Consider the following 56,597-nt stretch of genomic DNA (forward strand, 5'->3'; position numbering starts at 1 on the left):
GCGGCATCGCCTTTCCGGGGACGGGCAAGCCGGACTATACCGACTTCTGCTATTTCGCCTTCACGCTGGGCATGACTTTCCAGACATCCGACGTGGAGATCGAAGCGCGGCCTGTGCGCAAGGCGGTGACGGTCCATTGCCTCGCCGCCTTCGTCTTCAACCTCGGCATCATCGCTTTCACCATCAATGTGCTGGGCGCGGGATAGCGGTGGCGCTCCCGGCATGACGGGACTTTAACCATTGCGCGCTAGGACGGCGACATGGTGGACTCTCCTACATCCCGTCCCGCCTCCGCCGTCAGCACGGGGGTCGGCCTTGCCGGTCTCGCCGGGCTGGCCGCCTGGGTTCTCGTCGCGCGCCATTATGGCATGGACGGACCGAGCGCGGGCATCTGCGCCGTCATCGCCTGCGGCGTGCCGATGGTGCTATGGTCGCTGCTGGTCGACAAGGTGCACCGGCGACCCAGCACCGGCATCGACTGGTCCAATGCCCGGCCATGGCGCGAGACGATCGAGACGAGCGCGGTCAAGCTGCTGGGCCTGTGGGCGACATGGGGTCTCATCGCCTTCGCCTATATGGCGCTGAACTGGTATTGGCAGGGTCCGTACCCCTATGTGATGAACCTGCTCGGCACGCTCGCGCCCTGGCTGGTCGCCCTGTCCATCCCCTATGTGCTGTGGCTCGACCGCTATCTGGTGCAGCCGCGCGACGGCGCCCATGCGGCGGGGCTGTGGATATTGAACGGGGCGGACAGGCCCGCCCCCGGAGCCGTCGCCGCCCATGCCCGCGCCTGGGGCGTGAAGGCCTTCTTCCTCGCCTTCATGCTGGCCGTGGTGCCGGGCAATTTCGCGGAGATGATCCACTGGCGTGACGCCGACATCATCGGCCACCCGGTCAATTTCGCCTCCTTCCTAATCGCGCTGCTCTTCACCATCGACGTGGCCTTTGCGACGGTCGGCTATGTTCTGACCTTCCGCCCGCTCGACGCGCATATCCGCTCCGCGACGCCCCATCTGGAGGGATGGGTGGCGGCGCTGATCTGCTACCCGCCCTTCGCCATGATGGGCACGGGCGGGCCGCTCAACTATCAGGACGGCACGCGCGACTGGGCCTATTGGCTGGCGGGGCATGACGGGCTGCTGTGGGCGTGGGGCGGATTGCTGGCGCTGCTGACCGGCGTCTATGCCTGGGCGACGGTGGCGTTCGGCCTGCGCTTTTCCAACCTGACCCATCGCGGCATATTGACCCATGGTCCCTATCGGCTGACGCGCCACCCGGCTTATTTGTCCAAGAACCTGTTCTGGTGGCTGTCGATCATGCCCTTCCTCGTCACGACGGACAGCCCGGCGACAGCGGTGCGCAACACGCTGCTGATGGGCGTGGTCAGCGCCATCTATTACTGGCGCGCCCGGACGGAGGAAAAGCATCTGTCCGACGACCCGGACTATCGCGCCTATTCGGACTGGGCGGTACGGCACGCGCCGATCACCCGCCTACTGACCGGGCTGGCGGGGAGCCGCCCCCGGATGCACGCGCAGGTCGTCCCGTCCGAATGAGCTGAAGCGCCCTCCCGACCGGCCCTCCACAGCCCGGCCCTCGACAGCGATGCCGCGCCACGGCTAGAGCGTTTGCGAAGCGGATGGACTCATCCGCTGGCCCGGAAACGCAATACATCAACAGGTGGGGGATAGGGCGCATGACCGATCATGACATGGCCGTGGCGCGCGATCAGATCCGCCACCTCATCGCCTGCTACAATAATATGGCGGACCGGGGGCGCATCGTGGAGTTCACGGGGCTGTTCGCGGAGGATGGCGTGCTCCAGATCACGCATCAGGCGCTGGAGGGTCGCGCCGCGATCCTGCGCGAACTGACCAGCATCGCGTCCGGCACCCGGCCCGACGTCAACCTGCACGGGTCGCGCCACCAGATCACCACCTGCCGCATCGAGATGACGGGCGCGGACAGTGCGGAGGGGTGGACCTATTTCTTCGTCAGCCGCCGCGGCACGATCATCGAGGAAGGCACCTATATCGACCGTTTCGTACGGACGTCCGATGGCTGGCGCTTTGCCCACCGCCGGGTGAAGATGCTCTACACCATCCACAATCCGGACATGTAGGCTTGGCCCCTTTCCGCCATCCCGACAGGATCAGGATGGCGGAGGAGACATTTCGTCAGTCAGGCAGGATTACCCGCCCGCCCGCTCACGTGCACTTGATGAATTTGCCCTTGGCGTCCTTGCACGGCGCCTTCTTGACGACCGGCTTGGGCTTTTCGGGGCATTTGGTGAACTTGCCCTTCGCATCCTTGCACGGCGGCGCGGCGAGCGCGGGGGCCGCGCCGACGGTCATCAGGGCGAGGGCGGCAAAGGCAGTCGCGATCCGGCTCATCTCTTCTCTCCTGCTTCCAGCCGCACCGGGGCAGCGCGCCCGGTGAAAACGGCTGCGTCACAATGACAAAGCCCTGATCCTCTTTCCAGCCTGAATAGGGGCTGAAATGAGGATCAGGGCTTCATTCTCTAACGCCGGCCACATGGCCGCATCATGACTGGCGGATTACATATGCCGCCGTATCGGAGGTCAGGCCAGCGCGGCCTTCAGGTCGTCCGCCAGGTCGGTCTTCTCCCAGGGGAAGAAGTCGCCCTCCGCCTTGCGACCGAAATGACCATAGGCGGCGGTGCGCGCATAGATGGGCTTGTTGAGGCCCAGATGCGTGCGGATACCGCGCGGGGTCAGGCCGCCCAGCTTGGCGATGGACTGGATCGCTGTCTCGATCCGGTCGTCGCCGACCGTGCCGGTGCCATGCGTGTCGACATAGAGCGACAGCGGCGCGGAGACGCCGATGGCATAGGCGATCTGGATGGTGCAGCGCGTGGCGAGGCCCGCCGCGACGACATTCTTGGCAAGGTAGCGGGTGATGTAGGCCGCCGAACGATCGACCTTCGTCGGATCCTTGCCGCTGAACGCGCCGCCGCCATGCGGCGATGCGCCGCCATAGGTGTCCACGATGATCTTGCGGCCGGTCAGGCCGGCGTCGCCATCCGGGCCGCCGATCTCGAAGCTGCCGGTCGGGTTGATGTGATAGACGGTCTCGTCGGAGAGCAGGCCCGCGGGCAACGTCTCGCCGATGATCTTCTTCACATAGCTCTTCAGCTCGGCTTCCTTCTCCCCCTCGTCATAGCCCTTGGCATGTTGGGTGGAGACGACGATGGCGGTCGCGGCGACCGGCTTGCCATGTTCAAAGCGCAGCGTGACCTGGCTCTTGGCGTCCGGCTCCAGGAAGGGCGCGGCGCCGCTGTGGCGGTCGGCGGCCATACGCTCCAGTATCTTGTGGCTGTAATCCAGCGTCGCTGGCATCAGGTCGGGCGTCTCGTCGCAGGCATAGCCGAACATGATGCCCTGATCGCCGGCGCCCTCGTCCTTGTTGCCGGACGCATCGACGCCCTGCGCGATATGCGCGGACTGGCCGTGCAGGTTGTTCTCGAACCGCAGCGTCTCCCAGTGGAAGCCCTCCTGCTCATAGCCGATCTTCTTGACGACGCCGCGCACCGTCTTCTCAATCTCTTCCAGCGCGCCCGGCGCCCATTCGCCATTCTCATACACGCCCTTGCAACGGATCTCGCCCGCCAGAACGACCAGCTGAGTCGTGGTCAGCGTCTCGCAGGCGATGCGCGCTTCGGGATCCTTGGACAGGAACAGGTCGACGATGGCATCGGAAATCTGGTCCGAAACCTTGTCGGGGTGCCCTTCGGACACGGACTCGGACGTGAAGAGATAGCTGCTACGCATGGGGTATTTAACGCCTTTCCTTCAGGGATACGGCAAGGGGAACCGCATCCATATAAAGAATTCCTTATGTGCGCCTTAACGCCTGACCCGCGCCAAGGCAACGCCGCTGACGATGAGAGCCAAAGCCAAAATCATGGGAAGCATATTGCCGAAACGGGCAAAGAGCGTGGCCGGGGCGGCGGGCGGCAGGACGGTTTGCAGCGCGGACGCCTGATGCGGTCCCATGGCCGCCGTCACCCGGCCCGATGCGTCGATGATCGCGGAAATGCCGGTGGGGGTGGAGCGGATGACCGGCATCGCCTCCTCCACCGCGCGCAGCCGCGCCTGCGCCAGATGCTGCGGCGGTCCCCAACGGCCGAACCAGGCGTCGTTGGACGGGTTGAACAGGAAGTCGGGCCTGTTAGCCCGCTCCACCACTTGGCCGGAGAAGATGATCTCATAGCAGATCTGCACGCCCATCTTGAGCGGGAGGCGCGTCCGCCCGCCCGATGCCCCGGCGGGCAGCGCCAGCGTGCGCGGACCGGGACCGGGCCAGAAATCCACATCACCCGGCACCAGCCGCGACAGGCCGATGGCGGACAGCAACGGCCGCATCGGCAGATATTCGCCATAGGGCACCAGATGCGCCTTGTCGTACCGGCCCGCGATGCGTCCTTCCGGCGTCAGCACCCACAGGCTGTTGTTCGCGCCCATCAGGTCGCCCTGCGCGTAGAAGGCGGAGGTCGTCTTGCGGAAATAAAATTTGTCGCCGCCGGTCATCAGCACGTCGCCCGGTCCCAGCAGCGCGGCAAGGCGTGCGCGCCAGTCCGGCTCCATGTCCAGCAGCGCGGAAATCGCCGCCTCCGGCCAGAACAGCAGGCGCGGCGTGGGCGACGGCGCGCCGCTGAGCTTCGCCAGCTTCAGGAAATTGCGGCTCTCCGCCAGCGGATCATATTTCTCGTCCTGCGGGATGTTGGGCTGGACGACCTGGACCATGACGGGCTGCGCTGCCGGGCCGGGCCGCGTCCAGTGGCTGTGCAGCCAGCCCAGCGCCACCACGGCCAGCAGCTTCAGCGCGAACAGCAGCGCCAGCTTGCGCTGCCCGCGCAGGAACATCCACAGCGCGCCGCCCGCCATGATCGCGACGGTCGCCAGCCCATAGGTGCCGATCAGCCGCGCCATATGGTCGACGCCCGTGCCCAGCCAAATCACGCCCAGCGGATTCCACGCAAAACCGGTGAACAGGGTCGCACGCAAATATTCGGTCAGCGCCCATCCGCCCGCCAGCACCAGCGTCAGCGCCATCGCACCCCCGCCGCGCGGCCCCGCACCCCGTGCACAGCGCCACGCCAGCAGCGTCGCCGCCGCCGGATAGACGGCAAGATAGACGCTGAGCAGGACGACGCCCAGATAGCCGAACCAGTGCGGCATCGCGTCCTGAAAGGTGAAGCTGTAGGCGATCCAGTTGAGGCCGACGACGAACTGCCCCAGCCCATAGGCATAGCCGAGCGCGAACGCCTTCCGCCCCGTCCGCGCCCGGTCCAGCAGAGCGAGCAGCAGCGCCAGCGACAGCAAAGTGACCGGCCATAGCCCCAGCGGCGCGAAACCCGTGGCGGACAGCGCACCCGCGACCAGCATGATCGGGAAGGGCCGTCCCTCGACCCATGCGGGCAGACGTGCGCTCGTCATGCCCGTCCCTCCCCTATCGCGCGGGCGCGGTGGCGGCAGATGGGGCGGCGGCGGCAGGAGCGGCGGCGCTGCACGCATCGCTCGGCTTCTGCCCGCCGGTCAGCAGGCCCGCGGCGATGAAGCCGCCGACGACCAGCACCAGAAAGGCGCCGCTGACCCACACCAGATATTTCTCCAGAAACGCCTTGATCGGCGCGCCGAATTTCCAGAACAGCACACCCACCAGCATGAACTGGAAACCGCGCGACAGGATGCTGGCCCACAGGAAGGTGAAGAGCGGCAGGCCGATGAAGCCCGCCGTGATGGTGATGAGCTTGAACGGGATGGGCGTCGCGCCTTTGATGAGGATGATCTCCGCCCCGAATTCGCGCAGGTAGCAGGCGGCGACCGGGAAGCTCTTGGCCAGTCCCAGCGCGTCGAGCAGCGACTGCCCCACCGTCGCGAACAGGAAATGGCCGATGGCATAGCCCAGCAGGCCGCCCAGCACCGACGCCGCCGTGCAGATGAAGCCATAGCGCAGCGCCTGCTTTGGCCGCGCCAGGCACATCAGCCCCAGCAGCGGATGCGGCGGGATGGGGAAAAAGCTCGATTCCATGAAGGATATGACGAACAGCCATACCTCTGCATGGCGATGGGCGGCCTTGGCCAGCGTCCATTGATAGAGGCGGTTCAGCATGTCGCGGCGGGCTTTAGCGGGTTTGGGATCGTGTCGCCAGCGGATTGATAGGATGGATGAATTGTGGGAGTTCCCAGCCAGTTCGCCCTGAGCCTGTCGACCCGAAGGGCGGACGAAGCCCAACGGCCATATTTTCTCCCAACGTCGCGCCCCCCTTAGAAAAACAGCCCTTCGACATTCAAGCGAGTCACGCGCCCAGCCTGAACAGCGCGACCGGATGCCTTCTCCCCGTCCATGTCGGCAGCGGGCCGCTGCACACCGTCAGTGTCCGAGCAGCCTCAGACCCCGCCCACCGCCACGCAGGCCGCGAACATCAGCAGTCCGGCGAACCGGTTGGAGCGGAACTTGACGAGCGGGTCCGCCCCATCCTCCCGCAACGTCGCCACCTGCCACAGCAGATGCGTCGCCATCGGTACGAGCGCCAGCAGCGCCAGCCCATGCGGCACCACGGCCCAGAAAGCCGCCGTCCACAGCAGGATCGCGCCGGCATAGAATCCCGTCACCCCGGCGCGGACATGCCCGCCCAGCGTCAGCGCGCTCGACCCGATGCCGACCAGCGCGTCATCCTCCCGGTCCTGCAACGCATAGATGGTGTCATAGCCGACGACCCACAGGATCGCCCCGGCATAGAGCAGCGCGCCCGCCAGCGTCATGCTGCCGCCCGCCATCTCCACCCACGCCACCGGCGCGGCCCAGGAGAAGACGAGGCCGAGCCATGCCTGCGGAAATCCGGTGATTCGCTTCATGAAGGGATAGGCCGCGACCAGCGCCAGACTGCCCAGCGCCACCAGTTGCGCCTGCCAGCGCAACTGGAGCAGCACGATCAGGCCGATCAGACACAGCGACACCAGCCACACCCACGCCGTCCGCACGCTGACCGCGCCGCTGGCCAGTGGACGGCTGGCGGTGCGGGCGACCTGCCGGTCGATGTCGCGGTCCACGATGTCGTTGAACACACACCCCGCGCCCCGCATCGCAATGCTGCCGGCCAGGAACCACAGCAGCATGTCCCAGCGGACCCACGCCTTGCCCGACAGCGCAATCGCCCAAGCCCCCGGCCAGAACAGCAGCCACCAGCCGATCGGCCGGTCGAACCGGGCCAGCAGGGCAAGATTGCGCGGCAACGCCGGCAAGCGGGCGACAAGGCCGCGGGCCTCGCTGTCGGGGACAATGTCATGGGAGGATGGGCCATGGGGAAATGGGTCATGAGAGGATGGAGGGGTGGGCGTCATCCGCCCTTCTTTAAAGCGGTGGCGGGATGAGTCTAGGATAGGTGGACAGAGAGGGGTTCCGGCATCACCCCGCATCAGGTCGAGGATAGCCCGCCCCTAACCGCTCCCTCACCACCCCCGTCATCACTCCACCCCACGCCACCCTTGCGGCCCTCCCCCACCCTGCGCTAGTCGGCGGGGATGCCCGCCACTCCCGCCTGGCCCCCGCGCAGTGCGCCGCGCCTCCATGTTCCCGGCCCGCTGGCCGAGGGCGTCGCCGTGCCCGTGGACGGCAATGCCGCCCATTACCTCCTGTCCGTCATGCGGATGGCGGATGGCGACGCGGTGCTGCTGTTCGACGGGCAGTCGGGCGAATGGGCCGCGCGCGCAGGGTCGATCCGCAAGCGCGACCTGATCCTGACCTGCGAGGTACAAACAAAGCCGCTGGAGCATGTCCCCGATTTCCGCCTGTGCGTCGCACCGATCAAGAAGGGGCGCATCGACCTTGTCGTCGAAAAGGCCTGCGAATTGGGCGTCGCGGAAATCCAGCCCGTGCTGACCCGCCGCGCCGTGGTGGACAAGCTGAACGCCGACCGCCTTCGCGCGCAGATGGTGGAGGCGGCGGAGCAATGCGGCCGCACCGGACTGCCCACCCTGTCGGACATGGTGCCGCTGCCCAAATTGCTGTCGGGATGGACGCCCGGCCGCCACCTCTTTTTTGCCGACGAACAGGGCGGCACGCCCATGGCGGACGCCTTTGCCGCGCATCGCGGCCCGGCGGCTCTGCTGGTCGGCCCGGAAGGCGGCTTCACCGACGAGGAACGGGCCGCCATCCGGGCGTGCGACGGCGCGGTGCCGATCAGCCTCGGCCCGCGTATCCTGCGCGCCGAAACGGCGGCGATCGCGGCCACCGCCTGCTGGATGGCCGCCAATGGCGACTGGCAATAATCCGTTGCGTAATGAAATCAATTTGCTCGATGGGCGCACCCGGATTATGGCGTGCCGCTTCACCGGTATGACGAACAGGGATCGCGCATGAGTACGAGGAAAGAATCGGGCAGCGACGACCCGATCATCGAGCGCCGCGACCAGCTGATCTCCGTCTTCGAAAACGGGGAAAAGCCCGCCGACCGCTGGAAGATCGGCACGGAGCATGAGAAGTTCGTCTATGCCAAGGGCGATCGTCGCGCGCCCCCCTATGAAGAGAAGAGCGGCATCCACACGCTGCTGATCGGCATGACCCGCTATGGCTGGGAACCGGTGTATGAGGGCGAGAATATCATCGCCCTGTCCGGCAGCGATGGCACGATCAGCCTGGAGCCTGCGGGTCAGCTCGAACTGTCGGGCGCGCCGCTCGACAATCTGCACCAGACCTGCGCGGAAACGGCACGGCACCTGGAACAGGTGAAATATGTCGGCGACCATCTCGGCCTCGGCTTCCTGGGCCTGGGCATGTGGCCGGACAAGACCCGCGAAGAACTGCCGATCATGCCCAAGGGCCGGTACGACATCATGCTGCGCCACATGCCGCGCGTCGGCACCATGGGCCTCGACATGATGCTGCGCACCTGCACCATCCAGGTCAACCTCGACTATTCGTCGGAGGCGCGGATGGCCAAGATGTTCCGCACCTCGCTGGCCCTGCAACCGCTGGCGACCGCGCTGTTCGCCAACTCGCCCTTTACGGAAGGCAAGCCTAACGGATTCCTCTCCTATCGCAGCCATATCTGGTCGGACACCGACCCCGCGCGCACGGGCATGCTGCCCTTCGTGTTCGAGGATGGCTTCGGCTATGAACGCTACGCCGACTATGCGCTGGACGTGCCGATGTATTTCGTCTTCCGCGACGGCAAATATATCGACGCGGCGGGCCACAGCTTCCGCGATTTCCTCGACGGCAAGCTGTCGGTGCTGCCGGGCGAGAAACCGCGCCTGAGCGACTGGGAGGATCATCTCTCCACCGCCTTCCCGGAAGTGCGGATGAAGAGCTTCCTCGAAATGCGCGGCGCGGACGGCGGACGCCATGGCCAGATTTGCGCGCTGCCCGCGCTGTGGGTCGGCCTGCTCTATGACGATGCGGCGCTGGATGCGGCGTGGGACGTGGTGAAGGGCTGGTCGATGGAGGAACGGCAGGTGCTGCGCGATTCCGTGCCCAGGCTGGGCCTCGACGCCCCCATCGGCGGCGGGCGGCAATTGCGCGCCATCGCGGGCGAGGTGCTGGACATCGCGCGCATGGGCCTGACCAACCGTGCGCGGCTGGACGGGGCGGGCAACAGCGAGGCGGGCTATCTCGCCCCGCTGGACGATGTGGTGGCGAAGGGCAAGACCCATGCCGAGCAGATGCTCGACCGCTATCATGGCGAATGGAGCGGCGACGTCAGCCGTGTCTATGCCGAGGAAAGCTTCTGATTCCCATCGCCTGCCGATAGGGACCAGGCCGGGGGCGACTCAGGCGGCGGCCGCACCACCGACGCTGAGCCATGTCAGCGCCGCATTTTCGGAGGCGAACAACTGGCTGGTCGCGTCCATGCTGGGCCGCGCCCGCGCCTTGGCCATGCTGTCCGCGACGACCACGGCGATGCGATCCTGCGGCGCCCCGGCCCCCACGAAGATGGCCCGCACCGCCGCGGCGGTCGCCGGGGCGAGGACACGCCCCGCACGATTGTCCCACAAGGCGCGCAACGGCCCCGCCGCCCGCGCGCTGTCGACCAGCGGCCCCAGCTCCCGGCTGAGCGCGGGCAGTTGCTCGTCGCGAAAAGAGGGCGAAATACGGCACAGGACGATTCCCCGCGCGGCGTCGAACGATACCGAATAGCCGGTCATGCGCCCGCACCCACGCCCGCACCCACAGTCGCCACCTGCAACAGCAGCCAGGCCTGCGCCGACGCCCGGTCGTTGAAGAATTTCCGGGTGAAGCTGTCCGGCATCCGGTCGATCTGCATCCGGGCGAGCGCCGAATGGAGCACCACGGCGCAGCGATCATCCTCACCGATCAGCCCCCTGGACGCATCCGCCATATGGTCGAAGGCGTCGCGCGTCTGGATGGGATTGTCCTGCGCGTCGACCAGATGCAGGGACCGTCCGTGCCGGGCGCGGCTGCGCGCCAAAAAATCTACGCAGCGCGGCGCATAAGCGTTGAAATCCTCGACGGAGGCCAGCCCGTTGGCCACAGTGCAGACGATACCGCTCGGCTCGTCATAGCTGACTGAAATCATTCACTCTCTCTTGTTGCGGCGCCGCTAACCCGTGGGCCATGTGCGAACACCCTAGGTATCCAAGAGTTTCAGATTGGTTTGCGGCCCCAGCGGCTTATCGCATTTGCGCCGAGGCGAAGGCGGCGGTTGGCAGGCCGACCGGCAGGCCCTTGAGCGCCGCCAGCTTCGCCTTGAACGCGGCCAGCGCCTGCCCCGAAAGCTGGGACGTCTGGGCGAATTTCACCGACAGCGGATTGATGGGCACGCCGCCGCGATACACCTCATAATGGAGATGCGGGCCGGTGGACAGGCCTGTGGACCCGACATAGCCAATCACCTGCCCCTGCCGCACATAGTCGCCGACATGGGCGGCGATGCGGCTCATATGGCCATAGCCGGTGCCGATCCCGCTGCCATGGTCCAGCCGCACATAATTGCCATGGCCGCCATGGCGACCGGCGAAGGCGACGCGGCCCGACGTGGCGGCATAGATGGGCGACCCCCATGCCGCGCCGAAATCGACGCCCGCATGCATGCGCGAATAGCCGAGGATGGGATGGTAGCGCATGCCGAAGGAGGAGGTCATGCGGCCCGCGACCGGCGCCGCCATCATGCCGCGACGCTGACCGACGCCCGATGCCTCGAACCACTGGTCCTGCCCCTGAATGGTCCAGCGCAGCATGTTGAGCGCCTTGCCGCTGGCCCGGTCCAGACCGGCGAACAACAGCTTGCCCGTCTCCGTCTCCCCCGTCGCGGCGCGGCGATGGGCGACGACAATGTCGAACCGGTCGTCGGACGCCACGCCGGTTTCCACCGATGTCTGCTGCGCCAACACCTTCAGATAGGCCTGGATGGTCGAGGGATCGGCGCCCGCCGCACGGGCCGACGCATAGAGGCTGCCCCCCACCCGGCCCCGGATGCGCAGCGGCGTGTCATCCACCGCAATGGGAAGCTCGCGGATGGACAGCGCGCCATTCTCCCGCCGGATTTCGAGCGCGAGGTCGAGCCGGGCGCGCACCGACAGGGCGTCGAGCGGGCGCGGCATCGCGCGGCTGGCGCGGCGGCCCAGCGTCACGCCGACCCGCGTGCCTGGCTGGATGCTGTCGGGATCGACCGCATTGCCGACGAGGCCGAGGACGGCGGAGGCATCCCGCCCGCTGACGCCGGCGCGCTGGAGCATCCGCCCGAAACTGTCACCGACGCCGATCACCGCGTCGAGGCTGATCGTCGGGCGCTCCGGCGTATGGGTCAGCGCGGCGACCGCATCGGTCGGCCCCATGCGCCCGCCGGTGTCCGCGCCCAGCGCGAGCGGTGTGATCATCTGCGAGCGAAGCTGGTCGAACTGCACTTCGCTGAGCGGCGCGCGGCTGTGGCCGGGCAGCGGGTCGAAACCCGGTGCGGCGAGGAGGACGGTGGTGCACAACGTCGTGCAGGTCGCCAGGCCCCGCCACCACGTCCGGCTGAACGGCGCGCGGCCGAGGTCGGGGGTCAGGTCGACGCGATGCGCCCAGTCGGAAATCGCCTCACGCCATGTCGGCTTTTGCGCGGGCTTGTGCGGGAGCTTATGTGGCGCACGCGCAGGACGGACGAACGCATCAAGGGCCACCGACCCTGCGCCATCCACCTGACCGATACCGAAATCCGACTTCTGAAACACTTGGGCAACGACCCCCGCAGGTCTTTCCATGTCCGGCATGTCGTGCGATGCCGGACTTGCGCGAATGTCTGTAAACCAGCCCGGTTAAAGTCAATTTAACAGATCGCTTACCATGTCCCGGCACGACGAATGGTGGCCGGGACCAGACGGACCGCGGGAACCCTCGCCATTGGCCTGATGTCGATCAGCCACCGGCCAAGGATCGCTTGCGCCCGCCCCGCCCTTGCGCCATCACTTGCCTATCATGCCCTTCACGTCGCGCGCCACGGTCACGGCCGTGCTTGGCCCCACCAATACGGGCAAGACCCACCTCGCCATCGAGCGGATGTGCGCCCATTCCAGCGGCCTCATGGGCTTCCCGCTGCGCCTGCTGGCGCGGGAGGTCTATGACCGGGTGGTCGCCATCAAGGGCCCGGCGCAGGTCGCCCTTATCACCGGGGAGGAACGGATCGTCCCGCCGGACGCGCGCTGGTTCCTGACCACCGCCGAATCCATGCCGACCGGCGGTGCGGGCAGCCTGAAGGATTTCGCCTTCGTCGCGCTGGACGAGGTGCAGCTCGCGGCTGACCCGGAGCGGGGCCATATCTTCACCGACCGGATGCTGCATGCGCGCGGGCGGGACGAGACGATGCTGCTCGGCTCCGCCAGCGTCGCGCACACGATCCGCGACCTGGTGCCGGAGGTGGAGGTGATCGGCCGCCCCCGCTTCTCCACCCTGCGCTATGCGGGCATGCACAAGCTGTCGCGCCTGCCCAAGCGATCCGTCATCGTCGCCTTCTCGTCGGAGGAGGTCTATGCCGTGGCGGAGATGCTGCGCCGCTTTCGCGGCGGCGCGGCGGTGGTGATGGGCGCGCTCTCCCCCCGCACCCGCAACGCGCAGGTCGCGATGTTCCAGGCGGGCGAGGTCGATTATCTGGTCGCCACCGACGCCATCGGCATGGGCCTGAACATGGATGTGGACCATGTCGCCTTCGCCTCCCTCTCCAAATTCGACGGGCGGCGGCAACGGCGTCTGACCGTGGCGGAGATGGCGCAGATTGCCGGGCGCGCGGGGCGGCACCAGAAGGACGGCACGTTCGGCGGGATCGGTGCGGCGGACGCCCGCCCCCTGTTCACGCCGGAGGAGATTGAGCGGATCGAGGAGCATCGCTTCGATCCGGTCGAGAAATTCTTCTGGCGGGAGGGCGACCCACCGATGGACAATATCGCCGCGCTGATCCACGCGCTGGAACGCCACCCCGCCCACGACCGGCTGCGCCCCGCGCCGCAGGCGACCGACCTCGCCGTGCTGAAGGCGCTGGCCGACAATCCCGAAGTCATCGCCCGCGTCCGCCACCCCGCGCAGGTGCGGCGATTGTGGGACGCCTGCTCCCTGCCTGATTTCCGCAAGTCGGGGACGGAGCATCATGCCCGGCTCGTGCTGACCATCTGGCAATATATCAGCCAGGGCAGCGGCCATATCCCGCATGAATGGTTCGCCGGGCAGATCGCGCGACTCGACAATGTGCAGGGCGATGTGGAGACGCTGGCGGATCGCATTTCGTCGGTGCGGACATGGGCCTATGTCTCGCAGCGGTCGGACTGGCTCGCCAACCCGGTGGAGATGGCCGCACGCACCGTGGCGCTGGAGGAAAAGCTGTCCGACGCTCTGCATGGCGCTTTGACGCAGCGGTTCGTCGATAAACGCACCTCCATCCTCTTGCGCGATATTGGGCGCGATGCATCGCTGTTGCCGGTGGACGTGGACCCCTCCGGCACTGTAACGGTCGACGGGCAGACTATTGGCCGCCTCAAGGGCTTTCGCTTTATCGTCGACCCGCAAGCCCGCGCGGTCCAGAAGCGAATGTTGCTGGCGGCAGCGGAACGGAGACTGGGCAAGGTGTTGACGGAGAGGGCGCAAGCGATCCTGACGGCGAGCGATGGGGCAATACGCCTCCATGCGGAGCCGGGGACGGAGCCTACGATACAGTGGGAAGATGTGACGCTGGCGACACTGAAGCGGGGTCAGCGGCTGCTGGCGCCCGATGTTCAGATGGACGCGGGCCTCGCCGCCCTGCCCACCGACCTGCAAAATGCCGTCAAGGCGCGGGTGGAGGCGTGGATGGACGCGCAATTCGCCCGCCACATCCCGGCCCTGCAAAAAATGGATGCGGGGTCGCAGGATCCGGCCGTCCCCGCGCAGGTGCGCGCCGTCCTGGCGCAGCTCACCGATGCGGGCGGCGTCGCGGACCGGGCCGCGCTGGACGATGCGCTGGGCGCGGTGGAGAAGACCGACCGGGGCCAGCTTCGCAAGTCGGGCGTGGTGATCGGCGTCCTCGACCTCTATCACCCCGGCCTGATGAAGCCGGGCGCGGCGCTGTGGCGCATGGTGCTGCTGATGCTGCGCGCCAACAAGCCGCTGGTGCCCCTGCCGCAGGCGGGCGCGGTGCTGTTGCAGGCGGAGGGCGACGCCGCCCCCGATCCGGCAGGCGCGACCATCGCGGGCTTCCGCCGCTTTGCCAACCTGTGGCTGCGCATCGACATTGCCGAGCGCGTCGCGCGGGTGGGGCATGAGGCGATTGCCGCCAATCGCCCCTATCATGCGACCGAACCGCATGTCGTTTCCATCGGCCTGTCGCCGGAGGGCTTTGCCGACCTGATGCGGCAGGCGGGCTTCCGCCCGATCACGCCGCAACCGCTCCCAGTCACTCCTGCGGCTGCCCCGGTCGACGCATCGGCGGACACGGCGGCACAGGCCCCTGCCCCGTCGGACGAAGCCGCGCCGCAGGACAGCGACGCCACGCCGGATACGGATACGGATACGGATACGGACGCCAACACGCCGGAAGCGGTAACGCCGGAAGCGCAAACCGACGTCGCGCCCGCCGGTGACGTCGCCGCAACGGACGATGTCGCCCCCGCCGCCGACGAACCCGTCGCGGAAGAGGTCGCCGTCGAACCGGTCATCGTCACCACCCAAGCCGTTGCGACCGAAGCCCTTGCCGACGCCCCCCCCGCCGACGGCGAAACCACGGACACACCGACCGCCGAAACCCCGGCGACGGACGAAGGTGTCGCCGCTGACGCGCCCGCGCCCGAAGAGGTTCCGACCGGCACCAACTGGGTCTTCCGTGGCCGTCCCAAGGCCCGCCCTCCGCGCGGCGACCGCCGGCCCCAGCGCCATGGCGGCCAACGTCGCGAGGGCCAGCAGGGCCGCGACGGCGAACAGGCCCAGCCGGGCGATCGCGCCAAGCGCGCCTCCCGCCCGAACCGCGAAGGCGACCGGGGCGGCCCGCGCGGTGAGGGCGACCGCCCGCAGGAACGGAGTGGCCAGAATCGCGAAGGACAGAATCGCGAGGGGCAAAATCGTGACGGCCAGCGTCGCGACGGTCCGCCACGGCGGCAGGATCGCGGTGATCGTCCCGACCGGGCCGGTGGCGAACGGCGCGAGCAGCGCCAGCCGGTTCCGGTGGGCAGCGCGACGTCCAAGGCCCTGTCCGGCCTCGCCGACCTTCTGAAACGCGATGGCTAGGCCCCATCGGGGCGCGGGGACCGACAACGAAACGGGCAGGGCGGCGTCCGGCACCACGCAGGTGCCGTCGCAGCGCATCGACCGTTTCCTGTGGTTCGCGCGCCTCGCGGGCAATCGCGGCGCGGCGCAGGCGCTGGCGGAGCGCGGCATCGTCCGCCTCAACGGCCGCCGGGTGGAACGCGCCCATGTGCCGGTGCGACGCGGCGACCTCCTCACCCTGCCCATCGGGCCGGACGTGCGGGTGATCCGCATCGTCGAACTGCCGGTGCGGCGCGGTCCGTTCGCGGAAGCGCAAACCCTCTATGAAATGATCGAGACGGGCGACCCTAACCTCGGCTTTCAGCCCTGAAAGCCAATCATTATTGACGCTGGCGCGGGTCGGGCATAATGGCGCGATCACATACGGGAATATAAGGCCGATCTGATGACCTATGTCGTGACCGATGCATGCATACGCTGCAAATATATGGACTGCGTGGAAGTGTGCCCGGTCGATTGCTTCTATGAAGGCGAGAACATGCTGGTCATCAACCCCAGCGAGTGCATCGACTGCGGCGTGTGCGAACCGGAATGTCCGGCCGAGGCGATCCTGCCCGACACGGAGAACGGCCTGGAAACCTGGCTGGAACTCAACGCCAAATATTCCGCCGAATGGCCCAACATCACCGTCAAGGGCGAAGCGCCCGCCGACGCCGACGAGATGAAAAGCGTCGAGGGCAAGCTGGAGAAATATTTCTCCCCCGCGCCCGGCGAGGGCTGATCCCGGCCGCAATTGCGCCGCCGTCCCGACATGGGAACGGCCATCGACCAGCGTTTTGGTGCATTATCGCCGAAACGCTGGTTTTTTTGTGACGAATCTGTTAAGAGAGACATACGGCGTGCGCCCTGCGCGCGCATAATTTCGGAGTATTCATTCGGATGTGATGCCAACGGCTGCGCTATCGGGCCGTTCGTGCCCCTCTAGCGCACCCTATCCTTATGGCTTCATCCCAATAGACAGAAAGGTTGCAAATGGCTGCCAAGGCGCTGTCGTTCGACGTCGGTGATTATGTTGTCTACCCCAAGCACGGCGTAGGCCGCGTGATCGAGCTCCAAAGCCAGCAGATCGCGGGAATGGAACTGGAGCTGTATGTGCTCCGTTTCGAGAAGGAGCGTATGACGCTGCGCGTTCCCACCAACAAGGCCGAAAGCGTCGGCATGCGCAAGCTGTCGTCCAACAAGACGCTGGAAGAGGCGATGGAGACGCTCAAGGGCAAGCCCAAGGTCAAGCGCACCATGTGGTCGCGCCGCGCGCAGGAATATGAAGCGAAGATCAATTCCGGCGACCTGGTGTCGATTGCCGAAGTGACCCGCGACCTGTTCCGCGCCGACGATCAGCCGGAGCAGAGCTATTCCGAGCGCCAGATCTTCGAAGCGGCCTCCAGCCGCCTCGCGCGCGAACTGGCCGCGATGGAAGAGACGGACGAGCCGGGCGCGCTCAAGAAGATCCTGGAGATCCTCAACGAGGCCGCCCCCAAATATGCCAAGGAACGCGCCGAGTAAGCCCGGACCCCTTGCGATGACAATCGGCCGCCGCGATGCGCGCCCGCCCCTCCCGGCAACCGCTGATCGTTCAGCATCGGGGACAGGACGGGCCACCCGCATCGCGGCGGCTTTTTCATGGGCGATGCTGGTGGCGACCGGCCCCGCCTTCCTGCCCCAACCTGCGCTGGCCGCGCCGGCTGTGGCGCGGCAGACCTATACGCTCACCGATTTCGACACGGTGCGCGTCGATGCGCCGATCGAGGTTGTCGTGACCAGCGGCAAGGGCGCCTCCGCCCTCGGCACCGGCGACCGCGCGATATTGGACGCGCTGACCCTCGACACGTCGAGCGGTATCCTGACCATCCGCCAGCGCAGCGGTGTGATTCTGGGCGGCAGCGGCGGCAAGGCCCGCGCACCGACCCGCCTGACGCTCACCACCGGCGACCTGCGGCGCGCGATGTTGAACGGCGCGGGCAGCCTGACCGTCGACCGGCTGAAAGGCGGACGGACGGAGGCGACGGTCCGGGGCAGCGGAACGCTGACCATCGCGCGCGTCGAGACCGACCGGCTCGACATTGCGCTCATCGGGGCGGGGTCGATGATCCTGACCGGCAAGGCGATAGAGATTGTCGCGGCGGTCGGCGGTTCGGGACGGCTGGACGCGACCGGCCTCGACGCGCAGCGAATCCGCATCGACACGGAAGGCAGCATCGACGCCCGCCTCACCGCCAGCGGCACGACCACCGCCACCTCCAACGGCACCGGCCGCGTGACCATCGCGGGCAAGGGCCAGTGCGTGGTGCGCAAGACCGGCAACGCCAGCATCCGTTGCGGCGGGGCGGACTATTAGGGGCGGGTTGACCGGCGAAAAGAGGCGGAAGGTGTGGCCCGTTCCACGGCTCCGGAGCGATTGCAGGCTTTGGGTGAAGGATAGCCAATAGCCCGGCGGAACAACGTCATTCCCGTCTCCAGTCTGGGGACGGATATCTATGGCATTGGAGGGCGGACGCAAAAGCGCCCCTCCCCTTGGCCTATATTTCTGGGTCATATTTCCAGCGTCATTGCGAACGCAGCGAAGCAATGACGAATGTGGGTGGGAAGGGGACTGTCGGGTTTCGATGCCACTCTGATGAAAAGCGGACGGTAACAAAGGAACCGGGCTTACTGGCTTCCCGGCGGGTCGTATCGCTCATTCTCGACCCGACTTAGCGTTGTCTGGCCAGTGGCTTGTAGTGCCTTAATAATACATCCAGTGATGTTAATGTCTTTTGCAGGATAGATTATCAGATCGCCATTTTCGACCCTCACCATTTCTGGATTTCCGCCGCAACTGTGCACGATGGCGTTAACTTGCATCTGGGTGAGCTTGCCCGCGCGGGTTTTGATGGGCGCATTGGGGTCAGCACATCCCACCATGGAAAGAATTCCGCCAATCAATGCGAAAAAGCGGGATTTCATCTTTGCACCCATCAACGACGTTTCGCCCGTATGGAGGCTTTATTGCGCACTTCTGTTGTCTTCAATGGTGGAGGGCAAAGGAAGGCTTGAATGGCCGCGACCGCATTACCCCCTCACCCACCGCTCCCCACTCGCTTCGGCTCCACCCGGTTGCGTTCGCGCCAGACCGCAGGCGCCTCGAAGGTGCCGCCCCAGATGCCGCGCCGGGCATCGCGCGCCTGCTGCTGGAGCGCGGCATAGCGAGCGCCGTCCGCTACGGCCCATCCCGCCATGACCAGCGCCGCGCCCACATCGCCCGCCCCGTCGACGGCGCAACGCGCCACCGTCCGGCCATAGCGGTCCCGCTCCACGGTCGTGCAGCGCAGCCCGCCCTTCGCCACCAGCCCGGCCAACGCCTCCCGCGCCGACTGGCCGCAACTCCAGCCATCGCCCTGCGCCCCGACGCAGAATTGCGCGCGCTCCACCGCGTCCAGCCCCGCCAGCCGAACCGTCTCCGTCCCGATGCGCAGCGTGTCGCCGTCCGCGACGAACACCCGCCGCCCTTGTGCGTCGATCAGCCGCCCCTCCTCCCTGCGCCCGCCGAACATCGTCCAGCAAAGCGCAAGGAGCAGGACCAGCACAGGCACCGCCCCCCGGCCCAGCAGGCGGCGCATGATGGCAGCCTATTTCCGGGGTGCGATGGACTGGACCGCCGCCAGCGTGCCGCTGACATGCTCCTTATAATTCAGGTCGCTATGGACATAGGCGATGCGCCCCGACTTCGCGATGACATAGGATGTGCGGTTGGTCTTGCCCGCCAGCATCGGCCGTCCCTCGATGGGGGGCAGCGCCACGTCATAGCCCTTGATGATGTCCGGCCCGGCCGACGCCACGGCGAATTTGTCCCGGCATTCCTCCTTGGAGAAGCGGGCAAGCGTATCGACCGGATCGTTCGACATGCCGATGATGGTCGCCCCGGCCTTGGCAAAGGCGTCGCTCTGGTCCGCAAACTCGCGCGCTTCCGCCGTGCAGCCGGTGGTGAAGGCGGCGGGGAAGAAATACAGGACGACCGGTCCCTTCTTCAGCGCGTCCGACAGGTGCAGGGTGAAGACCTTGCCGCCCTTTGCCCCGCGCGTGGTGAAATCGGGCGCCTTCGCCCCGACCGCCAGAGACGCGGATGCCGGTGCCGCCGCCAGCACGACCGCCGCCGTCATCGCGGCCAAACCCAATATAGTGCGCATAATCCACTCCCAATACAGCCGCCCCGACGCGCGTGTGCCACCCTAAGTGCCACGCCCCCCTTCCCTTGTCACGCGCGGGCGCATAGCAGGGCGCATGCCTGTCGAGCGCCTCGCCCTTACCGACTTTCGCAATCATCGCGACGCGCTGATCCTGCCGGGCGCGGCGCTGCCCGCCAGCGCGATGATCGTGCTGACCGGGGACAATGGCGCGGGCAAGACGAATATATTGGAGGCCGTGTCGCTGCTCGCGCCCGGACGGGGCCTGCGCGGCGTGGCGCTGCGTGACATGGCGCGGCAGGACGGGCCGGGCGGTTTCGGTATAGCGGCGGATGTCGCGGGCGCGCGGATCGGCACCGGCACGCTGGCCGCGACGCCCGACCGGCGGCAGGTGCGCGTCAACGGCACGGCGGCGGCGGCCACCGCACTGGCGGAGCATCTGGCGATCAGCTGGCTGACCCCCGCCATGGACCGGCTGTTCATCGAAAGCCCCGGCGGGCGGCGACGCTTCCTCGACCGGCTGGTGCTGGCCCTGCGTCCCGACCATGGCACCCACAGCGCCCGTTATGAGGCCGCGATGCGCGCGCGCAACGCGCTGCTGGCGGAGGAACGCCCCGCCGACCCCGAATGGCTGGCCGCGCTGGAGGCGCAGATGGACGCCCATGGCCATGCCATCGACATGGCGCGGCGGCATGTGCTGGCGCGGCTGGGTCAGGTTCTGGGCCAGACGGACGAGGATATATTCGCCCGGCCCCGGCTGGCGCTGGACGGCTGGACCGGGGCGCCAGGCGCGCTCGCCGCCGCCCTGCGATCCGGCCGGGGCCGTGACGCGGGCGCCGGACGCACGTTGACCGGGCCGCACCGCGCCGACCTCATCGTCACCCATGCGGACAAGGGACAGGCCGCCGCGCTCTGTTCCACGGGTGAGCAGAAGGCGCTGCTTCTCTCCCTCATCCTCGCCCATGCCGCCATCGTCGGCGGCGACACCGGACGGCCGCTGGTTGTCCTGCTGGACGAGGTCGCGGCCCATCTCGACCCGGCGCGGCGAATCGCACTGTTCGACCGGCTGCGCGCCACCGGTGGGCAGGTGTGGATGACCGGCACGGAAGCCGCCCTGTTCGACGGCATCGGTGCGGCCGCACGGTTCATCGTCGATGAAGGGCAGGTCGTCGCAGGATAAGGAACTTCTTCATACCGCACCGCACAACTCACCCCATCGCCCAATCGTTTCGCCGCTGATCCATTTCTTTTCACCGGCCTGCCGGGCATCCAGCCTCCAAGAAAAAGGTGGGGTCGCATTTCCCGATGATGAAGTTCAAAGGCGCGCTGTTCGCGCTTGCTCTGACGTTCAGCCTGGTTATGGGCGGCCTGTTCGCAGGCACCCCTGCACAGGCGGCCAGTGGTGGCGTCCTGCAATGCGCGCCCTTCGCGCGGCAGGTGTCGGGCATCCAGCTTTTCGGTCGGGCCGCCAACTGGTGGCATGACGCCGCCGGCAAATATCTGCGCGGCACCCTGCCCCAGGTCGGCTCCGTCCTCTCCTTCGCCGCATCGCGCGCCATGCCCGCCGGTCATGTCGCCATGGTCAGCAAGGTCGTCAGCGACCGCGAAGTCCTCCTCACCCACGCCAACTGGTCCTATCGCGGCGGTATCGAGCGTGATGTGCGCGCCGTCGATGTCTCGGCAGCGGGCGACTGGAGCAGCGTGAAGGTCTGGTACGGTCCCATCGGCAATCTGGGCCTGCGCCCCAATGTCGCCAACGGCTTCATCTATGCCGCCGCCGCGCCTGCCCCCGCCCTGCCCGTCAGCGGCGTTCAGATGGCCTCGCTGCGCTGAACAGCGCATATTTGTCACGGCTCATCATGCTGAGCGGACAATCCTAATTCATTAACCAAAGCCGTTAAGCCCGTTTCGACCTCTTGGCTGTACCTCCCGTCGCGGGACATCACACGCGACCAAGGGAGTTGCCGTGCGGATCGTGAAACGCCTGATTCGGGGCGTCGCCGTGCCTTTGTTGGCAATGGGCATCATCATATCGCCGTCGCTGGCGGCGGACGTGCTGCAATGCGTGCCCTATGCGCGCGAACTGAGCGGCATCCGCATCCATGGCGACGCCTGGACCTGGTGGAATCAGGCCGAGGGGCTGTACCGGCGCGGCAACGAGCCGAAGCCGGGCGCGGTCATCGCCCTCGCCAACACCGACGCCATGCCGCTGGGCCATGTCGCCGTCGTCTCCCGCGTGGTGGACGACCGGCGCATCCTGCTGCGCCACGCCAATTGGTCCGGGCCCGGCCTGATCGAGCGGGACGTGCTGGCCATCGACGCCTCGGCGGAGAATGACTGGAGTCAGGTGCGGATCTGGTGGGGTCAGGGGCAACAGATGGGCGCGCGCCTCAACCCCGTGAACGGCTTCATCTACCCCCGGACCGTCAACCAGCGCGCTGTCTATGCGGCGACGCAAGCGGAGAGGGATGAGGGTGAGGATGACGCACCGACCGGCCACTTTGCAAAGCCAGTGGTCGTGGCGCAGCGCGACACCCTACCCCGGCCTTCCGGCGACCGGCCCCGGCTGACCATCGATCCGGCCCTGTTCCGCATGGCGCGCGATTCGTCGGTCACGACCGGCAGACCCAACCGGACGCTGGCGATGATCGTGCGCGAGGTAAAGCGCGAGGCGCGACTGAACTAAGGCCGCGGGGAGGCCCTGCCGAACGGGCCTTTCCCTCCGCGATCACAATTGGCGGGACCGCCACACCGGCGGCACCGCCACACCGGCGGCACCGCCCCTTGCGGCTTATTCGCCTGCGGGCTGGTCCTTATCGGCTGCGGCTGCGCCTGCCTCTGCGCCCGCATCCGCCGCGCCGTCAGCGCCCTCAGCCACATCCTCGAACCATGCCTCGACCGGGCCGGACAGCTTCAGCGTCATCGGCTGGCCATGGCGGTCCCGGCTCTTGCCCGCGGCGACCCGCACCCAGCCTTCCGACAGGCAATATTCCTCCACATCGGTCCGCACCCGGTCCTTGAACCGGATGCCGATGCCCCGCTGGAGCACCTCCAGATTGAAATGCGGGCTGCGCGGGTTGGTCGACAGGCGATCGGGTGGGGTATCGGTGCTCATCCCGCCCGGTTAGCGCCTTGGCCCCCGTGCCGTCAACAAAAGCGGCGCCAATCGCTTCCCACCCATTTGGTTCCGGCCCCCGACACTTTTTGGCGCGGCGCGGCACGCCATGCTGCGCCGCACGATATGTCGAACTATTGCTGCCCCGCAAAAGCGCAGGAAGACCATGGCCTTGGCCCCTGCCCAGACGGCCCGCGCACCCGAAATCGGCGCAGGGCACTGTTGCTCATGCGTCACGCTCGCCCCGGCCAACGCGGGATGCGCCCGCACCGCCTGCAACTCCTTCCGCCCAGCCCGGTTTTGCACCGCGTAACCGCCGACGGTTCCCAAGGGGGAACGCACCGGACAAGAGTAGAGAAAGGGACATCATGCAGCGCAAGACAACCATCATGGCCGCGCTGGCCACCGCCACCATGCTGGCCGCGGCGCCCGCCATGGCGCAGGACACCGGCGAGCGCGCCACCCATTTCAACGGCTTCTACATCGGCGCCGGTGGCGGCTATGACGTGCAGAGCACCGGCGACGGGACGGTCGAGTTCGACACCGACCGCAACGGCAATTACGACAACACCGTGCTCAACGCCGGCGGCGGCAACGCCTTTGCCCCCGGCTTCTGCGACGGCTTTCCCCGCTCCAACACCCCGTCCAACCCGCCTCCGGGCTGTAAGGGCGACAAGGACCGCGGCGAATATTTCGGCCGCATCGGCTATGACCGCCGCATGGGCAATTTCGTCCTCGGCGCCGTGCTGGAAGGCGGCAAGACCGACGCCGTCGACCGCACCACCGCGTTCAGCGGCACACCCCATAACTACAGCTTCACGCGCGGCGTGGACTGGATGGCGGCGGCCCGTCTGCGCGCGGGCTATACGCCCAATGGCGGCATCCTGTTCTACGCCACCGGCGGCGGCGTCTATGCCAATATGAAGCATGGCTTCTTCACCACCAACACCACCTCCACCTTCACCCAGCAGGGCAGCGACGACGCCTGGGGCTATCAGGCGGGCGGCGGTATCGAGGCGATGGTGACGAAGCAGATCAGCATTGGCCTGGAATATCTCTACACCGACATCAACGACGACAAGACGTTCGTCACCGCCGTCACCCCGGCCAGCATTGCCAACCCGACCGGCGTTCCCTTTGGCACGGGCGGCACCAACCTGCGCCCCCGCGACCAGAGCTTCAACTATCATGCGATTCGCGGCACGGTGAATTTCCGCTTCTGATCCGATCGGCGCGTGGCGCAACAGGGGGCGGTCGCAGCGATGCGATCGCCCTTTTTGCTGCGCGCATTTTCTGTGATTGCCCCAGCCCAACGCCGGAACCGCTGTCACAATATGGGGTTAGAGCGTTTGCCAAACAGATGGCTGGAGCAGCCGGACCGATGCAATCGGATCGGAATCGGCTCTGGCATGCCATAACCCACCCGCGCCGCGAGGATTTCGACACCCATGCCGAACCGCCCGTCACCCGTGCCCATGGCCCTGTGGCTGGGCGTCGCCGCCAGCCTTCTCCTACCCGCGGCGCCCGCCGTCGCTCGCGATCCCGGCGGCGCAAGAACGGCAGCCGCAAAGCGCGCCGCCGCCCGGCTGGTCGAGCAATATCGCAAGGCGCGCCTGCACAGCGAATGGAGCGGCCCCGTCGATGCCCATGCACACCGCGAGGCGCCGCCTGCGGATGGAACCGCCACCCTCGTCGCCGCATCGGGCACGGCCCGCCCCGGCACCTGCTGGGACTGCGCCTATACCGTAAAGCCCGTCCGGCAATTTCGGCCGGGCGACATGACGTTCACGTTCCGGCCCGTCGGCGGCACCCTCAACTATCATTTCTAGAGTGCGATGACTTTTCCTTGAATCATCATTGCGAGCGCGGCGACCCGCAGTAGATTGGTTGGGCTTCGCCCGCCTGCGGCTCGCCGCGCTCGCAATGACGAGGTTGTGGATCTCACATCATACGCTTCAGGCGCGGCCATTTCCAGACGCACACCCGCCAGCAAGAAAGGCGGCCCCTGCGGACCGCCCTCCCCATCCTCAGCGACAGATGCGCACCGGCACCCGGCCATCGTAACGGCTCCACCGCCACTCGGTCCAGCACCGCTCACGGCCCCGCCAGTTGCCATTGCCCCGCCAGCCGCTGTCCCCGCGCCAGCCGCGACGGTCGCCATAGCCCCATCCGCGCCGATCCCCGCCGCGCCAGTTATCGCGATACCCGTCGCGATAGCGCCCGTCCCGATAGCGCCCATCGCCGTACCGATAGCCGTCATCCCGCCAGCCGACATTCTGATAGCCGCCATAGCCGGTGCCGACACCCACATAAACCTGCGTGCGCGCTGCGGCCGGGGCCGCCGTCACGGCGCCCGTACCCGCCAGCGCGAGCGCGATGCCGAACATCATAGTTTTGCGTGGAAACTGCCCAAAGAACTGCATGGCCTCATCCTCCATTTGCCTGTGCGGGCGATGCTGGACGAAAGACCGTCACCGCCGCGACATGCAGGAGAGAATGGCCCATGCCCTCTGAACCGGGCGCGAATGGATGGTTAATAAGGGGTTCAGCGCCGCAAGGCCGGGGTCAGGCCGCCGGGACGGGACCAAAGCGATTGTCCCCGCGCGTCCCCTCCAGACACATGAACAGCAGCACGATCAGCCCACCGACGAACGGGATGAGGTTGAGCAGGACGAACCAGCCCGACCGATCCTGATCGTGGAAACGGCGGACCTGTATCGCGACAAGCGGGATCAGCAGGACGATCTGCACCAGCGCCCTGAGCGAATAGGCCGCCGTCCAGCCATCGCCGCCCGACAGCCTGACGAACGGCACGACAAGGACCGCAATCAGCAGATAGAGCAGGAACAGCGCCAGCTGGAACATCCAATATTGCATGCGCTGCGACCGCCCGTTGAAGTCGGCAGAACGCCGCAGCGCCATCGCCACCCCTTCCATAAGGAAACTCCCCCAAATCACCGTCATGGTGACTTGGGGGAGGCTATTCCTATTCCTTACGGGTGCAAGGGGCGATTATGCCGCCTCCGCGCTCCGCTTCATGCGCTTGCGCTCGTTCGGGTCGAGGAACCGCTTGCGCAGGCGGATGTTCTTGGGCGTGACTTCGACCAGCTCGTCATCGTCGATATAGGCGATCGCCTGCTCCAGCGTCAGCTTCCACGGCGGGGTCAGGCGAACGGCGTCGTCCTTGCCGCTGGCGCGGAAGTTGGTCAGCGCCTTCGACTTCATCGGGTTGACTTCCAGATCGTCCGGCTTGGCGTTCTCACCGATAATCATGCCTTCGTAGAGCGCCTCACCCACGCCGACCATCAGCACGCCACGCTCTTCGAGCGGACCGAGCGCATAGGCATTGGCCTCGCCCGCGCCGTTGGAGATCAGGACGCCATTCTTGCGGCCCTCGATCTTGCCCTTGTGGGGACCATACTTCTCGAACAGCCGGTTCATGATGCCCGTGCCGCGCGTGTCGGACAGGAATTCGCCATGATAGCCGATCAGGCCGCGCGACGGGGCGGAGAAGGTGATGCGGGTCTTGCCGCCACCGGACGGACGCATGTCGGTCATCTCGGCCTTGCGGATGTTCATCTTCTCGACGACCGTGCCGGAGAATTCGTCATCGACGTCGATCATGACGGTTTCATACGGCTCGGTGCGGTTGCCCGCCTCGTCCGTGCCGAACAGCACGCGGGGACGCGAAATGCCCAGTTCGAAACCCTCGCGGCGCATCGTCTCGATCAGCACGCCCAGCTGAAGCTCGCCACGACCGGCGACTTCGAAGCTGTCCTTGTCCGCCGATTCCGTCACCTTCACGGCGACGTTGGATTCGGCTTCGCGGAACAGGCGGTCGCGGATCATGCGGCTCGTCACCTTGTCGCCTTCACGGCCCGCCATCGGCGAATCGTTCACGGCAAAGCGCATCGACAGCGTCGGCGGGTCGATCGGCTGGGCCTGAATCGGAACCGAAACGCTGGTGTCCGCGATGGTGTTCGCCACGGTCGCGACGGCCAGACCGGCAAGCGAGATGATGTCACCCGCCTGCGCCTCGTCCACCGGAACCCGCTCCAGGCCGCGGAACGACATGATCTTGGACGCACGGCCGGTCTCGATGACCTTGCCGTCCGAATCCAGCGCATGGATCGCCTGATTGACCTTCAGCTTGCCCGACGTCACGCGGCCCGTCAGCACGCGGCCGAGGAAGTTGTCGCGGTCGAGCAGCGTCACGAGGAAGGTGAAGGGCGCGTCCACGTCCAGCGCCGGCGGCGGCACATGGTCGACGATCTTCTGGAACAGCGGGGTCAGCGTGCCCTCGCGGCGCGTCGCGTCCTCGCTGGCGTAGCCGTTACGGCCCGACGCATAGAGCACGGGGAAGTCGAGCTGCTCGTCGCTGGCGTCCAGCGACACGAACAGGTCGAACACTTCGTCCAGCACTTCCTGAATACGCTCGTCCGGGCGGTCGACCTTGTTGACTACCACGATGGGCTTGAGGCCGAGGGCGAGGGCCTTGCCGGTCACGAACTTCGTCTGCGGCATCGCGCCTTCCGACGAATCGACCAGCAGGACGACGCCGTCGACCATGGACAGGATGCGCTCGACTTCACCGCCGAAGTCGGCGTGACCGGGCGTGTCGACGATGTTGATGCGGACGGCTTCCGTCGCGCCGGGCGGGGTCCACTCGACCGATGTCGGCTTCGCCAGGATGGTGATCCCGCGTTCCTTTTCCAGATCGTTGGAATCCATGGCGCGCTCTTCGATGCGCTGGTTCTCGCGAAAGGTGCCGGACTGGCGGAAAAGCTGGTCGACCAATGTGGTCTTGCCATGATCGACGTGCGCGATGATCGCGATATTACGCAGGGACATGTGATGCCTTTGGGATATGAGGGCCTCCGCTGACATGACGCCGCGCAGAGGTTTCGGGCGCGCCCTTAGCAGAATATCTCCGGCGCAGGAAGAGCCGCACGCCACACTTCCGCGTGAAGGACGGGACAAGCCGCCCCGCCGTCCCCGCATGCGGCGACCGATGGACCGCTCCGGCCCCGTCGCCCATCCCGTCCTGCCGACTTATATTCCGGTTACAGCAATGTGCCCTCTGGCGCGGCGCACCGCCCGTCCTAATGTCCTGTGCATGACCAGCAGCCTCCCCACCCCGCCCGCGTCGCCCGCCACTGCGGGCCTCGCTCGCCAGCCCGCCTTCTACCTGCCCCATGGCGGCGGCCCCTGCTTCTTCATGCCGGACCCGCGTGGCACCTGGACGGGGATGGAGGCGTTCCTGCGCGGTATCGCCGCCTCCCTGCCCCAGCGCCCCCGTGCCATATTGATCGCGTCAGGGCATTGGGAGACGGACGGGTTCGCCTTCACCGGCCATTCTGCGCCCGATCTCATCTTCGACTATTATGGCTTTCCGCCCAGCACCTATGAACTCACCTATCCCGCGCCCGGCGATCCCGCGCTGGCCGCGCAGGCCCGCGACCTGCTGCTCGCCGCCGGGCTGGAGGCGCGGGTGGACGATGCGCGCGGCCTCGACCATGGCGTCTTCGTGCCGATGCTGGTCGCCTTTCCCGATGCTGACATTCCGGTGGTGGAGATGTCGCTGGACCGCCGCCTCGACCCCGCGCTGCATCTGGCGGCGGGCCGGGCGCTGGCCCCTTTGCGCGACGATAATGTGCTGCTGGTCATGACCGGCATGAGCTTTCACAACATGCGCGGCTATGGCGACCCGCGCTCGACCGAACCGTCGCAGGCGTTCGACGCCTGGCTGGTCGGCGCGGTGGGACAGGACGAGGCGCAGCGCGCCACCCTCCTCGCCGACTGGGCCGCCGCCCCCGCCGCACGATACAGCCACCCGGAGGAGGAGCATCTGCTGCCCCTGATGGTCGCGGCGGGCGCATCCGAAAGCGCGGGCGAACGGATCTACACCGAGGAAGTGATGAAGACCGCGCTATCGGCCTTCCGCTTCGCATAGGGGGGCGAGTGGGTGGGACATCTGCCCAACCCTCTCGCGTTCCTGCGGAACCAGTCGAACGGACGCGGCACTATCCGGGATCGGCTGAATCAGACCCAGCCCCGTTCGTCACGCCCGGCCCTTAATCCTCCGCCTGCCCCTTGAACCCCTGCGCGATCACATACCATTCGCTCGATTCCTTGCGGGACGCGGGCGGCTTGGCATGTTTCACCGTCTTGAAGTGCTGCTTCAGCACCTTCAGCAGCGCACCGTCCGTTCCGCCCGCAAACACCTTGGCGACGAAGCCGCCGCCGGGGCGCAGCGTCTCGATGGCGAACCACGCCGCCGCCTCGACCAGCCCCATGGTGCGCAGATGGTCCGTCTGGGCATGGCCCACCGTGTTGGCCGCCATATCCGACAGGATCAGATCGGGCGCAGCGCCCAGCGCCTCGATCAACTTGTCTGGCGCAGCGTCGTCCATGAAATCCATCTGGAAGAAGGTGACATCCGGCAGGGCATCAATGGGCAGCAGGTCGATACCGACCACGCTCGCCTGCGGGCATTTCTTCTTCGCCACCTGTGCCCAGCCGCCGGGCGCCGCCCCCAGATCGACAACATTCTTCATGCCTTTCAGCAGGCCGAACTTCTCGTCCAGCTCCAGCAATTTATAGGCGGCGCGGCTGCGATAGCCCTCCGCCCGCGCCTTGCGGACATAGGGGTCGTTGAGCTGCCGCTCCAGCCAGCGGGCGGACTGGGCGGTGCGGCCCCGCGCGCTCTTGACGCGGATGTGCAGGCCCCGGCCCGGATCGCCCCGGCTCATGCGCGCACCTGTGCGGCCTGGGCCAGAGCGGATGGCGGCGGGGCCGATTGCGGCAGGGACGCGTTGCCATGCATCAGGCTGCGCAGGATACCCTCCCTGATGCCCCGGTCCGCGACGGACAGCCGGTCGGCGGGCCACACGTCCAATATCCCCTCCAGTATCGCACAGCCGGCCACCACCAGGTCGGCGCGCTCCGGCCCGATACACGGCAGGGCGGCGCGGTCGTCGATGCTCATCCCGGCCAGCCGGGTGGCAATGCCACGTAAAGTTTCGGTCGGCATCATCAGCCCATCAATGGAGGAACGGTCGTAGCGCGGCAGGTCGAGATGGACGCTGGCCAGTGTCGTCACCGTGCCCGACGTTCCCAGCATACGCAATGTCGTGCCGCCCGGCAGGCGCGTGACAAAACTGCTGAGCGCCTCCGCCACCCGCTCGCGCATCGCCCGATAGGCGGTTTCGCGGGTCGCGGGATCGGGCGATCCGGTGCCGGTGATGCTCTCCGACAGCGACACCACGCCCCAGGGCGCGCTGTGCCAGTCGAGGATGCGGGGCGCGTCCGAACTGGTGTCCAGCAACACCAGTTCGGTCGATCCGCCGCCGATGTCGAAGATCATCGCCGGGCCGTCGCCCGTCTCCAGCAGGCTGTGGCTGCCCAGCACGGCCAGCCGCGCCTCCTCCCGCGCGGAGATGATGTCCAGCTTGATCCCCGTCTCGTCATAGACGCGGCGGACGAAATCATCGCCATTGTCGGCCCGGCGGCAGGCCTCCGTCGCGACGGAACGGGCCAGCGTCACCCGGCGGCGGCGCAGCTTGCCCGCGCAGACGGACAGGGCGGAAATCGCGCGGTCGATGGCGGCCTCGCTCAGCCGCCCCGTCGCCTCCAGCCCCTCGCCCAGCCGCACGATGCGCGAGAAGGCGTCGACCACGACGAATCCATCCTCGGCCGGGCGGGCGATCAGCAGGCGGCAATTGTTGGTGCCCAGGTCGATGGCGGCGAAATTGCTGCGCGGCGGGCCAGAATGGCGATCGGGGCGGAGGAGGGAAATCGCCGTCGCCCCGGCCCGCGGATCGCCCCGTGGGGGCACGACCGCCCTGTCCGGCGCGGCGCTGGCGGGCGCACGCGACCGATGTGTCGAAACCTTACGCACCATGGTCTTGTCTTCTTTTCTGTTCTTCCACCGGTCGCAATGGAGCGCCGGGACTTGGGCACAGGCTATGAAATGCCGGGGCGTTAGGCAAGCCCCGTGGCGGATGGCCGCGATTGCAAGGACGCGGTTTGGCGCCAAAGGGACTTGACCCATGGCAAAGCTACGCCTAGATGGCCCGCCTACGCTTGATGCGCTATGCGCTGCCCGATCGTCTAAAGGTAAGACAGCGGACTCTGACTCCGCTAATCGAGGTTCGAATCCTCGTCGGGCATCCAAATCCCCCATCGCCAGACATCACCACCACCGGACGCCTGTGTTTTGCGCGCGCAAACCGTGCGGCCGGGCGATAGGGATGGCGGGTTTCCCCAAAAGCATGTGCACGTTGATCGTTGACGGCCAGCGGCCCGGTCCAGGCGGCATCCAAAAAAACAGCATGTTTTCGCGGGATTTGACAAGGCTCCAGCCGCCCGCCGCTCCTGTCGGCCCCGCCGCCAGTCCGGTGCCGGATTCGGCAAAGCGGCGCCCCGGCTTTCTCCGCCTGCCCCTCCCCAGCCCCTTCGCACCTGCGTCCAGAACCAAAAAAAAGGCCGCTCTTTTCAGAGCGGCCCGATGAGTTTTAGGAGAGGATGCCTGAAAGGCACGTCCTTTGTGCACCGCATCATTCCTCTTCGCAAGTGCAAAATTAACATTTCGGAAATAATCTGACGCAATCGCCCTGCACGCCCGCGTCACCCCGGCTCGCCGTCCCTCTCATCCACATATTTCAGCTCCAGATAGCGACCGTGCGCCGCCAGACTGTCCAAGTCGCCGCGCGCCAGTTGTTCCGTCATCTCGCCCATCTCCCGCTCGATGACGCCCAGCCCCTCGATCAGTTGCCGGTCGGGCACGCGGCCGTTGCGCTCCACCCGGCGCAGGTCGGCGGGAATGGACTGATAGCCCACGACCAGTTGCGGCAGATGTTCGGACAACAGCGCCCGCACCTCCCGCGCGGCGGGTTCGCCGGGGTTCAGCCGTTGCAATTGCGGCGCCATCGCCTCCAGCCGCTCACCGATCCGGTCGAGCAGCAGCATCGCGGGCGCGGGCAGCGACCGGCGCTGCCCGTCCAGCCAGCGTTCCGTCGCTATCGGCAGGGCGGACAGCTCCATCCCGCCCAGCGCCTGCACGGGCGGCGTCCGCTCCGCGCTCAGCAGCACCGACAGGACGACCGCGCCGAACAGGGCCAGCGCCGCGATCAGCACGCCTTGCAAGCCGATGGGCGCGATGATCGCCCAGCCCAGCGTGATGACGATGATCGCCGTCACGCTCCACACCGCATATTTCACCGCCCGCTTCGCCCGGCGTCCAGCGGAACGGGCACGACGGCCGATCTGGCGCGCGCTGACGCGGGCGAGCAGGTCCGCGCTGCGCTGCACCTGGCGATCCACCTCGGAAAAGCGGCTGTTGCGCATCGCCCGCCCCGTCATTCCACCACGTCGAGCAGCGTCCCGCCACCGCCCGCCGCCCGTGATTCCAGCGCACCGCGCTCCTGCCCCTCCGCCCGCGCGATATAGCCGCGCGACTTCTCCACCTCGCTGGAGAGGGTCGCCACCGTCACCTTCATGCTGTCCAGCGCCTTCAGCTTGAACGTGTCGATGCTGTCCATCGTGTCATAGATATTCTGGAAGGCGCGTTGCAGCGTCTCGATGGGGATGGTGGAGGCCGCCGCCTGTTCATGGATGCGCGCGGTCTGGGTCTTCAGCATCTCGCCGGTCGAATCGATCAGGCCCGCGGTGGTCGTGTTGAGCGCACCGATCTGCTCCAGTACCAGCTTCTGCCCCATCAGCGCCTGCGCCACGGTGACGGCGGTGCGCAGCGCGGCGACGGTGGTGGTGGACGCCCGGTCCACGCCCTTAACCAGCTCGACATTATTCTTCTTCACCAGATCCAGCGCCAGATAGCCCTGGACCGTCACCGCCATCTGCGTCAGCAGATCCTGGGTGCGCTGCCGGACGTAGAAGAGCGCGCTCTCCCGGATCGCCTTGGCCTTGGCCGGATCGGCGCTTTCCAGTTCGAACGCCTTGGCCTCCAGCCGCCCGTCCATGACCTTGGCGATGTGGATCATCTGTTCCAGACGGCCCATGGTCGCCCACATATTCTGCCGCTCCACGTCGATGGCGGCATTGTCCTTCAGCAGGCTGTCCTTGCCGCTGGCCAGACTGGTCAGGATCGCGTTGATATGGCTCTGGCTGCTCTTGTAGCCGTCGAAATAGCCGCGCATCCGGTTGCCGAACGGGATGATGCCGAACAATTTGCGCGGCGCGGTCAGCCGGCCACGACGACCGGGGTCGAGGTCTTCCACCGTGCGGCGCAACGCGGCGAGGTCCGCCCCCACCTTGCTGTCCGCGTCCATCGCGCGCACCGGCCGGTCGAGGAAACGGCTGGAATGGCCCGCCGCATCCGCGACCTCCCTGCGCCCCATGGCGGTAATCTGATCAACCTTCGCCCCGAATTCCGGGCTGTTGGCGTCCAGCGCGGCCAGTTCGCCCACAAAGGCGTCGACCCGCTCCTCCAGCTTCGATCGTGTCTCCGCGTCGATGGGGACGAGGCCCGCCGCCTTCTCCGGCGTCACCGGCGCGACCGGCTCCGGCGGGGTCAGGGTCAAATCCTCACGGGCTTGCGTAGGGGCGTTGGTGGCCATCAAATCCTCCTGGAGGTGTTATATGTTAATAACGCACCTTGTCTTCAAGACGCAAGCGGGGCCTTCCTCTCCCGCCCCAGATACAGGCATAAGAGGCGGGCGATCCGGCCGGTTCCCGACGCACCTTTGCAACGGGACGGGAACATCATAGCATGGGCCGGACAGAGGGTGTCGGGGGTTCGCGGCCATGGTCCTTGATCGGGGACATGGGGATGGCCGCATTGGGGGAAAAGACGCCATGGAAAAATATGATCTCGTCGTGATCGGCAGCGGCCCCGCCGGGCGCCGCGCCGCCGTGCAGGCGGCCAAGCTAGGCAAGTCCGTGCTGGTGGTGGAGGGGCGCAAGCGGGTCGGCGGCGTCTCCGTCCACACCGGCACCATCCCGTCCAAGACGCTGCGCGAGACCGCGCTGAACCTGTCCGGCTGGCGGGAGCGCGGCTTCTACGGCCGCTCCTACCGCGTCAAGAAGGACATCAGCAGCGACGACCTGGGCATGCGCCTGACCAAGACGCTGGAGCATGAGGTGGACGTGCTGGAGCATCAGTTCCAGCGTAACGGCGTGCACACCATGTCCGGCTTCGCGCGCTTCGTCGATCCCAACCATATTGTCGTCTTCGCCCCGGATTCCAGCGAGATGGTGGTGCAGGGCGACCGGTTCCTGATCGCGGTCGGCACCATCCCCTTCCATCCCGACGGCATAGATTTCGCCGACCCGGACATCATGGACAGCGACGAGATTGTGGAGATGCCCCGCCTGCCGCGCACCATGACCGTGGTCGGGGCGGGCGTGATCGGCATCGAATATGCCACCATCTTCTCCGCGCTGGACGTGGCGGTGACGGTGATCGAGCCGCGCTCCACCTTCCTTGATTTCGTCGACCGGGAGATTATCGACGAGTTCGTCCACCAGTTGCGCGACCGGGGCGTGACCTTCCGGCTGGGGTCGCCGGTCGTCTCCGCGGTCAGGGACGCCGGCGGGCGCATCTGCACCACGACGGAGGATGGCCGGTCGGTGCGCACCGAAATGCTGCTCTATTGCGCCGGGCGGATGGGCGCGACGGCGTCGCTGGGGCTGGCGGAGTGCGGACTGGAGACGGACGCGCGCGGGCGGCTGACCGTCGATGCCAAGACGTTCCAGACCGCAGTGCCGCACATTTATGCGGCGGGCGACGTGATCGGCTTCCCCAGCCTCGCCTCCACCTCCATGGAGCAGGGGCGCATCGCCGCCTGCCATGCGTTCGACCTGCCGGTGCCCCCCGCCCCCGCCTATTTCCCCTATGGCGTCTACGCCGTTCCCGAAATCTCCACCGTGGGAATGAGCGAGCAGGAGGTGCACGACCGCAAGATCAATTATGAGTGCGGCATCGCCCGCTTTCGGGAGACATCGCGCGGCCATATCATGGGGCTGGACCATGGCATGTTGAAGATGATCTTCTCGCTCAAGACCCGGCGGCTGCTGGGCGTGCATATCATCGGGGAAGGCGCGACGGAGCTGATCCACATCGGGCAGGCGGTGCTGAACCTGAAGGGCACGATCGACTATTTCATCGAGAATACCTTCAACTATCCGACGCTGGCGGAGGCCTATAAGGTCGCGGCGCTGGATGCGTGGAACCGTATGCCACGGGTCGGATGATGGCGCGGGCGTGACGACATCAGATTGCCCCACCTCGCCCGTGCCAGCGCAGCGAACCGACGGCGGGCGAAGCCCAACCGACTCCCTTCGGCGCTCCTGGATTGCTTCGTTACGCCCGCATGACGACTCAGGGGGAAATCATCACGCCCTGATCCCGCCCCGCCCTAATCCCGGCCCCTATTGATCGCGTCTATATCCTCATCCGAAAAGCCGAAATGATGGCCGATCTCATGGATGATGACATGGGCGATCAGGTCGTCCAGCGCGACGCCCGTATCCACCCATTCCTCCAGCAGCGGCCGGCGGAACAGGCGGATGCGCGGCGGCAGGTCGCCCGATTCCCAGATGCTCCGTTCGGTCAGCGGCCGCCCTTCGTACAGGCCGCTCAGCTCCCACGCATCCTCGATGCCCAGCGCGGCGAGCGCCTCCTCGTCCGCAAACTCCTCCACCCGAAAGACGATGCCGTCGAGGTGCGCGCGCAACGCATCGGGTATGCGGTCGATGGCGCGCTGGGCCAGCGCCTCGATCGCGGCGGCGTCGGGGGCGTGGCGGTCCATGTTCAGCCGCGCCGCACGGGATCGGGCATCACGCCCCATATCATCAGTAGCACGGCCCTCTTCCTTCCGTTCACCGACCCGCTCCCCGTCCTCCGCAACGGTCGGGAGAGGTCAAATGTCCACGCCTCGGCACCACCGCGGATTCAGGGTTTCTTCTTGCTGGCCCGCGTCTTCGCGATGGCCTCTTTCAGCGCGTCATAGCCCACATCGCCATGCAGGATCTGGTCGCCCACCACGAACAGCGGCGTCCCCCGCGCGTTGAGCGCCTGCGCCAGCCCGACATTCTTGCCAAATTCGTCGGCGGTGCCGCGCGACGACAGGATCGCCTGCACCTTGGCCTTGTCCAGTCCAGCCTTGTCGGCGGCGCTCAGGATGCCGCCCTTGTCCACCTTCTCGCCATCGTACATCGCCTTGTGAAAGGCGGGATATTTGCCGCTGTCCGCCGCCAGCAGGCCGACACGCGCCGCGACGATGCTGTCCTCGCCCAGGATCGGCAGCTCGCGATAGACGACCTTCAACCGCTTGTCCTCCGCCACCAGTCGGGCGACATAGGGGGCGGACGCCCGGCAATAGCCACAGGCATAATCGAAGAATTCGACCAGCGTGACATCGCCGTCCGCCGCGCCGTCCCACGCCCCGGCATAGGGCGTTTCCAGATCCTTGCGATTGTCGTTGACCGACTTGGCCATCTCCTGCCCGCGCAGTTTCTCGATGGCTTCGGGGATGATCTCCGGGTGGGCGAGGATATAGTCGCGCACCACCGCCTCGATCCGCGCCCGTTCGGCGGCGGGCACATCCCCGGCCTTGTCGCCGGTCAGCGCCGCGCCCGCGGCCGCCCCCACGCCCACCACCGCGACCATCGCCAGCGGCAGGGTAACGCGCGAGCGCAGGGGCCGACGCGGGCCGGTCCGCGTAAAGATGGCGCCCAGCATGGTGCGCCCCGCGCGAGCCAGCGTGCCGGGGGTGATCGTGTCGGTCATTTCTTTTTCTTCCTGCTGCGTTCCATCGCGCCGCGCGACACCATCACGATGTCCTGAGCGCGCAGATAGTCATTGGTGCCGGGTTTCAGGCCCGCCATCGCCCGTTCCGCCTGCCGCAGCGCCTGCGGCTCGTCGCCGGACAGGTTGGACTGCTCCGCACTGGCCAGCGCGGCGCGCGACAGGTCGCCCTTGCGCGCATAGACGGTGCCCAGCACATACCAGGCAAAGGGATTTTCCCGATCACGGGCCAGCGCGCTGCGCAGCACCCGCTCCGCCTCGTCGAGATGCGACGGGTCTTCCGTCGCGACCAGCGCATGGCCCAGCATCCCCGCGATCAGGCCGTTGTTCGCCGTGCCCGCCGCCGCGCGCCGCAACGGCGCGATGGCGTCCGCCGGATGGCCGTTCTCCAGCAATATCTGGCCCTTCAACTCCAGGAAATAGGGGTCGTTGGGCAAATATTGCAGCAGATTGTCCGCCGCGCCCAGCGCCTGTTCCGGGTAGGCGCCCTTGTGCCAGGCATAGGCGCGGGCATAGAGGGCGGGCGCGGTCATGTTGCTGGGCGGATATTTGCGCAGCGTCACCGGCGGGTCGGACACGAAACCGATCAGCTTGGCCTTTACCCGCTCGAACCGCGCCTCCAGCGCCGGGTCGATCGGGCGGTTCCACGCCGGGTCCGCCTTGTACAGGTCGGTCAGCGTCGCAATCCGGTCGCCGGACATGGGGTGGGTCGTGGCATAGCCATCGTCCGCCGTCTCCGCGACGCGATAACGATATTCGAGGTTCTGGAGCTTCTTGAAGAACTCCAGACTGCCCTTGCCGGTGATCCCGGCGGTGTGGAGATAGCGCGCGCCCGCCAGATCGGCACTGCTTTCCTGCGTTCGGCTGAAGGCCAGATATTTGCCCATCGCCGCCTGCTGCCCGGCGGCCAATATGCCCATCCCCGCCTCGCCGCCGCCCGCCGCAATCGCCGCCGCGCCCAGCACGAGGCTGAGCAGGGTGATTCCGGTCGCGACCTTCATCCCCTCCGACGAGCGGATGATATGGCCGCCCTCGATATGGCCCAGTTCATGGGCGATGACGCCCTGCACCTGGTTGATATTGTCCGCCTCCGCCAGCAGGCCGGTGTGGAGCCACACGATCTGGCCACCCGCGACAAAGGCGTTGATGCTCGGATCGTTGATGAGCAGAACCTGCACATTGCGCGGGTCGAGACCCGCCGCCTTGATGAGCGGGGCCGACGCCTCCGCCAGCAACGCCTCCGTCTCCGCATCGCGCAGCATCTGTTGCGCGCTGGCGGGTGAGAGGCTGAGGTGGAGCAGCAGCGCCATGGCGACCGCCCCGCGCAGGGCGCGCAGGGGACGGCTGGCGAACCTGTCGGCATCGCGGCGGATAGGGGCCTCGCTGCGGACAGCGAAACGAGGGGCGCCGACAAGGCGTGCGTCGCGGATGCGGGTGTTGCTGATGCGGGGATCGCGGATGGGAGCGTCGCCGTCCGATGCGTCGCCCGTCCGGCCACGGCCAAGGCGCTCCGCACAGGCGGAAAAAACGCCCGACAGTCGGCGAAAAAGGCGGGGCTTCAGCGGTGCCATGATGCCGTCATACTGCCTCTGCCTGAACGGGCCCTGTCTGTATGGCCCATCTGTCTGGCCCGTCTGCATCGCCTGCCTATACTCTGATCCGCTATACTCTGGCCCACCTGTCTGGCCCAATATGCCCTGCCTGCATACACCGTTCCTGCCGCGTGATGCCGTTGAATGCATCAACCCCGCCCTTGCGAGCGCCCTGAATTGAAGGCGGGCAAAGCCCCACCCATCATGCAGGGGTGCCGTGGATTGCTTCGCTGCGCTCGCAATGACGATTCAAGGAAACCTGATCGCAGTCTAACGCGATCGTGCGGCCTGTCCACATGCCCCACCCGCTTATCGGTGCGGCGCGATCATCCCGCTGCCGTCCAGCCCGGACAGCGCGCCCCGACAAACAGGTCTCGGAAAAACCCGCCTTGAAACCCTGTCCCGGACTCGACGGCCCGGAGCCAGGACACCGGCACCGACCGGCCCGGAGGGGCACTCCCCAACCCGATGGTCCCGCCGCCCGGCATCGGGCGACCGGATCGGCGACGACCACCGCACAGGAGCGGGGCCGTCGCCGGTCTGGATCAATGACTGCCGGTCCACATAGGGACCGCCGGTCCTGCCTCAGTTGCCGAAGGTGCGCTGCCACCAGCCGCGACGAACCGGCTCGCCCGATTCGTTCACTTCGCCGGCTTCGCCCTGATCGGACGATGCCTCGGCAGCGGCCGGAGCCTCCGCCGGAGCAGGCGTCGCCGCCTCGGCGGCGGGTGCGCCGGCCTCGGCGCCCTCGTCCGCCTTCACCTTCTTCGCGCGGGTCCGGCGCGGCTTGGGTGCGGGCGCGTCCGGCTCGGCCTCGACAGCCGGGGCTGCGGCGGGCGCGGCGGCCAGTGCCGCTGCCTCCGCGGCTTCCGCTTCGATCTGCGCCTTGGTCCTGCGACCGCGACGCTTGGGCTTCACCTCTTCGGCTGCATCCTCTGCGACAGGCGCTTCGGCTGCGGGCGCTTCGACAACGGCGACGGGCGCGTCCACGGCGACAGCCTCCTCGGCACCCTTTCGGGCGCGGGGACGGCGGCGCGTCTTGCGCTCCGGCTCGACGGCCACGTCTGCGACGGGCGCTTCGACGACGGCGTCCGCGACGGGGACGATGTCACCGGCATCGCCTTCGCCAGCCACCGCATCCGCTGCGACCGACTCGCCATCGCTGTCAGCGGCACCAGTCTCGGAACTGCCATTCTCGCCACCACGACGGCGACGGCCACCCCGGCGACCGCGACGGCTCTTGCGGGGCTGGCCATCGTCGCCAACCGCTGCGGCGTCGCCTTCGGACGCGGTGGGGGCAGCGCCGCCCTCCTTGTCGCCAGCGTCGTCGCCCGCATCGCCATTGCCGGCCTCGTCGTCGCCCGAACCTTCGCCCGAACCGTCAACCGAACCATCGCCATTGCCCTCGCCCGGCTCGCCATCGCGGCGGCCGCGACGGCCACGGCGGCGGCGCTTGCGCTTGCGGTTGCCGTCGTCGCCCCGGTCTTCGCCGTTCGAACGCTCGCGCGGTGCGCGCTCGCCCTCGTCCTCGACCTCGACCTCGGCTTCTTCTTCCTCGACCTCTTCCTCGTCGTAGATTTCGTCCTCTTCAGGCTCCTCCACGACGGGGGCGTAGGTCACGACCTTTTCAGGACGCGGCCCGGTCGCCTCGACGGACATGCGCGCGCCCTCGTCCTCGCCATCGGGCAAGATCTGGACCAGCACGCCATAGCGGGCCTCGATCTCGTCGATCTCGCGCCGCTTGTTGTTGAGGACGTAGAAGGCGGCTTCCTGGCTGGCGCGCAGCGTGATGATGGAGCCGCGACCGCGCGCGGCCTCTTCCTCCAGCAGGCGCAGCGCGCTGAGGCCCGCCGACGATGCCGTGCGAACCAGTCCGGTTCCCTCGCAATGCGGGCAGGCGCGCGTGGACGCTTCCAGCACACCGGTGCGCAGGCGCTGGCGGCTCATCTCCATCAGGCCAAAGCTGGAGATGCGGCCGATCTGGATACGGGCGCGATCGTCCTTCAGCGACTCCTTCATCGCCTTCTCGACCTTACGGACGTTGGAGTTATGCTCCATGTCGATAAAGTCGATGACGACCAGGCCGGCCATGTCGCGCAGGCGCAACTGACGGGCGATCTCGCGCGCCGCCTCCAGGTTGGTGGCGGTCGCCGTCTGCTCGATATTATGCTCGCGGGTCGAACGGCCGGAGTTGATGTCGATCGACACCAGCGCCTCGGTCGGGTTGATGACCAGATAGCCACCCGACTTGAGCTGCACGACCGGATGATACATGGCGGCCAGCTGGTCCTCCACGCCGAACCGCTGGAACAGCGACACGGGGTCGGCATAGGTGCGGACCTTGCGCGCATGGCTGGGCATCAGCAGGCGCATGAAATCCTTCGCCGCCTTATAGCCATGCTCGCCCTCGACGATCACTTCCTCGATGTCGCGGTTGTAGATGTCGCGGATCGCGCGCTTGATAAGGTCGGAGTCGTTGTGGATCAGCGCGGGCGCGGTCGCGCCCAGCGTGTTCTCGCGGATTTCGTCCCACAGCCGGGCGAGATAGTCGAAGTCGCGGCGGATTTCCGGCTTCGTGCGGCTCAGGCCCGCCGTGCGGACGATGCAACCCATGGACGACGGCAGCGCCAGTTCGGCGATGATCGACTTCAACCGCTTGCGGTCGGCGTTATTGCTGATCTTGCGCGAAATGCCGCCACCATGGCTGGTGTTGGGCATGAGGACGCAATAGCGACCGGCCAGCGACAGATAGCTGGTCAGCGCCGCGCCCTTGTTCCCGCGCTCTTCCTTGACGACCTGCACCAGCAGCACTTGACGGCGGCGGATGACGTCCTGGATCTTGTAGCGGCGACGCAGCGCCATGCGCTTGCGGCGCAGCTCCTCGGCGGCGGCGTCGATCTTGCTGCCGCCCCGGCGGCGCGGACGGCCACGGCCACCCTCTTCGCCCGAACCTTCGCCTTCGCTCTCGCCCTCGGCGCGCTCGCCCGTGTCGGTGCCGTCCTCGGCGCCCTCTTCGGCCGACGCATCGCCATGATGGCCATGATGGTCGTCGTCCTCGTCATGATGGGCCTGGTCGTCAAAGCCATGCTCATGCCCGTCATGGTCATGATCCGGGCCGTCATAATCCTCGTCCTCGGCCTCGCGCAAAGCCGCTTCCTCGGCGGCATGTTCCGCCTCCTCGGCCAGCAACGCCTCGCGGTCCTCGCGCGGGATCTGGTAATAGTCGGGATGGATTTCCGAGAAGGCCAGGAAGCCGTGACGGTTGCCACCATAGTCGACGAACGCCGCCTGAAGCGACGGTTCGACGCGCGTTACCTTGGCGAGATAGATGTTGCCCTTGAGCTGCTTGTGCTCGGCGGACTCGAAATCAAATTCCTCGATCCGGTTTCCCTTGACGACGGCGACCCGGGTTTCCTCCCGGTGGCGCGCATCGATCAACATGCGAAGTGTCATTCAAATATCTCCAGCCATCCCGCCTGTCGGGGCGTGCCCGATGCTGCCGGATGGACTTGTTGGCGGAGTCCGCCGCGCGATACAGCGATGGGCGCAAAATTGCGCCATTCTGTCGCGAACGGGTCCAATGGGGTGAAAAAATAGATGCGTCTGCTGCATCGGCCGCGCCGGTCGTCCCCAATTCGATGGGGTCATGCCCGATTGTCCATCGGGCGCGCCGGTCAGCTGTCCATGCCATCTGCCGCTCAAAAGCGCGCTGACGGACGGACAAATCATACCTCATGCAGCATCAACCTGTGGCATCGCTTTGAAAAAGGGAGCGATGAAGAAAACCCGGTCAAGTCCATGCACCGATATAGTTAACGGACACTTGCCAGACACCTATGGCTAGCAGCCCTTTGTCATGGGGGCAACGGCGAATTTTACGGCTGTATGACAGGCGACAGGACCGGCACAGGACGTCATGCTGGCGTCGACGGCAAAAAGCGGTGGACCGGCGGCAGGCGGACAGCGCAATATAGGGCCAATGCTTCTCCTCCTCGCCGTGATCGCGATCGCGCCCCCTGCCGCCGCCCTTCCGTCCCCCGCCGCACCCCGCGCGGCGGGCCTGATGGATGTGCGGGTGGACGGGCGGGCAGCCCCCCTGCCCGCGCGCATGGCGCGGCGCGCGCGCCAGACGCACAGCATCACCGTCGCCATACCGGCGTCCGCCCCCGCCATCGGCCTGCCGCCGGTCGCCGGGCCGGACAATCCCGACCGCCCCCTCATCATGATCGACGCCGGGCATGGCGGGCATGATCCCGGTGCGGTCAACGCCACCCATGGCTGGCGGGAGAAGGACGTGACGCTCTCCATCGCGCGCGCCATCCGGACGGCGCTGCTCCGCACGGGCCGCTTCCGCGTCGCGCTGACCCGGAACGAGGATGCCTATCTGATCCTCCAGGAACGCTATGACCTGGCCCGGCGGCTGGGCGCGGACCTGTTCCTGTCGGTCCATGCGGACGCCGCCGCCAATCCCGACGCGCGCGGGGCCAGCATCTACACCCTGTCGGAAGTCGCCTCCGACCGGGAGGCGGCCCGGCTGGCGGCGCGGGAAAACCGCGCGGACATATTGAACGGCGTCAACCTGTCCGGCCAGTCGTCGGCCGTCTCCAACATATTGATCGACCTGACCCAGCGCGACACCATGGGCCGGTCCAGCCAGTTCGCCCGCATCCTGGAGCGGGAGGGCGCGTCGCTCATCCCCTTTCAAAAGCCCGCCCACCGCTTCGCCTCGCTCATCGTGCTGAAATCGCCGGACACGCCCTCCGTGCTGCTGGAAACCGGCTATATCAGCAATGACGAGGATGGCGGCCTGATCCGCAGCGCCGCCGGGCAGCGGCGCATCGCGGACGGCGTGGTGCGCGCCATCACCGTCTATTTCGCGCGGGCATCGGCGGACTGACGCGCCATGAAGCGGGGCAGCTATCTGGGCGGGTCGACCATCATAGGCCCCGGCGCGACACGGCGCAGGGCCGCCGAAGGGGACGAGGCGGCATCGGCTGTAAAACACCAGCGCGACGCCCGCGCGCGAAAGGCGGGCATCAAGACCGTGGGCAAGAACCGGATCGCGATCCAGAAGGCCCTGCGCGCCATGCCCCCGGTGCCCCCGTCCCCCAATGTCGCGGCCGGACGGCTCAACCGCCGCATGGGCGGGGTGGAGGTGCTGGTGCGGCAAAAGAACGGCGTGGTGGTCGTCACCCGCCCGGCCCCGGCCGGCGCATCCGCAGCCCCGCCCAAGACCGTGCCCAAAGCCGGTCCCAAAACCTCGCCCCGCACGCGACTCGGCCTGAAGAAGCCCGGCAAGAGCGGTTAGGCGGACCTGGCGAACGCCGTCCCGCCACCATCTCCACCGTCGTCATGCCGGACCTGATCCGGGATCCCGCCTGTGCCTGATCGCATCCACCTGAACACCCCGGATCAAGTCCCACTTGCGCCAGGAGGATATAATCACCGTTCGCCCTGAACTTGTCGAAGGGCAGTGCTTCGCTTTTGCAGCCGCATTGAAGGGACAGGACAGTCCTTCGACCAGCTCAGGACGAAGGGGAGCACGCAGACATACTCAACCGGGACAACTGCGGACTGGATTCGGGTGACGAAAAAGCCGATGCCTGTGTTGCAAGGCGAGCGGATCATCGGCCTCCCAACGCGGGTGGCCAATACCCACAACCCATCACTCCGCCACCGCGCCACCCTCGACACCCGGCAAACCGACCCTCCAAAAATCCGATTGCCGATTCTTGCGCTTTTCCGCCATCCTCCCGACCATTCGGCACCACGGGCGCCGAACAACCCCAACGCCCCGGCACCCTAGCCACCCAACCACCCACACACCCTTCGCGAAAGCCCTCCCCCATGCCCCTTCCCCGTCGCCCCATCGCCATCGTCTTCGACATGGACGGCATCCTGTTCGACACGGAACGGCTCTACCGCACCGCATGGTTCGCCGCCGCGGCGGACGAAGGGCATGTGATGACGGAGGCGCTGCTCCTCAGCAGCATCGGCAACCCATGGCCCACCACCAGCGCGCGGCTGGTCGAACATTATGGCCCGGATTTCGCGGCGGACGCCTTTCGCACGAAAGTGCTCGCCCGCTTCGACGCCCTGCTGCCCGACGAACTGGCGCTGAAGCCGGGCGTTGAGGAACTGCTCGACGCGCTGGACGCATGGGGGCTGCCCCGCGCCATCGCCACATCCTCCGCGCATGCGGCCGCGCGCCACCATCTTGCCGCCCATGCGCTGACCCATCGGTTCGATCATGTCGTGGCGTTCGGCGACTATGCGCAGGGCAAGCCCGCGCCCGATCCCTTCCTGACGGCGGCGGCGCGGCTGGGCGTCGATCCCGCCCTGTGCGTGGCGGTGGAGGATTCGCACAATGGCGTGCGCTCCGCCAGCGCGGCGGGGATGATGACGATCATGGTGCCCGACCTGCTCGACGCCAATGACGAGATGCAGGCGCTGTGCGTGGCCATCGCACCCGACCTCCACGCCGTGCGCGACCTCCTCCACGCCACGCTGGCGCACGGATAGGCCGACCTTGGCGCACGGATAAGCGGCGTGCGCCCGCAAAAGCGTTTCCAACTGACCACGGACAGGTTACAGGCCGGAACCTATGGCGGAAGACGCGAGCGAGAAGCAGAATTTCCGGATCGTTCGGGACGATGGGGGCATCAGGGGACGGCTGCGCGCGCTCTGGGCGGGGCGCTTCGTGCGCTGGCTGGCCTTTGCGGCGGGCGGGCTGCTCATCCTGTTCGGCCTGTTCTGGCTGGTGTTCGCGCGCGACCTGCCCGACGCCGACGCCCTGCTGACCTATGAACCGCCGCTGCCGACCATCGTGCGCGACGGCAATGGCCAGCCGATCCACAGCTATGCCCGCGAACGGCGCGTCCAGCTCCAGTACAGCGATTTCCCGCCGCAACTCATCGCCGCCTATCTGTCGGCGGAGGACAAGACCTTCTTCGATCATCATGGCGTCGACTTCCCCGGCTTTGCGGGCGCGGTCTTCGACTATGTGACGAAGATCGGGTCGGGCCGCCGGGCCAAGGGCGGCTCCACCATCACGCAACAGGTGGCCAAGAACCTGCTGATCGGCGACGCCTATTCACCGACGCGCAAGGTCAAGGAGATGATCCTGGCCTGGCGGATGGAGGATGCGCTGACCAAGCATCAGATCCTCGAACTCTACCTCAACGAGATTTTCCTGGGCCGCAACGCCTATGGGGTACAGGCCGCCGCCCGCGCCTATTTCGACCGGGACGTGGCCGACCTGACCCTGCCGCAGATGGCCTATCTCGCCATCCTGCCCAAGGGGCCGTCCAACTATCGCCCCGAATCCCCGACCGGCCTCGAACGGGCGCTGGACCGGCGCAACTGGGCGCTGGGGGAGATGGAGAAGAATGGCTATATCACCGCCAGCCAGCGCGCCGCGGCACAGGCGGAACCGCTGGGCACGGTGAACCAGCGCGCCGACGGCTATGAGCGGATCGGCGGCTATTATATGGAGGAGGTCCGCCGCCGCCTGATCGACAAGTTCGGGGAGAGCGCGAAGGACGGACCGAACAGCATCTACGCGGGCGGCCTGTGGGTCCGCACCCCCATCCAGCCGTTCATGCAGGCGCAGGCCAGCAAGGCGCTGCGCAACGGCCTGCTGCGCTATGACGCGGGTCATGGCTGGTCCGGCCCGCTCGCCACCATCGACCCCGGCGAACGCTGGGCGTCGGAACTGGCGACCAGCAACAAGGGCGTGGATCATGAGGACTGGCGCGTCGCCGCCGTCCTGTCCAAGAACGGCGACAGCGCCACCATCGGCTTTCGCGGCGGATCGACCGGCACCCTGCCCGCATCGGCGGCGCAAATGGCCTATCGCAAGGCCGGGACCAGCGCCTTCGTGGCGATGAAGCCGGGCGACCTGATCGTGGTCAAGCCGGTGGGCGGCGGCAGCTATGCCCTGCGCAACATCCCCGCCGTGTCGGGCGGCATGATGATCGAGGATGTCCATCATGGCCGCGTGCTGGCCATGCAGGGCGGCTTCGATTCCCGCCTCTCCTCCTACAACCGCGTGACGCAGGCGATGCGGCAGCCGGGATCGACGATCAAGCCGTTCGTCTATTCCGCCGCGCTCGACAATGGCATGACGCCCGCGTCGATCGTCCTCGACGGTTCCTTCTGCATCGACCAGGGCGGGCGGCTGGGCCGCAAATGCTTCCGCAACTTCGACAGCCGGGGCATGGGCGGCTCGCACACCATGCGCTGGGGCATCGAACAGTCGCGCAACCTGATGACGGTGCGCACCGCGTCGCAGACCGGCATGGACCGTGTCGTACGCCTTATCAAGCGGATGGGAATCGGCGATTATTCCCCCTATCTGGCCGTTGCGCTGGGATCCGGCGACACCACGGTCGAACGGCTGGTCAACGCCTATGCGATGCTGGCCAATCAGGGCCGCCGCATGGTGGCGCGGCCCATCGACTATGTGCAGGACCGCCATGGCCGGGTGATCTGGCCGGACAACTGGCGCCCCTGCGACGGCTGCAACAAACCGCAGTGGGACGGGCGGGCCATGCCCCGCTTCGCGCCGACGTCGGTGCAGGCGATGAACCCCATGACCGCCTACCAGATGGTACACATCACGGAGGGAGTCGTGCAGCGCGGCACCGCCACCGTGCTGGCCGACCTCAAACGGCCCCTGTTCGGCAAGACCGGCACCACCTCCGGCCCGACCAACGTCTGGTTCGTGGGCGGGTCGCCGGACATCGTGGCGGGCGTCTATCTGGGTTATGACCAGCCGCGCAGCCTGGGCGGATACGCACAGGGCGGCCGCATCGCCGCGCCGATCTGGAAGGAGGCGATGAAGCCGATCCTCGACCCCATGCCGGTCAAGCCCTTCGTCGCGCCTGCGGGCATCCGCATGGTCCGCATCGACCGCCAGTCGGGCCGCCGAATCTTCAGCGGCTGGCCGACCAACGAGCCGAAGGCGGCGATCATCTGGGAAGCGTTCAAGCCCGATACGGAACCGAAACGATCCATGCGCCTTGACGAGATGACGGCGGGCAAGGCGCAGGCGACCGCCGCCCGGCGCAACGCAGGGCCACAGGCCAGCTGGGATTTCGCGGGCGACCAAGGCGGCATATATTGATATTCGCGCACGGGCGGTCCGACACGGCCCCCGCGCACAGGCATTTGGAGAAAGACGATGCGCGCCGAAGCGCAAGCCTATTGTGACCGTATCAACGCCGCCCTGGCCCTCCTGCGCACCGCGCTCGACTGGGACCGTGCGCTGCGCCGTCTGGACGAGCTGAACGCGCGGGTCGAGGATCCGACGCTGTGGGACGACCAGAAGAAGGCGCAGGAGGTGATGCGCGAGCGCACCCGGCTGGACAACGCCATCACCGCCACCCGCTCCATCGAGACGGAGATGACCGACACCGCCGAACTGATCGAGATGGCGGACGAGGAAGGCGACAGCGCGCTGGGGGACGAGGGCGTGGCCGCCCTTTCCGCGCTGGCCGACCGCGCGGACAAGGACAAGGTGACGGCGCTGCTGTCCGGCGAGGCCGACGGTTTCGACACCTATATCCAGATCAACGCCGGCGCAGGCGGCACCGAATCGCAGGACTGGGCCGAAATCCTCCAGCGCATGTATTATCGCTGGGCCGAACGGCGCGGCTACAAGGTCGAGATCGTCGACTATCATGCGGGCGAGCAGGCGGGCATCAAGTCCGCCACCATGCTCATCAAGGGCGAGAACGCCTATGGCTATGCCAAGACGGAGAGCGGCGTCCACCGCCTCGTCCGCATCAGCCCCTATGACAGCGCGGCGCGGCGGCACACCAGCTTCTCGTCCGTGTGGGTCTATCCGGTGATCGACGACAGTTTCGAGATCGACATCAAGGAGAGCGACCTCAAGATCGACACCTATCGCGCGTCGGGCGCGGGTGGCCAGCACGTCAACACGACCGACTCCGCCGTCCGCATCACCCACGTTCCGTCGGGTATCATCGTCGCGTCGCAGAACGACCGTTCGCAGCACAAGAACCGCGCGACCGCGATGAACATGCTGAAGGCCCGCCTGTACGAGGCGGAGATGCAGAAGCGCGAGGCCGAGGCCAGCACCGACTATGCGGCCAAGACGGAGATCGGCTGGGGCCACCAGATCCGCTCCTACGTCCTCCAGCCGTACCAGCTGGTGAAGGATCTGCGCACCGGCGTCACCTCCACCTCGCCCGACGACGTGCTGGACGGCGCGCTCGACCCCTTCATGGCCGCCGCGCTCAGCCAGAAGGTGACGGGCGAGAAGGTCGAGGTCGAGGACGTCGATTGATCGGTCGGCCTGCCTCTGCCCGGATGAACCCTGACGCGGGGAGCGGCGCAATCGGCGCCGATCGTCGCCCCCGCGCCATCGCGCCCCTGTCTCTGCCACCGCTGTCCCTGTACCCGCTGTCCCTGTACCCGCTGTCCCCGCTGCCCCCTATGCAGCCCCGTGCACAGGCCAGCGCGCAGCCGCAATCGTGGAACCCTGCACAGACGCAGGCGCGGGGCGGGACAGCCCCCCGCCCCCGGCGCGCGAAGGGCTGAATGGCCATGCTGGCCCGCCGCTCCCGCCTGCTCCTCGCGCTGGCCGCCGTCGCGGTCACGGCGGGCGCGGCCGTCGTGGCGGGTTGCGACGGCATGGGCGCGGACGAGAGCGACGGCCGCACCCACAGCGCCCGCGCCTTCCCCGCCGCCGACCGGCCCGTCGCCGCGATCATCTCCACCCGCTGGTCGGACGAGGAAGCGCGCGACCGGCTCAACGAATCCGACCAGATCATGACCATGGCGGACGTGCGCCCCGGCATGACCGTGGCGGACATCGGCGCGGGCGAGGGCTATTACACCGTCCGCCTCGCCCGGCGCGTGGGGCCGGAGGGCCGCGTGCTGGCCGAGGACATCGTGCCGGAGATCATCGACGCGCTGGGCCGCCGCATCAACCGGGAGAACTGGCAGAATGTCAGCGTCAAGCTGGGCACGCCCGACGACGCCAAACTGCCCGCCGCCAGTTTCGACCGCATCTTCCTGGTCCATATGTACCATGAGATTGCGGAGCCTTACGCCTTCCTCTGGCGGCTCTACCCCGCGCTGAAACCGGATGGGGAGGTGGTCGTGGTCGACGCCGACCGGCTGACCGGCAACCACGGCACCCCGCCGCCCCTCCTCAAATGCGAATTTGAGGCGGTCGGTTTCCGCCAGTCCCATTTCCGCGACAGCCCCTTTGCCGGCGGCTATATGGCGCGCTTCCGGATCAGCGGCAAACGCCCCGCCCCCGAAGCGATCAACCCCTGCCATGTGCAGGTGTTCGCGAAATAACCCCGCCCGCCGTCAGCCCAGCAGCCGATCCTGCAACCACAGGATCGACGGATAGGCGCAGATCCAGATCCAGAAAAACCGGTTGAGGCCGAACAGGCAGGCGTTCGCGCCATGGAACAACGCCGCCATCGCCAATCCCGCCAGCAGCGTGGGATAGGACAGAAAGCTCAGCGGAAAGATCAGCTCGAACGCCATCACCGCCCATCCCGCCCAGAACAGCAGGCGGGGATGCCCGGCCCATCGGCGGACATTCTCCCCCGCAGGATAAGCGGAAAAGCCGAACACATCCCGCAACGCCCGCCCGCTGCGCCAGTCCGGGTTCATGACCTTCACCCACCCCGCCATGAAATAGGACAGCAGCAGTTGCAGGCCCAGATAGCCAAAGGCCATCTCCCGCCAGCGCGCATCGGGCAGCGCATGGGCGCCGGTGACGCAGCACAGGATCAGCAGGCTCATCTTGTCCGCCCCGCCATTATAGGGGCCGTTGAAAAAGGGCAAAATGAAGAGGTGGTTCACCACCAGCGCCACCAGCAACACCCCCGCCAGCGCGCCCGGCACGCCAACCCCCATCATCGCGCCCGCCGACACCGCCAGCAACGCCAGCGACAGGATCAGGCGCGGGACGAACAACAACCTCTCGTGCAGGCGCGCGGCGGGGCGCAGATGCTCCAGGCTCTGCTGGATGAACGCCATCGCCATCATCGCACAGCTCAGCGTCAGGGCATGGTCCAGCGTCATCGCGTGACCAGTCCGGCCATCGGACGCGCGCCGGAGAGATAGACGATCTCGCTCGCCCCCTCCTCCGCCCCACCCGCACAGCGAACGAGGCGCAGCCGGATTTGCAGATAGCCGCCCGGATCACAGCCCCCCTCCCGGTCCAGATGCCGCGCCACGCGCAACATCAGCTCCAGCTCGCTGGGACCGGCGGCCTCCACCGTGGGCGCGCGCATGATCCGCTCCGCCAGGCTGACCAGGAACAGGCTCTCGTTCCACTGCGGATTCCACAGCAACCGGCGCAGCATGACCCCCGGCGTCAGCACGGCGGGGCGCGGCCGAAACTCCCGCCACGGCCCGGCCTCCTCTCCCGGCGCGGCCAACAGGGCATAGTCCACGCGCGGACTGGCCGTCACCGCGTCGAAAAAGCGCCAGGACGGCATCAGCGCGGGCAACAACAGGCGCAGGCCCGTCAACGGGGAGGATGCCATGCGCGGTGCCTTTCTTCGCTCATGATCGTCGGGACCACAACTCTGGAGCCAGATCGCCGGGGCAAGTCAACCGCTTGTAGAGCACAAGCCCCCGACGGCAGGTCATGATTTTCGGCGATCCGCACGGCCCCCGCGTCATGTCCGCCACGCTGGCTTCCCGCCCCCCCCATCCGTCACCCCGAATGACGGGATATGTCCGTCTTCAGGAGCAGGACGCCGAAGCTCCCGTCTCGCTTCACCCCCTGTTTTCGCGGTCATGCTGTCCTCGCGATGACGAATTGGGTGGATAGAGGCCTGACGGCCGGGGATTGCGCCGGGCGCATGGCGCGGCCACATGTTTCCGCAACGTTCCAAGGGAAGGAGGCCATGATGTCGATGAACTATGGGATGATGGGATCGAACGACGTGGCAAAAGCGCGTCCCTGTTAGGATGCCCTGTTGCCCTGTTGCCCGTGATCGGCGGAACGATTTTGGCGGATTTCATGCCGCACGGCTTGCGCTGCCAAATGCGCGATGGCGGGCGCATCTGGGTTGCCCGACCTCTTAATCCGGAAGCGGCGGTGCCGGGCCATGGCGCCATGGCCCGGCCTTTTGTGCGAGAGTGAGGCTGAAATCTGCGCCGCCCATGCCGCAGCGTTCGCGAACGGCGGCCATAACGAAGGCGATCCCGGCCCGCGTCCGCAGCAATATGGCCCTAATGCTTACGGTGCCTATGCGCGCGATCTGGACGGCAACATGATGCGCTTCGTGTCTTTCGGTGAGCCGTCTTAAATCCTGTCATGGAGGCGGGTTTGAGGGGTTGGCAGACCCCTCGGATTTCCCTTTTCAGGACAGACCGGCGCTCAGGCGTTTCCCGGCATCCTTCGCGGACGGTCGCAACGCAAAACGTCAGGCATGACCGGCTATGGTTGGCTTGCCACCCGCCACGCGCACCCCGCCGAACGCCGAACGACGCACAACACCCGCATCCAGCGACCCTATCGCGCGCAAAACAGGCACAAAGCTGGCGCAACCTTGCCCCGTTTCGACCATATTGGTCCCAAAACCGCGCCATGGCTTAGCAGCTTCCTAACATTTCCCCTGTACCCGCGAAGGCATGAAGCAGGAGCCGGTCGATCATTGGACGCAAGCGGGCGCGACGCCGGCGCAGGGCGCCGCCATGCCCCCCGCCTCCCTGTCCGCTCCCTCTCCCCCCCCTCCCGCCGACCCCGTGTCTCCCGCTCCCTGTCCATGGGCGGAGGCGAACAGCTTCTACGAACCCGCCATGCTCCATGCCGCGCTGGCGCAGTTCGATCCGGCGGGGCAGGTTCGCCGGCTCGATGTGACGGAGGATAGCGGCGATGGCGGCGAAGCCACGCTGTTGGCCCGGCTGCCCGTCGCCGCGGCCACGCGCCATGGCCGTTATCCGGCGCGGCATGTCGCCAACTGGGTCCATCCCCATTGCTATTATGGCGCGCCGCTGCTGCGCGCCGGGCGGGAGGAGGATGGCTGGCGCGGCCTGCTCGCGCAACTGGACGCGGCCGACTGGTCGGGGGATTTCCTGCACCTGCGGCTGGTCGATGGCGATGGACCGGCGGTTCGTGCGCTGGCCGCGCTGTGCGCCGCGCAGGGCCGGACCATCGTCGAGATCGAACGTTATGAGCGCGCCCTGCTGCGCAGCCCCCTCTCGGCGGAGGATTATTGGACGCAGAATGTCCGGTCCAAGAAGCGCAAGGAATTGCGCCGCCAGCAGAACCGGCTGGCCGAATGTGGCCGCATCGAACGGCGGGTGCTGACCGATGCGGCGGACCTGTCGCCATGGTGCGACGCCTTCCTCGCGCTGGAGGCGCTGGGGTGGAAGGGGGCGGAGGGCACGGCGCTGACCGCCGATCCGGCCAATGCGCGATTCTTCCGGCAGGCGTGCGCCGACGCTTTTGCCACGGGCGGGCTCGACATGCTGCGCATCGACTGCGACGGGCGGGCCATCGCCATGCTGGTCAATTTCGTCGGCGGCGGCGGGGGTTTCTCGTTCAAGATCGCCAATGATCCCGCCTTTGCCCGCTATTCGCCGGGCGTGCTGGTGGAGATGGACAATCTCGCCCGCGTGCTGGACGACCGGCGCACGCCCTGGATGGACAGTTGCGCCATGCCCGGCCACCCGATGATCGACAGCCTGTGGGCGGAACGGCGCGCGATCGTGCAATATCGCGTCGCGCTGCACCGGCCGGGGCTGCGCGGGCTACGGGGTCGGGTAACTCGTTACGCTATCGACACAATAGAGGCACTGGCCGCCCGCGCGCGGCACCGGAGGAGCGCATGACCACCCTGTTGGATTCCCCCGCGGGGGCCGCCGTCGAAAACACCCGTTCGGTTGGTCATCCTGTAACTTTCGCCCCCGCCGCCCTGGCCGCCTTCGCCGCCGCCTACCCCGATTTTCCTGCCCCGCTGACCCATGGGCTGGCCGATCATCCGCTGCTGACCGTGGACGCCATCGCCGCGCTGGCCGACCGGCTGCCGGGCGCGCAGGTCGAGTACAATCCAGGCAAATTGCCGCTGAGCATCACGGCGGAGGACACCCCCCGCCCCACCCTCTCTATCGCCCAGACCATCCGCACCATCGGCGACAACGGGTCATGGATGGTGCTCAAGAATGTCGAGAGCGACCCCGCCTACGCCGCCCTGCTGGACGCGGCCCTAGAACCGCTGCGCGCCGTGGTGGAGTCCCGCACCGGCCCGATGGCGCACCGCGAGGCGTTCATCTTCCTGACCTCACCGGGCAGCGTGACCCCGTTCCATATGGACCCGGAGCATAATATCCTGCTCCAGATCGCAGGTGGCAAGGTGATGACGGTCTTCCCGGCGGGCGACACCATGCTGGTCCCGGCGGAAAAGAGCGAGGGCTTCGCGCTGGGCGCGCACCGCAATCTGGTGTGGGACGAGGTGTTCCGGGACAGGGGCACCGCCGTCCCGCTGGAGCCAGGCGACGCAATACTGGTGCCGGTCAAAGCGCCCCATTTCGTGCACAATGGCGACCGCGTCTCGATCAGCTTCTCCATCACATGGCGGTCGGAACGCAGTGTGGCGGAGGGGGAATTGCACAGCTTCAACCGCCTGCTCCGCGCGTGCGGCCTGCCGCTGGTGCGCGTGTCCGCGCGGCCGGAGCGGCAGAAACTGGCGCGGCTGGGTTATCGGCTGATGCGGCGGCTGGTGGCCTGATCGCTCAGCGCCGCAACAGCCGCCGCAGCCAATATTCCGCTTCCAGCGCCGGGCTGAACCGTTCCAGCCTCCACCATTCCAGCACCTCGGCCCCGGTGGACAGCGACTGCTTGTAACGGTCTTTGCCCGCCAGCAGCGAATAGAGGTCATGACCCCGCTCCGCATAATGGCCGATGGCGGCGGCATGCGCCATGAGCCCCGGCTTGGCCTTGGCGGTGGGCGGTTCGGCAAAGGCGGACTGATAGTTCATCGCCCGCCCACCCGCCAGGAGGGTGACGAGATAGCCCAGCAGAACCTCACCCGCGGCGATGCGCAGCAACTCCACCGATCCATCTACGCGGCCCGTGCGGACGATCTCCGCCGCAAAGGCGCGGAAGCTCGCATGGTCCCACGCATTATCGGCGTGACGCCCACTGTTGAGCGCCTCCATCTCCGCCAGCCATGCCGTGGCAGTGGCGTCGTCGGGCGCGATCTCGACGCGAGCAACACCGGCATAGTCCTTTGCCGACCGCCTGATCTGGTTACGGCTATTGGCGGACAGGAGAGAGAGGTAGTCACCACCCGCAACCCGCACCGCGTTCAGATCCACATGATAGGCAGGCGAACTGTCGAGCAGGATGCGGCGGCGCGCCGGGATCGCTGCCACCAGCGGATCGCCGGAGACCACACCGGAGAGGCGGATCGCGCGCCAGTCGCCCCGCTGATCGAGCGCGGTGGCGATGGCGGTGGCAACCGCTTCCTCCTGCCCCTGACGACAGAGCGGCGCATTATATTCGATGAAAGCGCGGTCGGCATCGGCGTCGCCCGCCTCGTTCAGGCGCAGGGTGGCGACACGGCCCAGCAGCCGCCTATCCCGCGACCGCCCGATCAGCGCGAGGGCTACTTCAGCGCCCGCAGCATCCCGTACCGCCAGCAGCACGGGACGCGCGCCGGTCGCGCGCAACCAACTGCCGATCCATGTCCAGCCGGTGAAGATATTCGGCGCGGCCTGCGCCTCCAGCGCGCTCCAGCGCAGTTCGAGCTTAGGTAGGCCCGGCAGCGGCTCAAAACGGACGGTTAGCGCGGCGGACCCCATGGCACAGCGTCATGTGGCGCGGCGACGGGGGCGTCAAGCCCGCTCGTCAACCCGCCACGCACAGGCGGGCGTCGCTCCGCCGCTCGACCGCGACGGAAACGCCCAGCAGCATGAGGCCGCCCAGCGCCAGCAGGCTGCCCACCCAGCCGGTCGAGGTCCAGCCATAGCCCGCCGCAATCGCCAGTCCACCCAGCCATGGGCCGAGCGCATTCGCGAAGTTGAAGGCGCTGTGATGCAGCGCCGCAGCCAGTGTCTGCGCATCGCCCGCGACATCCATTAGTCGAATTTGCAGGATGACGCCAAAGCCACCGCCAAAACCGATCATCAGGACCGACAGCGACAAGGTGCCGATATTGCCCGCCATCGCCGGATAAAGGGCGAGCGACACCGCACTCCACAGGATCATGCCGGCCGCGGTCGGCAGCATGGCCCGGTCGGCCGCCCATCCCGCGAACAAATTGCCCAGCGTCAGGCCCAGCCCGAAAATGCCCAGCACCAGCGGCAGCAACGCTGGTGAAACATGCGTCACCTCCAGCATGGTGGACGCAACATAGGTATAGACGGCGAACAGCCCACCGAAACCGATCGCGCCGGTGGCGAGCGTCAGCCACACCTGCTTACGCCGCAGTGCGCCCAGTTCCCGCAACGGGCTGGCCCCTGCTGCCGCGCGATCCTGCGGCGCGAACCGCCAGACCATAGCAGCGGTGAGCAGCGCCAGCACCGCGACGACGCCGAAACCCCAGCGCCAACCGATAGCCTGCCCCAGCGCATTAGCGAAGGGTACACCGATGATCGTCGCGGTGGTCAATCCCGCCATGACCCGTGACACCGCCTGCGTACGACGGTTGGGCGGCACCAGCCCCGCCGCGACCAGGGCCGAGACACCAAAATAGGCACCATGTGGCACGCCGCTCAGGAATCGGAACAGCAGCATCCAATGATAGTCCGGCGCGAGCGCACTCAGCCCATTGGCGACCGCGAACATCGCCATCAGGCCGATCAAGAGAGTGCGGCGCGGCACTTTCGCGGCCAGCACCGCGATGATCGGCGCGCCGACCACCACGCCCAGCGCATAGGCGCTGATGACGTGCCCCGCCGTGGGCGCGTCTATGCCCAGGCTTGACGCGAAATAGGGCAACAGGCTCATGGTCGCGAACTCGGTCGTGCCAATGGCGAAGCCGCCCATAGCGAGGGCCAGCATCACGAGACCGGGATGCACGGTGCGAGGGGATTCGGGCAAGAGCGTCTCGGTAAACAGGAGGAAGCAAGTACAGCAAATAGGGACACCGGCTCACTGTCGCTAATGCCTTTTGCCTCTTCGCAGTTGCGAAAACTGCATGTGGTCAGCGGATGCGACTCAACCGCTGATCGAGCCAGAGCAGAAGATGGCCAGCACTTACAAACCC

The 56,597-nt window shown here is 67.1% G+C and carries 52 protein-coding genes, 1 tRNA gene and 2 pseudogenes (2 of these 55 cut by a window edge); 27 read left to right on the forward strand and 28 right to left on the reverse strand.

The genetic code is table 11. The features are described 5' to 3' along the window. The 3 genes from LWE61_RS13960 to LWE61_RS13970 form a co-directional block, all read left to right on the forward strand. Positions 1–206, forward strand: partial view of a DUF1345 domain-containing protein gene (locus tag LWE61_RS13960; protein WP_234151182.1) — the 3' end only. The gene continues 439 nt to the left of window position 1, outside the view; only the last 206 of its 645 coding nucleotides appear in the window; its start codon lies beyond the left edge, outside the window; it ends in the stop codon at positions 204–206. Positions 207–260: 54 nt separating this feature from the next. After that, positions 261–1,556, forward strand: coding sequence for a methyltransferase family protein (locus LWE61_RS13965; RefSeq protein ID WP_234151183.1), 1,296 nt, complete (start codon positions 261–263; stop codon positions 1,554–1,556). A 140-nt stretch (positions 1,557–1,696) separates the two neighbouring features. Then, on the forward strand, positions 1,697–2,122 hold the full coding sequence (locus tag LWE61_RS13970; RefSeq protein WP_234151185.1) for a nuclear transport factor 2 family protein: 426 nt from the start codon (positions 1,697–1,699) through the stop codon (positions 2,120–2,122). 85 nt (positions 2,123–2,207) lie between these two features. On the opposite strand, the gene LWE61_RS13975 is transcribed toward LWE61_RS13970, so the two are convergent. From LWE61_RS13975 to ubiA, 5 genes are all read right to left on the reverse strand, one after another. Beyond that, positions 2,208–2,393: a hypothetical protein gene (locus LWE61_RS13975; RefSeq protein WP_234151192.1), complete on the reverse strand. Its 186-nt coding sequence runs from the start codon at positions 2,391–2,393 to the stop codon at positions 2,208–2,210. A gap of 189 nt (positions 2,394–2,582) precedes the next feature. Then, positions 2,583–3,791, reverse strand: a complete 1,209-nt coding sequence (metK, locus tag LWE61_RS13980; RefSeq protein ID WP_234151198.1) for a methionine adenosyltransferase — start codon at positions 3,789–3,791, stop codon at positions 2,583–2,585. 75 nt (positions 3,792–3,866) lie between these two features. Beyond that, the gene (gene lnt / locus LWE61_RS13985) at positions 3,867–5,459 is read right to left on the reverse strand and encodes an apolipoprotein N-acyltransferase (RefSeq protein WP_234151200.1); all 1,593 of its coding nucleotides are present in this window, start codon (positions 5,457–5,459) and stop codon (positions 3,867–3,869) included. A gap of 13 nt (positions 5,460–5,472) precedes the next feature. After that, a complete protein-coding gene (locus tag LWE61_RS13990) occupies positions 5,473–6,135 on the reverse strand; it encodes a YqaA family protein (RefSeq protein ID WP_234151202.1) in 663 nt (220 codons plus the stop codon). A gap of 278 nt (positions 6,136–6,413) precedes the next feature. After that, complete coding sequence (gene ubiA / locus LWE61_RS13995) at positions 6,414–7,367, reverse strand: 4-hydroxybenzoate octaprenyltransferase (RefSeq protein ID WP_234151204.1); 954 nt, start codon at positions 7,365–7,367, stop codon at positions 6,414–6,416. Between the two features lie 180 nt (positions 7,368–7,547). On the opposite strand from ubiA, the gene LWE61_RS14000 reads away from it, so the two are divergent. Beyond that, a complete protein-coding gene (locus tag LWE61_RS14000) occupies positions 7,548–8,294 on the forward strand; it encodes a 16S rRNA (uracil(1498)-N(3))-methyltransferase (protein ID WP_234151208.1) in 747 nt (248 codons plus the stop codon). A gap of 87 nt (positions 8,295–8,381) precedes the next feature. After that, on the forward strand, positions 8,382–9,755 hold the full coding sequence (locus LWE61_RS14005; protein WP_234151210.1) for a glutamate--cysteine ligase: 1,374 nt from the start codon (positions 8,382–8,384) through the stop codon (positions 9,753–9,755). 39 nt (positions 9,756–9,794) lie between these two features. Here LWE61_RS14005 and LWE61_RS14010 read toward each other — a convergent pair whose 3' ends face one another. From LWE61_RS14010 to LWE61_RS14020, 3 genes are all read right to left on the reverse strand, one after another. Beyond that, positions 9,795–10,169, reverse strand: a complete 375-nt coding sequence (locus tag LWE61_RS14010; protein WP_234151211.1) for a hypothetical protein — start codon at positions 10,167–10,169, stop codon at positions 9,795–9,797. Next, on the reverse strand, positions 10,166–10,561 hold the full coding sequence (locus LWE61_RS14015; protein WP_234151212.1) for a SpoIIAA family protein: 396 nt from the start codon (positions 10,559–10,561) through the stop codon (positions 10,166–10,168). The genes LWE61_RS14010 and LWE61_RS14015 overlap by 4 nt, the downstream gene beginning before the upstream one ends. Positions 10,562–10,655: 94 nt before the next feature. Beyond that, on the reverse strand, positions 10,656–12,197 hold the full coding sequence (locus LWE61_RS14020; RefSeq protein WP_234151218.1) for a peptidoglycan DD-metalloendopeptidase family protein: 1,542 nt from the start codon (positions 12,195–12,197) through the stop codon (positions 10,656–10,658). 244 nt (positions 12,198–12,441) lie between these two features. Here LWE61_RS14020 and LWE61_RS14025 point away from each other — a divergent pair. The 5 genes and pseudogenes from LWE61_RS14025 to LWE61_RS14045 form a co-directional block, all read left to right on the forward strand. After that, positions 12,442–15,033: pseudogene (locus LWE61_RS14025) on the forward strand (helicase-related protein); the annotation flags it as partial. A 667-nt stretch (positions 15,034–15,700) separates the two neighbouring features. Then, the gene (locus LWE61_RS14030; RefSeq protein WP_267961736.1) at positions 15,701–16,057 is read left to right on the forward strand and encodes an RNA-binding S4 domain-containing protein; all 357 of its coding nucleotides are present in this window, start codon (positions 15,701–15,703) and stop codon (positions 16,055–16,057) included. Positions 16,058–16,132: 75 nt separating this feature from the next. Further along, a complete protein-coding gene (gene fdxA, locus LWE61_RS14035; RefSeq protein ID WP_234151220.1) occupies positions 16,133–16,468 on the forward strand; it encodes a ferredoxin FdxA in 336 nt (111 codons plus the stop codon). Between the two features lie 251 nt (positions 16,469–16,719). Then, positions 16,720–17,250: a CarD family transcriptional regulator gene (locus tag LWE61_RS14040; RefSeq protein WP_234151222.1), complete on the forward strand. Its 531-nt coding sequence runs from the start codon at positions 16,720–16,722 to the stop codon at positions 17,248–17,250. Positions 17,251–17,266: 16 nt separating this feature from the next. Further along, entirely contained in the window at positions 17,267–18,082 is an 816-nt protein-coding gene (locus LWE61_RS14045) for a GIN domain-containing protein (protein WP_234151224.1), read from the forward strand. Between the two features lie 311 nt (positions 18,083–18,393). Here the strand turns inward: LWE61_RS14045 and LWE61_RS14050 are convergent, their stop codons facing one another. From LWE61_RS14050 to LWE61_RS14060, 3 genes are all read right to left on the reverse strand, one after another. Beyond that, entirely contained in the window at positions 18,394–18,690 is a 297-nt protein-coding gene (locus LWE61_RS14050) for a hypothetical protein (protein ID WP_234151225.1), read from the reverse strand. A gap of 113 nt (positions 18,691–18,803) precedes the next feature. Next, complete coding sequence (locus LWE61_RS14055; RefSeq protein WP_234151227.1) at positions 18,804–19,343, reverse strand: thermonuclease family protein; 540 nt, start codon at positions 19,341–19,343, stop codon at positions 18,804–18,806. A 9-nt stretch (positions 19,344–19,352) separates the two neighbouring features. After that, a complete protein-coding gene (locus tag LWE61_RS14060; protein ID WP_234151229.1) occupies positions 19,353–19,910 on the reverse strand; it encodes a peroxiredoxin in 558 nt (185 codons plus the stop codon). 94 nt (positions 19,911–20,004) lie between these two features. Between LWE61_RS14060 and recF the strand changes: the two genes are divergently transcribed. The 3 genes from recF (at position 20,005) to LWE61_RS14075 (ending at position 22,593) form a co-directional block, all read left to right on the forward strand. Next, positions 20,005–21,087 carry a DNA replication/repair protein RecF gene (gene recF / locus LWE61_RS14065; RefSeq protein ID WP_234151231.1) on the forward strand — a complete coding sequence of 361 codons (1,083 nt, stop codon included), beginning with the start codon at positions 20,005–20,007 and terminating at the stop codon, positions 21,085–21,087. A 128-nt stretch (positions 21,088–21,215) separates the two neighbouring features. After that, positions 21,216–21,740, forward strand: coding sequence for a CHAP domain-containing protein (locus LWE61_RS14070; protein WP_407696242.1), 525 nt, complete (start codon positions 21,216–21,218; stop codon positions 21,738–21,740). Positions 21,741–21,882: 142 nt separating this feature from the next. Then, positions 21,883–22,593, forward strand: coding sequence for a CHAP domain-containing protein (locus tag LWE61_RS14075; RefSeq protein ID WP_407696239.1), 711 nt, complete (start codon positions 21,883–21,885; stop codon positions 22,591–22,593). A gap of 105 nt (positions 22,594–22,698) precedes the next feature. Here the strand turns inward: LWE61_RS14075 and LWE61_RS14080 are convergent, their stop codons facing one another. Further along, entirely contained in the window at positions 22,699–23,022 is a 324-nt protein-coding gene (locus LWE61_RS14080) for a DUF3297 family protein (RefSeq protein ID WP_234151241.1), read from the reverse strand. Positions 23,023–23,390: 368 nt separating this feature from the next. Here LWE61_RS14080 and LWE61_RS14085 point away from each other — a divergent pair, with 368 nt between their 5' ends. Together LWE61_RS14085 and LWE61_RS14090 are read left to right on the forward strand one after the other, a co-directional pair. After that, entirely contained in the window at positions 23,391–24,245 is an 855-nt protein-coding gene (locus LWE61_RS14085; protein ID WP_234151243.1) for an outer membrane protein, read from the forward strand. Between the two features lie 225 nt (positions 24,246–24,470). Continuing rightward, positions 24,471–24,851, forward strand: a complete 381-nt coding sequence (locus LWE61_RS14090) for a hypothetical protein (RefSeq protein ID WP_234151244.1) — start codon at positions 24,471–24,473, stop codon at positions 24,849–24,851. Between the two features lie 198 nt (positions 24,852–25,049). Here LWE61_RS14090 and LWE61_RS14095 read toward each other — a convergent pair whose 3' ends face one another. The 3 genes from LWE61_RS14095 to typA form a co-directional block, all read right to left on the reverse strand. After that, positions 25,050–25,445, reverse strand: coding sequence for a hypothetical protein (locus LWE61_RS14095; protein WP_326490650.1), 396 nt, complete (start codon positions 25,443–25,445; stop codon positions 25,050–25,052). Between the two features lie 142 nt (positions 25,446–25,587). Next, positions 25,588–25,959 carry a DUF805 domain-containing protein gene (locus LWE61_RS14100; RefSeq protein ID WP_234151246.1) on the reverse strand — a complete coding sequence of 124 codons (372 nt, stop codon included), beginning with the start codon at positions 25,957–25,959 and terminating at the stop codon, positions 25,588–25,590. Positions 25,960–26,034: 75 nt separating this feature from the next. Further along, a complete protein-coding gene (gene typA, locus LWE61_RS14105; protein WP_234151256.1) occupies positions 26,035–27,873 on the reverse strand; it encodes a translational GTPase TypA in 1,839 nt (612 codons plus the stop codon). A gap of 265 nt (positions 27,874–28,138) precedes the next feature. On the opposite strand from typA, the gene LWE61_RS14110 reads away from it, so the two are divergent. Continuing rightward, positions 28,139–28,975, forward strand: coding sequence for a DODA-type extradiol aromatic ring-opening family dioxygenase (locus LWE61_RS14110; RefSeq protein WP_234151258.1), 837 nt, complete (start codon positions 28,139–28,141; stop codon positions 28,973–28,975). A gap of 121 nt (positions 28,976–29,096) precedes the next feature. Here the strand turns inward: LWE61_RS14110 and LWE61_RS14115 are convergent, their stop codons facing one another. Beyond that, entirely contained in the window at positions 29,097–29,774 is a 678-nt protein-coding gene (locus LWE61_RS14115) for an RlmE family RNA methyltransferase (protein ID WP_234151260.1), read from the reverse strand. Beyond that, positions 29,771–30,925: a Ppx/GppA phosphatase family protein gene (locus LWE61_RS14120; RefSeq protein ID WP_234151262.1), complete on the reverse strand. Its 1,155-nt coding sequence runs from the start codon at positions 30,923–30,925 to the stop codon at positions 29,771–29,773. The genes LWE61_RS14115 and LWE61_RS14120 overlap by 4 nt, the downstream gene beginning before the upstream one ends. Positions 30,926–31,123: 198 nt before the next feature. On the opposite strand from LWE61_RS14120, the gene LWE61_RS14125 reads away from it, so the two are divergent. After that, positions 31,124–31,197 (forward strand) — tRNA-Gln (locus LWE61_RS14125). A 453-nt stretch (positions 31,198–31,650) separates the two neighbouring features. Here LWE61_RS14125 and LWE61_RS14130 read toward each other — a convergent pair. Together LWE61_RS14130 and LWE61_RS14135 are read right to left on the reverse strand one after the other, a co-directional pair. Continuing rightward, positions 31,651–32,370, reverse strand: coding sequence for a hypothetical protein (locus LWE61_RS14130; protein ID WP_234151264.1), 720 nt, complete (start codon positions 32,368–32,370; stop codon positions 31,651–31,653). An 11-nt stretch (positions 32,371–32,381) separates the two neighbouring features. Further along, complete coding sequence (locus tag LWE61_RS14135; RefSeq protein WP_234151266.1) at positions 32,382–33,599, reverse strand: toxic anion resistance protein; 1,218 nt, start codon at positions 33,597–33,599, stop codon at positions 32,382–32,384. A 238-nt stretch (positions 33,600–33,837) separates the two neighbouring features. On the opposite strand from LWE61_RS14135, the gene sthA reads away from it, so the two are divergent. Continuing rightward, complete coding sequence (gene sthA, locus LWE61_RS14140) at positions 33,838–35,235, forward strand: Si-specific NAD(P)(+) transhydrogenase (protein ID WP_234151275.1); 1,398 nt, start codon at positions 33,838–33,840, stop codon at positions 35,233–35,235. 164 nt (positions 35,236–35,399) lie between these two features. On the opposite strand, the gene LWE61_RS14145 is transcribed toward sthA, so the two are convergent. The 4 genes from LWE61_RS14145 to LWE61_RS14160 all read right to left on the reverse strand — a co-directional run bounded on the left by LWE61_RS14145 (position 35,400) and on the right by LWE61_RS14160 (position 41,835). Beyond that, entirely contained in the window at positions 35,400–35,831 is a 432-nt protein-coding gene (locus tag LWE61_RS14145) for a metallopeptidase family protein (RefSeq protein ID WP_234151277.1), read from the reverse strand. A gap of 104 nt (positions 35,832–35,935) precedes the next feature. After that, the gene (locus LWE61_RS14150; RefSeq protein ID WP_407696243.1) at positions 35,936–36,652 is read right to left on the reverse strand and encodes a DsbA family protein; all 717 of its coding nucleotides are present in this window, start codon (positions 36,650–36,652) and stop codon (positions 35,936–35,938) included. Positions 36,653–36,768: 116 nt separating this feature from the next. Beyond that, complete coding sequence (locus LWE61_RS14155; protein WP_234151361.1) at positions 36,769–38,100, reverse strand: M48 family metalloprotease; 1,332 nt, start codon at positions 38,098–38,100, stop codon at positions 36,769–36,771. Between the two features lie 867 nt (positions 38,101–38,967). Further along, positions 38,968–41,835, reverse strand: coding sequence for an Rne/Rng family ribonuclease (locus tag LWE61_RS14160; RefSeq protein ID WP_234151281.1), 2,868 nt, complete (start codon positions 41,833–41,835; stop codon positions 38,968–38,970). A gap of 432 nt (positions 41,836–42,267) precedes the next feature. Here LWE61_RS14160 and LWE61_RS14165 point away from each other — a divergent pair. The 6 genes and pseudogenes from LWE61_RS14165 (at position 42,268) to LWE61_RS14190 (ending at position 49,716) form a co-directional block, all read left to right on the forward strand. Then, positions 42,268–43,279: pseudogene (locus LWE61_RS14165) on the forward strand (N-acetylmuramoyl-L-alanine amidase family protein). Positions 43,280–43,285: 6 nt separating this feature from the next. Next, the gene (locus LWE61_RS14170; RefSeq protein WP_234151283.1) at positions 43,286–43,690 is read left to right on the forward strand and encodes a hypothetical protein; all 405 of its coding nucleotides are present in this window, start codon (positions 43,286–43,288) and stop codon (positions 43,688–43,690) included. 539 nt (positions 43,691–44,229) lie between these two features. After that, entirely contained in the window at positions 44,230–44,904 is a 675-nt protein-coding gene (locus LWE61_RS14175) for an HAD family hydrolase (RefSeq protein WP_234151285.1), read from the forward strand. Between the two features lie 82 nt (positions 44,905–44,986). Then, positions 44,987–47,509 carry a penicillin-binding protein 1A gene (locus tag LWE61_RS14180; RefSeq protein WP_234151287.1) on the forward strand — a complete coding sequence of 841 codons (2,523 nt, stop codon included), beginning with the start codon at positions 44,987–44,989 and terminating at the stop codon, positions 47,507–47,509. A gap of 57 nt (positions 47,510–47,566) precedes the next feature. Next, the gene (gene prfB, locus LWE61_RS14185) at positions 47,567–48,694 is read left to right on the forward strand and encodes a peptide chain release factor 2 (protein ID WP_234151289.1); all 1,128 of its coding nucleotides are present in this window, start codon (positions 47,567–47,569) and stop codon (positions 48,692–48,694) included. 260 nt (positions 48,695–48,954) lie between these two features. Then, positions 48,955–49,716, forward strand: coding sequence for a class I SAM-dependent methyltransferase (locus LWE61_RS14190; protein ID WP_407696244.1), 762 nt, complete (start codon positions 48,955–48,957; stop codon positions 49,714–49,716). Between the two features lie 12 nt (positions 49,717–49,728). Here the strand turns inward: LWE61_RS14190 and LWE61_RS14195 are convergent, their stop codons facing one another. Together LWE61_RS14195 and LWE61_RS14200 are read right to left on the reverse strand one after the other, a co-directional pair. Further along, a complete protein-coding gene (locus LWE61_RS14195; protein WP_234151291.1) occupies positions 49,729–50,454 on the reverse strand; it encodes an HTTM domain-containing protein in 726 nt (241 codons plus the stop codon). Beyond that, complete coding sequence (locus tag LWE61_RS14200; RefSeq protein ID WP_234151293.1) at positions 50,451–50,921, reverse strand: hypothetical protein; 471 nt, start codon at positions 50,919–50,921, stop codon at positions 50,451–50,453. The genes LWE61_RS14195 and LWE61_RS14200 overlap by 4 nt, the downstream gene beginning before the upstream one ends. A 570-nt stretch (positions 50,922–51,491) precedes the next feature. Here LWE61_RS14200 and LWE61_RS14205 point away from each other — a divergent pair. The 3 genes from LWE61_RS14205 to LWE61_RS14215 all read left to right on the forward strand — a co-directional run bounded on the left by LWE61_RS14205 (position 51,492) and on the right by LWE61_RS14215 (position 54,116). Beyond that, positions 51,492–51,692 carry a VOC family protein gene (locus tag LWE61_RS14205; RefSeq protein ID WP_234151296.1) on the forward strand — a complete coding sequence of 67 codons (201 nt, stop codon included), beginning with the start codon at positions 51,492–51,494 and terminating at the stop codon, positions 51,690–51,692. A gap of 325 nt (positions 51,693–52,017) precedes the next feature. Continuing rightward, positions 52,018–53,220, forward strand: coding sequence for a GNAT family N-acetyltransferase (locus LWE61_RS14210; protein WP_234151297.1), 1,203 nt, complete (start codon positions 52,018–52,020; stop codon positions 53,218–53,220). Beyond that, a complete protein-coding gene (locus LWE61_RS14215; protein WP_234151298.1) occupies positions 53,217–54,116 on the forward strand; it encodes a cupin domain-containing protein in 900 nt (299 codons plus the stop codon). The genes LWE61_RS14210 and LWE61_RS14215 overlap by 4 nt, the downstream gene beginning before the upstream one ends. A 4-nt stretch (positions 54,117–54,120) precedes the next feature. Here LWE61_RS14215 and LWE61_RS14220 read toward each other — a convergent pair whose 3' ends face one another. From LWE61_RS14220 to LWE61_RS14230, 3 genes are all read right to left on the reverse strand, one after another. Next, positions 54,121–55,191 carry a GNAT family N-acetyltransferase gene (locus tag LWE61_RS14220; protein WP_234151299.1) on the reverse strand — a complete coding sequence of 357 codons (1,071 nt, stop codon included), beginning with the start codon at positions 55,189–55,191 and terminating at the stop codon, positions 54,121–54,123. A gap of 46 nt (positions 55,192–55,237) precedes the next feature. Then, positions 55,238–56,392, reverse strand: coding sequence for an MFS transporter (locus LWE61_RS14225; protein ID WP_234151363.1), 1,155 nt, complete (start codon positions 56,390–56,392; stop codon positions 55,238–55,240). A gap of 142 nt (positions 56,393–56,534) precedes the next feature. Then, positions 56,535–56,597, reverse strand: the 3' end of a protein-coding gene (locus LWE61_RS14230; RefSeq protein ID WP_234151300.1) for a Pr6Pr family membrane protein. 537 nt of this gene lie beyond the right edge of the window; 63 of the gene's 600 nt are visible here — the last part of the coding sequence; its start codon lies beyond the right edge, outside the window — the gene reads right to left on this strand; the stop codon is at positions 56,535–56,537.

The organism is Sphingobium sufflavum, from assembly GCF_021403115.1.
Taxonomy (GTDB): Bacteria; Pseudomonadota; Alphaproteobacteria; order Sphingomonadales; family Sphingomonadaceae; genus Sphingobium; species Sphingobium sufflavum.

Bases quoted from the DNA above. Each gene is read 5' to 3' on its own strand.
- LWE61_RS14170 (WP_234151283.1), top strand. From the start codon at position 43,286: ATGAAGCGGGGCAGCTATCTGGGCGGGTCGACCATCATAGGCCCCGGC.
- LWE61_RS14225 (WP_234151363.1), bottom strand. From the start codon at position 56,392: ATGCTGGCCCTCGCTATGGGCGGCTTCGCCATTGGCACGACCGAGTTC.
- LWE61_RS14080 (WP_234151241.1), bottom strand. From the start codon at position 23,022: ATGAGCACCGATACCCCACCCGATCGCCTGTCGACCAACCCGCGCAGC.
- LWE61_RS14160 (WP_234151281.1), bottom strand. From the start codon at position 41,835: ATGACACTTCGCATGTTGATCGATGCGCGCCACCGGGAGGAAACCCGG.
- LWE61_RS14135 (WP_234151266.1), bottom strand. From the start codon at position 33,599: ATGGCCACCAACGCCCCTACGCAAGCCCGTGAGGATTTGACCCTGACC.
- LWE61_RS14175 (WP_234151285.1), top strand. From the start codon at position 44,230: ATGCCCCTTCCCCGTCGCCCCATCGCCATCGTCTTCGACATGGACGGC.
- LWE61_RS14000 (WP_234151208.1), top strand. From the start codon at position 7,548: ATGCCCGCCACTCCCGCCTGGCCCCCGCGCAGTGCGCCGCGCCTCCAT.
- LWE61_RS14070 (WP_407696242.1), top strand. From the start codon at position 21,216: ATGAAGTTCAAAGGCGCGCTGTTCGCGCTTGCTCTGACGTTCAGCCTG.
- typA (WP_234151256.1), bottom strand. From the start codon at position 27,873: ATGTCCCTGCGTAATATCGCGATCATCGCGCACGTCGATCATGGCAAG.
- LWE61_RS14210 (WP_234151297.1), top strand. From the start codon at position 52,018: ATGAAGCAGGAGCCGGTCGATCATTGGACGCAAGCGGGCGCGACGCCG.
- LWE61_RS13975 (WP_234151192.1), bottom strand. From the start codon at position 2,393: ATGAGCCGGATCGCGACTGCCTTTGCCGCCCTCGCCCTGATGACCGTC.
- LWE61_RS13965 (WP_234151183.1), top strand. From the start codon at position 261: ATGGTGGACTCTCCTACATCCCGTCCCGCCTCCGCCGTCAGCACGGGG.
- LWE61_RS14215 (WP_234151298.1), top strand. From the start codon at position 53,217: ATGACCACCCTGTTGGATTCCCCCGCGGGGGCCGCCGTCGAAAACACC.
- LWE61_RS14100 (WP_234151246.1), bottom strand. From the start codon at position 25,959: ATGGAAGGGGTGGCGATGGCGCTGCGGCGTTCTGCCGACTTCAACGGG.
- LWE61_RS13990 (WP_234151202.1), bottom strand. From the start codon at position 6,135: ATGCTGAACCGCCTCTATCAATGGACGCTGGCCAAGGCCGCCCATCGC.
- LWE61_RS14130 (WP_234151264.1), bottom strand. From the start codon at position 32,370: ATGCGCAACAGCCGCTTTTCCGAGGTGGATCGCCAGGTGCAGCGCAGC.
- prfB (WP_234151289.1), top strand. From the start codon at position 47,567: ATGCGCGCCGAAGCGCAAGCCTATTGTGACCGTATCAACGCCGCCCTG.
- fdxA (WP_234151220.1), top strand. From the start codon at position 16,133: ATGACCTATGTCGTGACCGATGCATGCATACGCTGCAAATATATGGAC.
- LWE61_RS14015 (WP_234151212.1), bottom strand. From the start codon at position 10,561: ATGATTTCAGTCAGCTATGACGAGCCGAGCGGTATCGTCTGCACTGTG.
- LWE61_RS14030 (WP_267961736.1), top strand. From the start codon at position 15,701: ATGGCTAGGCCCCATCGGGGCGCGGGGACCGACAACGAAACGGGCAGG.
- LWE61_RS14150 (WP_407696243.1), bottom strand. From the start codon at position 36,652: ATGGTCGCGGTGGTGGGCGTGGGGGCGGCCGCGGGCGCGGCGCTGACC.
- LWE61_RS14040 (WP_234151222.1), top strand. From the start codon at position 16,720: ATGGCTGCCAAGGCGCTGTCGTTCGACGTCGGTGATTATGTTGTCTAC.
- LWE61_RS14010 (WP_234151211.1), bottom strand. From the start codon at position 10,169: ATGACCGGCTATTCGGTATCGTTCGACGCCGCGCGGGGAATCGTCCTG.
- LWE61_RS14090 (WP_234151244.1), top strand. From the start codon at position 24,471: ATGCCGAACCGCCCGTCACCCGTGCCCATGGCCCTGTGGCTGGGCGTC.
- metK (WP_234151198.1), bottom strand. From the start codon at position 3,791: ATGCGTAGCAGCTATCTCTTCACGTCCGAGTCCGTGTCCGAAGGGCAC.
- LWE61_RS14200 (WP_234151293.1), bottom strand. From the start codon at position 50,921: ATGGCATCCTCCCCGTTGACGGGCCTGCGCCTGTTGTTGCCCGCGCTG.
- LWE61_RS14005 (WP_234151210.1), top strand. From the start codon at position 8,382: ATGAGTACGAGGAAAGAATCGGGCAGCGACGACCCGATCATCGAGCGC.
- LWE61_RS14115 (WP_234151260.1), bottom strand. From the start codon at position 29,774: ATGAGCCGGGGCGATCCGGGCCGGGGCCTGCACATCCGCGTCAAGAGC.
- LWE61_RS14050 (WP_234151225.1), bottom strand. From the start codon at position 18,690: ATGAAATCCCGCTTTTTCGCATTGATTGGCGGAATTCTTTCCATGGTG.
- LWE61_RS14120 (WP_234151262.1), bottom strand. From the start codon at position 30,925: ATGGTGCGTAAGGTTTCGACACATCGGTCGCGTGCGCCCGCCAGCGCC.
- LWE61_RS14190 (WP_407696244.1), top strand. From the start codon at position 48,955: ATGCTGGCCCGCCGCTCCCGCCTGCTCCTCGCGCTGGCCGCCGTCGCG.
- lnt (WP_234151200.1), bottom strand. From the start codon at position 5,459: ATGACGAGCGCACGTCTGCCCGCATGGGTCGAGGGACGGCCCTTCCCG.
- LWE61_RS13970 (WP_234151185.1), top strand. From the start codon at position 1,697: ATGACCGATCATGACATGGCCGTGGCGCGCGATCAGATCCGCCACCTC.
- LWE61_RS14055 (WP_234151227.1), bottom strand. From the start codon at position 19,343: ATGCGCCGCCTGCTGGGCCGGGGGGCGGTGCCTGTGCTGGTCCTGCTC.
- LWE61_RS14095 (WP_326490650.1), bottom strand. From the start codon at position 25,445: ATGCAGTTCTTTGGGCAGTTTCCACGCAAAACTATGATGTTCGGCATC.
- LWE61_RS14110 (WP_234151258.1), top strand. From the start codon at position 28,139: ATGACCAGCAGCCTCCCCACCCCGCCCGCGTCGCCCGCCACTGCGGGC.
- LWE61_RS14220 (WP_234151299.1), bottom strand. From the start codon at position 55,191: ATGGGGTCCGCCGCGCTAACCGTCCGTTTTGAGCCGCTGCCGGGCCTA.
- LWE61_RS14145 (WP_234151277.1), bottom strand. From the start codon at position 35,831: ATGGGGCGTGATGCCCGATCCCGTGCGGCGCGGCTGAACATGGACCGC.
- recF (WP_234151231.1), top strand. From the start codon at position 20,005: ATGCCTGTCGAGCGCCTCGCCCTTACCGACTTTCGCAATCATCGCGAC.
- ubiA (WP_234151204.1), bottom strand. From the start codon at position 7,367: ATGACGCCCACCCCTCCATCCTCTCATGACCCATTTCCCCATGGCCCA.
- LWE61_RS14205 (WP_234151296.1), top strand. From the start codon at position 51,492: ATGGCGCCATGGCCCGGCCTTTTGTGCGAGAGTGAGGCTGAAATCTGC.
- LWE61_RS14045 (WP_234151224.1), top strand. From the start codon at position 17,267: ATGACAATCGGCCGCCGCGATGCGCGCCCGCCCCTCCCGGCAACCGCT.
- LWE61_RS14060 (WP_234151229.1), bottom strand. From the start codon at position 19,910: ATGCGCACTATATTGGGTTTGGCCGCGATGACGGCGGCGGTCGTGCTG.
- LWE61_RS14180 (WP_234151287.1), top strand. From the start codon at position 44,987: ATGGCGGAAGACGCGAGCGAGAAGCAGAATTTCCGGATCGTTCGGGAC.
- sthA (WP_234151275.1), top strand. From the start codon at position 33,838: ATGGAAAAATATGATCTCGTCGTGATCGGCAGCGGCCCCGCCGGGCGC.
- LWE61_RS14195 (WP_234151291.1), bottom strand. From the start codon at position 50,454: ATGACGCTGGACCATGCCCTGACGCTGAGCTGTGCGATGATGGCGATG.
- LWE61_RS14085 (WP_234151243.1), top strand. From the start codon at position 23,391: ATGCAGCGCAAGACAACCATCATGGCCGCGCTGGCCACCGCCACCATG.
- LWE61_RS14155 (WP_234151361.1), bottom strand. From the start codon at position 38,100: ATGGCGCTGCTGCTCCACCTCAGCCTCTCACCCGCCAGCGCGCAACAG.